The following is a 53,187-nucleotide window of genomic DNA, read 5'->3' as shown; positions in this document are numbered from 1 at the left end:
GGGTGAGGCGGTGGCCGGCCCGGCAGAGGACCACGGCCGCTTCGAAGCCGATGCCGGAATTGCCGCCGGTCAGCAGGATGTGGCGCGTTGCGGCCAAGGGGCGGACTCCTGCGGGCGGCGAATCGGGTGCCGAGCCGGCCCAGGCTACGGACGCCGGATCCCGGGCCGCCGGCTCCGGCCCTGCCAGAGGCCCCCCTGCGCCCTGCCTGCCTCGACGCTCGATCCTGGCGCTGGCGACGGCCGCGGGTCTGGCGGCGGCCATCGGCGGCGGCGTGGCGTTCCGGGAGCACACCCGCAACGGGCTCACGGTCACCAACAGGAGCGGGCTCACGATCACGTCCCTGGAGGTGTCCTTGCCCTGGCAGACGCTGCGTTTCGAGCCGATCGCGGATGGGGCGTCGCTCAGCCGCTCCTTCCGCATCGTGTCCGATGCCCATGTCGCGATCGAGGGCGAGCTGGCCGAAGGCACCCGCCTGCGGGCGGCCGAGGGCTACGTCACCAACGGCCAGTACGGGGAAGAGGTGCGGATCGAGGTGGGTCCGGGAGGTGGGATCCAGCTCCGCCAGCAGCGACGCGGCCGGTGACGGCAGGGTCGTGACCGGCAGTCCGGCCGACGGGCGTGGAACCGATCAGAACAGCTTGAAAAGGTTGAAGCCCCCACCCTTCTGGGCCGGCGCCTCCTTGCTTTCGCCGGAGCCCGGATCGAGGCCCTCCATGCCTTCCCCCAGCAGACGGGTGGCGGTGGAGCGCCGCTCCAGGCTGAGCCGCCAGGCGGGGCTGCCCTGGGGGCTGCTCAGCAGCAGCGTGTCGCCGTAGGCGGTGAAGGTCACCACCGCTGCCCCCATCGCCGCCATGGCCTGGGCGCTCACCGCGCAGGTGGTGCGCTCCGGAGCCAGCAGCACCCCGCGCTGCACCAGTCGGGCCGCCTCGGGGGCCCGCAGCTCATCCGGCACGGCGCTGTCGACCATGGGCAGCTCGCTGGAGCTCCACATCACGATGTCGCCCTCCTGGCGACCCATGCCGGTGGCGGTTGCCTGGTAGCCGAGGGCGGTGGGGATGGTCGGCCAGCTCAGTCGCTGGGCGCCGCCAGCCTGGGTGCTTGTCAGCTTCACCGGCGCCAGGAAATCGTGGCCGCTGCCCACCTGGAAGCGGATCTCCGGGGCGTAGTTGCTGGCCACCACATGATTCCCCACCAGGGAGGCCTGCGGCGGCACCACCGGCGCCTCCTCGCCCGACGGCCAGAGGCCCGAGGTGCCCGCGGGGCCGGTGGCCGCCGCCAGCTGCTTCAGGCCCGACAGCACCTGGGGCCGCTGCTCCGTGGTCAGCCCCTTCAGGGTGATGATCTCGGGCTGGCCGGCGCCGGCGCTCTCGGCACAGCCGCGGAAGATCAGCAGCCGGCCCTTCGCCTCGGGGATGTCCTCCTCCTTCCACTTCTGGCCGGTCTGCCCAGGGCTGTCGGCGCCGCTCTTCAGCGGCAGGGCCGTCCCCATCGCCAGGGCGGCAGGGATGCGGTGCTCGGCCGAGGGGTTGGCGGTGGTCTGCGGGGACTGCAGCCGCAGCTCCAGCTGGCGGCTGGTGGCGCCCATCGCCGGCCGTCCCCCCAGCATCATCTGCAGCATGCCGGCGCCGCCCATCGCCCCCATCCCCGCCGTGGTGGTGGCCTCGATCGTGTAGGTGGCGACCGGCGCCGCCGGCCTGGCCCCCGGTTCGGCCGCCGCCGCGAGGGCCGGCAGGGCCTGGCCGGTGCCGAGCAGAAGAACAAGGGGTGCGGCCGCCTGCCAGGACACCCGCGGACCAGCGCCCATGACGTCCATGCCGTTGGAGGGATGCCCAATCTATGGGCCGCTGCCCAGCACAGCTAGACAACGGTTCGCCCGCCGTCCCTGCGATGGACTCCGCCGCCCCGTCCCCTCTTCAGCGCATCGACCAGGACCTCTTCGATGCGGTGACCGCCGCCGCCGCCGACTCCCCTCGCCGGCGCCGCAACCACAACTTCCACGCCCCCGCCGATCGGGTGCAGCGCTTCCTGAATGTGCTGCAGCCGGGCACCTACGTGCGGCCCCACCGTCACCGACGCGCGCAGCCCGGCGAGGGTTTCGAATTCTTCCTCGTGCTGCAGGGGGAGGTGGGGCTGCTGCTGCTCGATGGCGCCGGACGGGTGCTGGGCCGGGAGCGGATCAGTGCCGGCGGGCCCCTTTTCGGGATTGAGCTGGCCGAAGGAGTGATCCACACCCTGGTGGCCCTGAGCGCCGATGCGGTGCTGATGGAGATCAAGCAGGGGCCCTACGAGCCCGCCGCCGACAAGGACTTCCTGACCGGGTTCCCCCTCGAAGGCACCGAGGCCGCGGCGGTCCAGGAGCAGGCCTGGCGGGCCCTGTTCGACGATCGCAGGGCGGCTGGCGGACCCTGAACGGCCCCGGCTGCGACCGTCAGGTCAGTTCGGCGCGGCGGCAGAAGCTGCAGTGGCCCCAGCGGGCCATCTCCCCAGCCGGGGCCGGCCGGCCGCAGGCCGGGCAGTCCGCCATCCCATGGACATCGCAGCGGCTGGGATGGACGGCCCACACGTCCGCCTCGCTCTGGCCGCCCGGCGTGCCGGGGGCGCCGGGGTGGTGCTGCTGCACCCGCACGTCCCGCACCGCGAAGCCAGCGGCCCGCAGCGAACCCAGCAGCTGGTGGCGGTTGTACTGCAGGGCCTGCAGCCACGGCCCTGGCGCCGCACCCACGGTCAGCAGACCCCCCTGCAGCTGCAGGGGGCGGCAATGGGGGGCCAGCTGGGGGCCGGCGATGCGGGGCCACTCCCGCCACAGACTGGCCAGGTGGCCGTCGCGGCGCCAGTCCTGCTGGAGGCTCTCGAGGCAACTTGAAAGGGCGCTGGCCGGCGCTCGGGGGGGCGGCATCAGCAGCGAGATGTTGCCCACCCGCCGGGTCTGCACCGCCTCGCTGATCCTGCGACGGGCGCCGCCGCTGTCGGCTTGGCGGCGCTGGCGAGAACGGGAGGGCTCCATCGCTCCACGCTAGGGGTGCGGCAATCCGCTGGCCGCCGGGGAGGCTCCCGCGGCCGGTTCTGGCTACTGTCAGTTTCTGCAATAGCCCCGCTTCCATGGGTTTCTTCGATCGGCTCAGCCGCCTCCTGCGCGCCAACCTCAACGACCTGGTGAGCAAGGCTGAGGATCCGGCCAAGATCCTGGATCAGTCCGTGGCCGACATGCAGGCCGATCTGGTCAAGCTGCGCCAGGCGGTGGCCACCGCCATCGCCAGCCAGAAGCGGCTGCAGAATCAGGCGGAGCAGGCCGAGGCCCAGAGCCGCACCTGGTACGAGCGCGCCGAGCTGGCCCTCAAGAAGGGGGAGGAGGATCTGGCCCGGGAGTCCCTCTCCCGCCGCAAGACCTACACCGACACCGCCGCCGCCCTCAACGCCCAGCTCAACGGCCAGGCCGGCCAGGTCGACACCCTCAAGCGCAGCCTCACCGCCCTTGAGGGCAAGATCGCCGAGGCCAAGACCAAGAAGGACATGCTCAAGGCCCGCGCCCAGGCGGCCCAGGCCCAGGAGCAGCTCCAGAACGCCGTGGGCAGCCTGAACACCAACAGTTCGATGGCCGCCTTCGACCAGATGGAGGAGAAGGTGCTCAACATGGAGGCCCGCAGCCAGGCCGCCGCGGAGCTGGCCGGTGCCGATCTGGAAAGCCAGTTCGCCGCGCTGGAGGGCAGCAACGTCGACGAGGAGCTGGCGGCCCTCAAGAACCGGCTGGAAGGCGGCAAGACCCCCATCTCCCTGCCGATGGAGGGCGGTCCGGCCCCCCAGCTGGAGCCGGTCAAGGTGGCTGAGGTGAATGCCGAACTCGAGGAACTGCGCCAGTCCATCGACAAGCTCTGAATTCATACAATCGGACTACTGCCGTCCCGAACGCCGTGCCCGCCGACGTCGACTCCCCCGTCCTAGAACTCACCGATGCCAACTTCCAGGCGTCGGTTCTCGAGGCTCCAGGACCGGTGCTGGTGGACGTCTGGGCGGCCTGGTGTGGCCCCTGCCGCCTGATGGCGCCCCTGATGACCTGGGCCGCCACGGCCTACGCCGAGGTTTCCGGGGGCAGCCTCACCGTCGGCAAGCTGGAGGCCGATCCCAACCCCATCAGCCGCGACAGCCTCAAGGTGCAGGGCCTGCCCACCTTGATCCTGTTCCGGGCCGGCCTGGAAGTGGCCCGCCACGAAGGTGCCATGGCCCAGTCCCAGCTCAAGGCGTTCCTTGATGCCCATCTCTGAGCGCCTGTCGCGGCTCGGCAGCGGCGTCTTCGCCCGCAACGATCAGCGCAAGGCCGCCTACAGCGCCCGTGCCGCCGACGGCTGCGCCCCGGATGGCGCTCCCCTGCCGCCGCTGCTGGATCTCTCCCTCGGCTCCACCGACCTGCAGCCCCCCCCTGTGGCCCTTGAGGCCATCGCTGCGGGCCTGGGCCGGCCGGAGAGCGCCTCTTACTGCCTCCACGCCGCCACCCTGCCCTTCCGCGAGGCGGTGGCGGCCTGGGCGCGGCGCCGGTTCGATGTGGCGGTGGATCCGGAAACGGAGGTGCTGCTGCTGGTGGGCTCCCAGGAGGGCACGGCCCACCTGCCGCTGGCGGTGCTCAACCCGGGCGATCCGGCCCTGCTGCTCGATCCTTACTACCCCTCCCACATGGGCGGTCTGCATCTGGCCAGCGCCGATCCGGTGCTGCTGCCCCTCGATGCCGAGGCCGGCTGGCGGCCGGATTTCGACCGACTGGCCCTCAGCCAGTGGCAGGCCCTCAAACTGATGGTGCTGGGCTTCCCCCACAACCCCACGGCCACCACCGGCGAGCAGGCCTGGCTGGATGCGGCGGTGGAGCGGGCCCTGCGCCACGACGTGGTGCTCGCCCACGACAACCCCTACGTGGACCTGGCCCTGGAGGGGGAGGCCCCCGCCCTGTTGCGCCATCCCGCCTGGCGACGTTGCGGGATCGAGTTCTTCTCTTTCTCTAAGAGCTGGTGCCTGGGGGGGTACCGGCTGGCCTTCGCCATCGGCGCCGAGGACCTGATCACCGCCCTGCGCCAGCTCAAGGGGGTGGTGGACTTCAACCAGTCCCTGGCCCTGCAGGCCGGAGCCATTGCCGCCCTGGAGCAGGCCCCCCACTGGCCCGAGCAGCTGCGGGCGGTCTACCGGGAGCGCCGCGACCGCATGGCCGCCGCCCTCGAGGCCCAGGGCTGGCCAGTGCGGCTGCCCTCGATGGCGCTCTACCTGTGGCTGCAGATCCCTGAAGTGGCGCGGGCTCGGGGTCTGGATTCGGAGCGGTTCTGCGCCGCCCTGTTGGAGGGAAGTGGCGTCTGCCTGACCCCTGGCAACGGCTTCGGCCCCGGCGGCGAGGGCTGGCAGCGGCTGGCGCTGGTCCACCCGGCCGCAGACCTGGAGGCAGGGGCGGCCCGCATCGGCGACTGGCTGCGTCGGTTTTGATCGGCGCGATCGGGGCCCATCGGCGGGCACTGCCGGACGCCCCGCCGTCTCCCCTTGCCTGGCGGCTGCGGGCCCTGCCGGTGTGCGCCAGCACCGAGACGGAGCTCGACCGCTGGCTGGCCGCTGATCCACGCCTCGCCGGTGCCGGGCCGCTGCGGACCCCCCGGGCTGTGATCGCCGGCCGCCAGCGCTTCGGCCGCGGCCAGCAGGACCGCCCCTGGTGCTCGCCGAGCGGAGGGGTCTGGGTGAGTGCGGCCCTGCCCTGGCCTGCCGCTGCTGAGCTGGCCGCCGCGCCTGGCCTGGCGATGGCGGTGGGCCTGTGCCTGCGGCTGGAGGCCCGGGGCCTGCCGGTGCGACTCAAGTGGCCCAACGATCTGCTGCTGGTCCCCTCCGACCCAGCCAACGGTGGTGCCGCACCGCTGAAGCTGGCGGGCCTGCTGCCCCGGCTGCGGCTGCGGGGGGGAGCCTGCCGCTGGGCCCGCGTGGGGGTGGGGCTCAATGCCGCCAACCGGGTGCCTGCCGGTGCGGTGGCCGTGGCAACGGTGCTGGGCCCAGGGCGCGCCGATCCGTTGCGCTGGAGTGGGGAAGTGCTGGCGGCCCTGGAGTGGGCCATGGCCTGGGCCGGGCGGCCCGAGGAGGTGCGCCGCCAGGCCGAGCGGCGCCTGCTGCTGCCCGCTGGCCCCATCCGCCTCGACGGCCACGACTGGCGTCCGGCCGGGCTGGCGAGCGATGGCGGTCTGCGGTTGGTTCACGGTCCCCGGGAGCGGGTGCTGCACCGCTGTTTCGGCGCCGGATGAGGACCCCCCTTACAGTGTGTTTCGCCTTTTCCTGACATGGCCCCCAAGCCCCTCACCGCCCTGACGGCCCTTTCGGCCGGCGCCACGGTCTCCTGGCTGGCCATGCCCCTCGTTCTGGCCCAGGCCGTTCCTGGGGCCGAACCGACGGCCCCGCCGGCCCAGGCCCCAGACCCGACCCCGGTGCTGCGCCCTTCGGTGAGGATCGCCGCGCCGGTCACCCGACCCGAATTCCAGGCCCCCGTCCAACCCCTGGCGCCGCCGCCACCGGTCAGCGGCGAGGCCGCACCGGCGACGCTGCGTCCTGGAACGGCGGAGCGCCGTCCCGAACCGGTTCGCCGCTTCGATGCCTCCCTCGATGCCCTGGTGCGGGAAGGGGTGGTGACCCCGGGCGAACGGGTGCGGGTGCGCGGCTCCCTGCTCTCGCCCCAGGAGGCGGCCACCCGCAGCAAGGCCTGCCGTGCCGGGGCCCTCTCGGTGCAGGAATGCAACAGCGGCGTGATCATCATCGGCCGTGGCCGCAAGGATGGCCTTTCGGACGGCCTGGGCGAGGGTGATCTGGTGGCCGGGGGGCGCGGCGACGGCTTCGGCGGTTTCGGCCTCGGCGCCTCCCCCCTGCCGCCGATCACCGTCCCCGTCAGCGCCCTGCTCACAGGCGCCGACGGCAGCTTTCGGCTCACCGACGTGTTCCGGGTCACCCCCCGTCCCGCCCCGATCGGTGGCAACGGCAACCTGCGGCTGCTCTTCCCCCTGATCGGCTCAGCGGTCACCACAAGCGGCTTCGGCTGGCGCCTGCATCCCGTCATCGGCAGCTGGCTGATGCACGCCGGCCGCGATCTGGCGGCCCCCGAGGGCACCCCGGTGGTGGCGGCCCTCTCCGGCCGCGTCGTCAGCAGTGGTCTGGCCGGCGGCTATGGCCTGGCGGTGGAGCTCGAGCACGAACGCCCCCGCCGCCGCACCCTCTACGGCCACCTGTCCGAGCTCTACGTCAAGGACGGCGAGATGGTGCGCCAGGGTGAGGTCATCGGCCGGGTGGGCAGCACGGGCCTGAGTACCGGTCCTCACCTGCATTTCGAGCTGCGCCTGCCCCAGGATGGCGGCTGGGTCGCCACCGACCCGGGCGATCTCGACCCCGGCGGCAGCCTGTTCGCCGGCCTGGCCGGCCCGGATGGCCGTGGGTCCACCGACGCGGTGGCCCTGCTGATGGGCCAGCTCATCGCCACCCTGGAGCGCCCCCGCTCGCCCCTGCCCCTGCCCGGGGAGCGGCTGCCCGTGCCCGCACCGGGCTGAGGGCACCTCAGCCGCTGATGCGGCCGTCGCGGAAGTGCACGACCCGATCGGCCCTCGCACCCACCTCGTTTTCGTGGGTCACCAGCAGGATCGTGATGCCCTGGGCATTGAGATCACCGAAGAGGCTGAGCACCTCCTCCGTGGTGTGGGAATCCAGGGCCCCGGTGGGTTCGTCGGCCAGGAGCATGGCTGGATCGTTGATGATCGCCCGGGCCAGGGCCACCCGCTGCTGCTGGCCGCCCGAGAGCTGGTTGGGCTTGTTCTCCAACCGGTGGGAGAGGCCCACCCGATCGAGGGCGGCCAGGGCCCGCCGCCGGCGCTCCTCCTTCGGGACGCGGGCATAGATCATCGGCAGCATGACGTTGTCGATGGCACTCAGCTGCGGCAGCAGATGGAACTGCTGGAACACGAAGCCCAGTTGCTGGTTACGCAGGTCGGCCAGCGCATCGTCGTCGAGGCTGTCGACATCGGTGCCGTTCAGCCGGTAGCTGCCGGAGCTGGGGCGGTCCAGGCAGCCGAGGATGTTCATCGCTGTGCTCTTGCCGGAGCCGCTGGCCCCCATGACCGCCAGATAGTCGCCCTGCTGGACGGTCAGGGAGAGATCGTCGAGGGCGCGGACCTCCGTGTCGCCGCTGCCGTAGACCTTCGAGACGTGGACCAGCTCGGCCACCGGGGGATTGGGGAGATCCATGGCCGCCAGGCTAGGGAAACCAGACCTCGACTCAGCCCAGGGGAGCGATGGCCGCCGCGGCGATGGCCTGCTGCAGGATCGGGGTGCCGGCCACGGTGGAGGTGGCCCAGTCGAACAGGGGGCTGGAGAGAACTCCCCCCACGGCGGTGATCACCACACAGCCCACCAGGGCCGCCCGCAGGGGCTGCATGCCAGCCAGATTCCAGGTGATGGCGGGGTAGGCCTTGACCACATCGGAGGCCTCCTGGGGTTCTTTGACCACCATCATCTTGATCACCGAGATGTAGTAGTAGATCGACACCACCGAGGTGACCAGACCCACCACCACCAGCAGGTACTGGTGGTCGGCCCAGCCGGCGAAGAAGAGGTAGATCTTGGCGAAGAAGCCCAGCATGGGCGGGATGCCACCGAGGGAGAGCAGGCACAGACTCAGCCCCAGGGTGATCAGGGGATCCTTCTGGTAAAGGCCGGCGTAGTCAGCGATTCGGTCGCTGCCGGTGCGCAGCGAGAACAGGATGATGCAGGCGAAGGCGCCCAGGTTCATGAACAGATAGGCCGCCATGTAGAGCACCATCGCCGAGAAGCCGTCCTCGGTGCCGCACACCAGGCCGATCATCACGAAGCCGGCCTGGCCGATGGAGCTATAGGCCAGCATTCGCTTCATCGAGGTCTGGGCCAGGGCCACCACGTTGCCCAGCACCATGCTCAGCACGGCCAGCACGGTGAACAGGAACTTCCACTGGGCATCGAAGCTTTCGAAACAGCCCACCAGCAGCCGCACCGCCAGGGCGAAACCAGCGGCCTTGGATCCCACCGACAGGAAGGCGACCACCGGTGTGGGGGAACCCTCATAGACGTCGGGGGTCCACTGATGGAAAGGAACCGCGGCGATCTTGAACGCCACCGTGGCCAGCACGAACACCAGGGCCAGGGCTGTGATCGGTGAGGCGCTGGTCTGGAGGGCCAGACCGATGGTGGCCAGGCTGGTGGCACCGCCGCTGAGGCCGTAGAGCAGGGAGGCGCCGTAGAGGAACACCGCCGCGGCGGCCGATCCCACCAGCAGATACTTCAAAGCCGCCTCGGAACTGCGGGCATCCCGCTTCATGTAGCCCGCCAGCAGATAGCTGGCCACCGAAAGGGTTTCCAGGGAAATGAAGATGCTCACCAGGTCGGTGGAGCCGCACAGGAACATGGCCCCGAGGGTGGCGGCCAGCAGGATCGCGGCGTACTCGCCCATCGGTGTGCCGCTGCGCTCCACGTAGCGCCAGCTCAGCAGCAGGGAGATCAAGGTGGAGGCGGCCACCACCGCTCGGAAGGCGATGGCCAGGTTGTCGGCCAGGAAGGAGCCGAGGAACGACGGCTCCAGGGGGCTGTTCCACTGCAGGGCCAGCAGCACCAGGGAGGCACTCAGGCCGCCGTAGCAGATGGGCGGCACCCAGCGGCTGGCAGCCTTTTCACCGGTCAGGTCGACCACAAGGCAGACCATCATGGTGAGCAGGACGGCCACTTCCGGAGCGATCGCCCCGGCATTCAGCTGCAGGGCCAGCGCGCCGGTGCCCAGACCCGAGGCAATGGCCTCGGCGGCGGAAGCGGCCGTGGTGACGGAGCTCGCTGCTGCCAGAAACAGGTCTGCCACAGGGTTCGGGGAGGCACGCGATGTGCCGGACTGTAGCCGCCATCTGGGGGGGCGGTCTGGTGCCCCGATACCCGCCGGGTACGCCGATGCGATAAAGAAGGAAGCGGTATCGCGCCTTCCCGTGGCCCACACCCTGGTCATCGTCGAGAGCCCCACCAAGGCCCGCACCATCCGGGCGTTCCTGCCCAAGACCTTCCGGGTGGAGGCGTCGATGGGCCATGTGCGCGATCTGCCCAACAATGCCAGCGAAATTCCTGCGGCCCATAAGGGGGAGAAGTGGGCCAACCTCGGCGTCAACACCGCCAACGCCTTCGAGCCCCTCTACGTGGTGCCGAAGGACAAGAAAAAGGTGGTGAAGGAGCTCAAGGACGCCCTCAAGGACGCCGACCAGCTGCTGCTGGCCACGGACGAAGACCGGGAAGGGGAGAGCATCAGCTGGCACCTGCTGCAGCTGCTGGGGCCGAAGGTGCCGGTGAAGCGGATGGTGTTCCACGAGATCACCAAGGAGGCGATCGGCCGCGCCCTCGACCAGACCCGTGACCTCGACATGGAGCTGGTCCATGCCCAGGAGACCCGCCGCATTCTCGATCGCCTGGTGGGCTACACCCTCTCGCCCCTGCTCTGGAAGAAGGTGGCCTGGGGCCTGTCCGCCGGACGGGTGCAGTCGGTGGCGGTGCGGCTGCTGGTGCAGCGCGAACGGGCCCGCCGCGCCTTTCGCAGCGGCAGCTACTGGGATCTCAAGGCCCGCCTGGAGCAGACGGCCTCGCCCTTCGAGGCCAAGCTCACCCACGTGGGGGCCGAGCGCATCGCCGGCGGCTCCGACTTCGACGAGACCACCGGCGGCCTCAAGACCGGCAGCAAGGTGAAGCTGCTCAGCGAGGCGGAGGCGGCGGCGCTCAAGGCTGCCGTGGAAAGCTCCCCCTGGCGCGTGGCGGCGGTGGAGGAGAAGCCCACGGTGCGCAAGCCCGTGCCCCCCTTCACCACCAGCACCCTGCAGCAGGAGTCCAACCGCAAGCTGCGGCTCTCGGCCCGCGACACCATGCGCACGGCCCAGGCCCTCTACGAGCGGGGTTTCATCACCTACATGCGCACCGACTCGGTGCACCTCTCCGACCAGGCCCTGACGGCGGCGCGCAACTGCGTCGGCGCGATGTACGGCAAGGAGTTCCTCAGCCCGGCGCCGCGCCAGTTCAGCACCAAGGCCCGCAACGCCCAGGAGGCCCACGAGGCGATCCGGCCCGCCGGCGAGAGCTTCCGTACGCCGAAGGACACCGGACTCGACGGCCGCGACCTGGCCCTCTACGAGCTGATCTGGAAGCGCACCGTGGCCAGCCAGATGGCCGATGCCCGGCTCACCCTGCTGGCCGTCGACATCGAAGCGGCGGGTGCCACCTTCCGCTCCAGCGGCAAGCGCATCGACTTCGCCGGCTTCTTCCGCGCCTACGTGGAGGGCAGCGACGACCCCGATGCGGCCCTGGAGGGCCAGGAGGTGCTGCTGCCCTCGCTCGCCGTCGGCGACGCGCCCCTCTGCCGTGGCGTCGAGGCCCTCGGCCACCAGACCCAGCCCCCCGCCCGCTACAGCGAGGCGGCCCTGGTCAAGACCCTGGAGAAGGAGGGCATCGGCCGGCCCTCCACCTACGCCAGCATCATCGGCACCATCGTCGACCGGGGTTACGCCACCCTGCAGAACAACTCCCTCACCCCCAGCTTCACGGCCTTCGCTGTGACGGCCCTGCTGGAGGAGCACTTCCCCGACCTGGTGGACACGGCCTTCACCTCGAAGATGGAGCACACCCTCGACGAGATCTCCACGGGCAAGGTGTCGTGGCTGCCCTACCTGGAGGGCTTCTACAAGGGCGAGAAGGGCCTGGAGACCCAGGTGCAGCAACGGGAGGGCGACATCGACCCCGGCATCTCCCGCACGGTGGTTCTGGAAGGTCTGCCCTGTGTGGTGCGGATCGGCCGTTTCGGCGCCTACCTCGAGACCAAACGGGTGGCGGAGGACGGCAGCGAGGAGCTGCTCAAGGCCACCCTGCCCCAGGAGATCACGCCGGCCGATCTCGATGCCGAGAAGGCCGAGCTGCTGCTGCGCCAGAAGGCCGAAGGCCCCGAATCGCTCGGAGAGGACCCCGAGAGCGGCGAGCAGGTGTACCTGCTGTTCGGCCAGTACGGGCCCTATGTGCAGCGCGGCCAGGTGAGCGAGGAGGTGCCCAAGCCCAAGCGGGCCTCCCTGCCCAAGGGCGTCAAGCCCGAGGACCTCAGCCTGGAGGACGCCCTGGGGCTGCTGCGGCTGCCCCGCCACCTGGGCGAGCATCCGGATGGGGGCAAGGTGCAGGCCGGGCTGGGACGCTTCGGCCCCTACGTGGTCCACGACAAGGGCAAGGGGGAGAAGGACTACCGCTCCCTCAAGGCCGAAGATGACGTGCTGGCCGTGGGCCTGGGCCGGGCCCTGGAGCTGCTGGCCATGCCCAAGAAGGGTCGCGGTGGCCGCACCGCGCTGAAGGATCTCGGTGCCCCGGAGGGCTCCGAGGAAGCGATCCAGCTGTTCGACGGTCCCTACGGGCTGTACGTCAAGCAGGGCAAGGTGAACGCCTCCCTGCCCGAGGGCACCACCGCCGACACCATCTCCCTGGACCAGGCGGTGGAGCTGCTGGCCGCCAAGGCTGCCACCAGCAAGAGCGCCGCCAAGGCCCGCAGCGCCACCAGGGCTACCGCCAAGCCCTCCACCAAGGCGACGGCGGCCAAAAAGGCGACCCCCAAGCCAGCCACCGCCAAGAAGCCCCCCGCCACCACCAAGTCCGGACGGCTGCGGGCCAGCGCCGTGCGGGTGATCAAACCCGCGGGCAGCTGATGGCACCGCCCCGCCCCTCCCTTCCGCTGGCGGGAACCCTGCTGACGCTGCCCCTGCTGCTCTCGGCCTGCGGCGGTACGACCTTCGGCGACGCCCTGTCGCGAAGCTTTTCCCGTGCCCCGGCCGCCCCAGCCTCACCGCCGGCCAGCGCGCCCAGGACGGCCACCCCTGCCACCCCAGGGCCGTCCCCGGCCGCCCCGGCCCGCCCTGCGGAACCCATCGCCCGTCCCGCGGCTCCGGCCGCCCCGGTGACCCCCGTGGCCCCGGCTGTCCGGCCGGCCCCCTATCGCGTCACCATCCGCCTGCCCCTGGCGGATCCCTCCGCCCCGGCCGAGGTGGTCACCAAGGCGCTGCGGGCCGCCGGGGTGCCGTTCGAGGTGGAGACGATCGAGCGCATGCCAGCGGCCGGCACCTCGGACACCGAGCCCCCCGCCCCGGCCACCGGCAGTGCCGCCCCCGCCAGCGGCAGCGCGGCCCCCAGCTCCCGTCCGGCGCCGGCGCCGCGCTGAGCCGATGACCCCTCCCTCCCGGCGGCAGCTGAGCCCTCGCCAGGCGCGCCAGCTGATGGACACCGCCTACCTGGCGGCCGCCACCGCCCTTCTCTGGGTGGCGCTCTACTACCTGCCAGTGGGCAGCCCCCTGTTCCGCCTCGCCCTGCCCCTGCCCCTGGCCCTGCTGCAGCTGCGCCATGGCTGGCGCTGCGCCCTGGAGGGCGTGGTGGTAACGACCCTGCTGCTGGTGGCCCTGATGGGGCCGATCCGGGGCCCCCTGGTGCTGTTCCCCTATGGCCTGCTCTCCCTCTGGCTGGGCTGGGGCTGGCGCCGCCGCAGCAGCTGGTGGCTCACCCTGGGGGTGGGCGGCCTGATCGGTGCCGGCGGTTTCCTGGTGCGGGTGGCGGTGCTTTCGGTGCTGGTGGGCGAGAACCTCTGGGTGGTGATCACCACCGCCGCCGCCAACCTGCTCGACCGCCTGGCGGGGGTGGTGGGCCTGGCTGGTGGCTTCGACCTGGCCCAGGTCCAGGTCGCGGCCCTGCTGCTGGTGCTGCTGCAGAACCTGATCGTGCTGTTGGCCCTGCATGCCGTGGCCTACTGGATCTTCCCAAGGCTCGACCTGCCGATCAGCGAACCGCCGCCCGCCCTGCGCGGTCTGGTGGCCCTCGACCCCCTTTGAGCCAGCTGCGCCGGATCTCCGGTTCCGCGGCCGCCGCCGACCGCTGGTGCGGGCCCTGGCGGCAGGGCTGGCGCCACAGCGAGGTGCTGGTGCTGCTGGCGGCCACCGACACCGCCGCCGTTCCCGGCATTTCCGCCGCCGGTGCCACCCCCAGCTCCCGGCTCCGCACGGCGGCGGCCGATGCCGAACTGCTGGTGCTCGGTCCCGCCGGGGAGCGTCCCCATGCCCTGCCGCCCCTGCCCGCCGGGGTGTCCCCCGCCCTGATCAGCCATGTGGTGCTGCGGGAGCTGGCCCTGGACCCCCTGGTGGTCGACCTGGGCTGCCCGGTGGCCCCGGCGGTGGCCCATCTGCGGCTGCCAGGGCTGGCCGGGGGTGGCCCTGCCCGCTGCCTCAGCGGCGGCCAGGCCCTCGATCCGCCCCGGCTGGAGGCCCTGCTGGCCCTGGGCCGCCGCTGGGGCGAGCGCCTCTCCCCCGGGCGCCCCCTGCTGCTGGCGGAATGCGTTCCCGGGGGCACCAGCACCGCCCTGGCCGTGCTGGTGGGGCTGGGGGTGGCGGCCCACGGGCTGGTGAGCGGCAGCCTGCGCCACCCCGACCATGGCCGCAAGGCGGCGCTGGTGGAACGGGGGCTGGGGGCGGCGGGCCTCTCCGGTACCGCCGCAGGGGATGGGGCCGCTGCGGTACGGGTGGCCGCCGCCCTCGGGGATCCGATGCAGGCCCTGGCCGCCGCCATGGTGCTGGCCGCCGCCGCCGCTGGCCGGCCCGTGCTGCTGGCGGGCGGCAGCCAGATGGCGGCGGTGCTGGCCCTGGCCCTGGCCCTGGCGCCCCCTTCCCTGCGCCCGGCGATCGCCGCCGGCACCGCCCTGGGCACCACCGCCTGGGTGGCCGACGAGGCGGGCAGCGACCTGGCGCTGCTGCTGCGTCGCATCGGCGAGCGCTGGGGGGTGGAGCCCCTGGCCTTCGCGGCCGACCTGCGCTTCACCGATCCCTGCCATCCGGCCCTGGCGGCCTACGAGCGGGGCTACGTCAAGGAGGGGGTGGGGGCGGGGGGGCTGGCCCTGCTGTGGCAGCTCAGCGGCCGCCCAGGACCTGCCCTGGCCCGCCTCTGCGACCAGTCCTGCGCCACGCTGTTGGGGCCGCCGCCGCCTACGGTCCGCTGAATGGGTGCCCCCTTCCCCCCACCGCCATCCCCGGGCCTCAGCCGCCGCACCCTGCTGCGCCTCGGTGCCGCTTCCGCCCTCACCCTGCTGGCCGGTTGCGACCGCCAGGAGCCGCTGCTGCTGGGCAGTCGGGGCGATCTGCCCGCCGCCTGGGTTCGCCGCCTGCCCAAGCCCTGGCGCAGCCAGTTCCTGGAGGACCCCGCCCAGGTGCTGGTCCGGGCGGCCGCTCCCCTGACGGGTCTTGTGCAGCTCAGCGACGGCTGGGCCGGCGAGCTGAAGCCTGCCGACCTGCAGCCCATCGGCACGCCAGCCCTGATCGAGCGGCTCGCGCCGATGGCGGCTCCGCTGGCGCGACTCCATGGCCCGCCCGGCGCCGGCCCCCTGGCGTTCCCCTGGTCCTATGGCCCCTGGGTGCTGGTGCTGCGCAGCCGGCCCGACCTGGCCCGGCGCCGGGCCGAGGGCTGGGATCTGCTGCTCGACCCCAGCCTGGCCGGCCGGCTGGTGCTGCCCTCCTCCCCCCGGGTGACGATTGCCCTGGTGGGGGAGGACCCGGAACGGCTGCGGCGTCTGCGGCGCTCAGCCCTGGCCTACGACGAACGGGATGGCCTGAGCCTGCTGCTCACCGGCGAAGCCGAGGCCGCCGTGCTGCCCCGCCAGCGGGTGGTGGGCCTGCTGCGCCGCGATCCCCGGCTGCAGGTGCTGCTGCCCGAGGCCGGCTCACCCCTGAGCTGGAACCTGTTGCTTCGGCCGGCGGGTCCCCATCCGGAGCCGCCGCTGGAATGGCTGGGGGAGGCCCTGGAGCCCCCCCTGCTGCCGGCTCTGCTGGCGGGGGGCTGGGTGCCGCCCCTGCCCAGGGACCAGCTGCAGCAGGCCCTGGCGGACTTCCCGGCGGCGATCGCCGCCCTGCTGCTGCCCCCCCAGTCGGTGCTGGAGCGCTGTGTCAGCTTGCCGCCCCTCGCCGCCGCCGAGCGCCGCAGGCTGCAGCAGCTGTGGGATGGCGCCGCCCCCGTTGCTGCCGGCTAGCCCCACAGACGGCGGCGTGGCGCGGCTGCCAACCGCCGGTGGGTGTCCGCCAGGAGATCGGGGATGGGCAGCTGGAGCGGGCAGCGGGGCAGGCAGGCGCCGCAGCGGCCACAGGCGGAGGCATCCAACTGTTCCCACCAGTGGCCGGCCCGGCCGATGAGGTTGTAGCGCTCGCTCGCAAACGGCTCCATGCCATGGCCCACCGCCAGGTTGCGCAGTCGCAGCAGGGCGGGGATCGGCACGGCGTTGGGGCAGGGCAGGCACTGGCGGCACTGGCCGCAGCGGTCGCCCCCAAGCCGCCCCCTCCCGGCCGCCTCCAGGCGGGCCAGTGCCACCGCGAGATCCTGCCGTTCGGCGGCGCTGGGGGGGCATTCGACGCCGGCCAGGCGAACGGCCCAGCCCAGGTCTTCGGGCTGGGCGGCCCCCAGGGTGAGGGTGCTGATCCCCTCGGCCAGCAGGAAGCGGTAGGCGAGTTCCAGCGGCGCGAAAGGGGCGCAGTCGGCCGTCAGTTCGGCGGGGGGCGCATACAGACGGCCGCCCTTGTCGGCCGGGGAGATGGCCATCACGCCGATCCCGGCCGCCAGGGCCTGGCGGGCCAGGGGCAGCCGCTCCCGGTCGAACAGATGCAGATGCAGGCTGCAGAAGCTGAAGCGGCCGCTGTCCAGGGCCGCATCGATCAGGGCCGTGTCCCCATGGCTGCTGAAGCCCACCTGGCCCACCAGCCCCTCCCCCGTGGCCCAGGCCAGCAGCTCGGCCCCTGGCCCCGACAGGGCCCAGGCCAGATGCTCCGGCCGGTTGAGGCCATGCACCGCCAGGTTGTCGAGCCGCTTGATCCCCAGCCGTTGCAGGCAGGCCCGCAGTTGTGTGCGGCCTTCGTCGAGATCCGGGCCTGGCAGCAGCTTGCTGGTGAGCACCAGGGCGGCGCGGCCGGCAGGGTCGCGCTCCCCCAGCCGATGCAGGGCCCGGGCGAGGAAGGCCTCGGCCGGGCCGTAGGCGGGGGCGGTTTCGATGTGGTTGATCCCGGCCTCCAGGGCCGCCACCAGCACGGCGTCCATGGCCTCCGGGGAGTCCAGGGCCCGCATCGTGCCGAGGGTGAACGCGGACACCGGCCTGCCGCGTCCGAACGGTCGCCGTGCCGCCTGCGGCGGTGGGGCCTGGGGGTCAGGCGCCAGGGCCACCACCCTCGGGGGCTTCCTCCGGGCCGAGATCGGGCTCAGCGACCGTTCGGCCGATGTGGCGGATCAGGTCGGCCGGGCTGGTGCGGTCGAGGAAGCGGCGGAAATCCTCCTGGTCTTCGGCATCGGCCTCCGCATCCACCGGGATTGAGGCATCGGCCACCACCTCCTCCAGCATCCAGATGCCGCTGTCGGTGCGCAGGGCCAGGGCAATGGCATCGCTCGGCCGGGCGTCCAGCTCGATGGGCTGGTCGGTGCCGTCCTGGAGCTTGAGCACGGCCCGGAAGGTGTTGTCCTCAATCGCGTGGATGATCACCCGCTCCAGTTGCAGGCCGCCGGCCTCCAGCAGGTTGGCCATCAGGTCGTGGCTGAGGGGCCGGGGGGGCCGTTCCCTGTTCAGGCCCGAAAGGATGTTCTGCGCCTGGGCCTGGTCGATCCAGATCGGCACCTGCCTGCGGCCGGCAGGGTCCCGCAGCAGGACGATCGGACTTCGGCTGGCCGCATCCAGGGCAATCCCGGCGACAGACATTTCAACCATGGTCGGGCCCGCTCCTCGCACGTGATGGTTCCCGTGAAACGATTATGGCCAGTGCCGCCGCCTCAGGGGATGTTCACCGGACTGGTACAGGCCATCGGCAGGCTGGAGCGGAGTCCGGCCGGTGTGCGGGTGCGCACGGACCTCGGACCCCTGGCCCTGGGGGACAGCGTTGCCGTCGATGGGGTCTGCCTCACGGTGGCCGAGCTGTTCGCCGATGGCTTCCGGGCCGATGTCAGCCAGGAGACCCTGGGCCGCAGCACCCTGGCCGAACGGGCCGCCGGCGGAGGCTGGGTGAACCTGGAGCCGGCCCTGCGTCTGGTCGACCGTCTCGGCGGCCACCTGGTGAGCGGTCACGTCGATGGCCTCGGCGAGATCACCGCCATCCAGCGGCAGCCGGACGCCTGGCTGCTGGAGGTCGCCTGGCAGGATCCCGCCTACGGCCGTTATGTGTGCGAGAAGGCGAGCGTGGCCCTGGATGGCATCAGCCTCACGGTGGCCGGCTGCGAGGCCGACGGCAGCCGCTTCTGGATCGCCGTGATTCCCACCACCTGGAACGGCACCACCCTGGCGGGACGCCGGGTGGGAGAGACGGTCAACCTGGAGGCCGATCTGCTGGCCAAGTACACCGAGCGGCTGCTGCGGACGACCGGGATGGCGCCGCCGGAGGCCACCCTCTCCTCCGCCTGGTTGGCCGAACACGGCTGGGGTTAGGGAGCCGTTGCGCGACCCAGACCTTCACATGCTGCGAGTCATCAACGGCCGTGGTCAGTGGCGGGCTCCCTTGTCACGCTGACGACAGCGCCAATGGCACCGATGCTCACCCCCGAAGCCCCGTCCTCCCGCCAGGCCATGGGAGCGGCCCTGCGCGCGTTCACCCTGGCGGAGGGGGTGATGCTCCTGGTGCTGGGGGTGCTGGCCCTCGTGTTTCCCGTGCTGGCCTCCAAGTGGGTCACCGCCGTGGTGGCCATCGCCTTCCTGGTGGGAGGCCTGGTGGGGTGGATCAGCTCCCTGTTGCGCTCCCCGGGGCTGAGCAAGGCCGTCACCTTCTGGCGTCTGGTGACCTCCACCCTGTTCCTGGTCCTGGGGGTGTGGATGATCCAGCAGATGGCCGCCGGCCCGGCGGCGGCGGCGATTCCGATGGCTGGGCTGGCCCTGGCCATCGGCGTGGTGTTTGTGGTGGAGGGGGTGGTGGAGGCCCTGGTGGCCACCTCCCACCGTCACATCGCCGGTTGGCGCTGGGGGCTGGTGAATGGTCTGGTGACGCTGGCCTTGGGCCTGCTGATCCTCACGCTCAAATTCTGGAGCCTGCTTTGGGTGGTGGGCACCCTGGTGGGGATCAGCTTCCTGTTCAGCGGCATCGACCTGCTGCGCTTCAGCGCCAGCTTCCACCCCGAAGAGGACTGACGGCGCGCAGGGCCCGGCTCAGGAGAGGGCGTCGCCGGCGCCATCGAGGGGCAGCAGCCAGATCGAACCGGTTTCCTTGTGGATCTCGATTCTGAACTCCTGACCCGGTTCCAGCCCCATGCGCCGGGTATAGGCCTGGCCGATCAGCAGGTTGCCGTTGCCGTGCACGCGGGTGCGAAATTCGGCCTGACGTCCCTTCCCGACGCCACTGGTACCGCTGCCGCCGGTGCTACCCGAGGGCAGGGTGTAGCCCTTGGCCGCCACCAGGGCTCGGTAGAAATTCTTCTTGAGCACCCTGCCGCTCGGACCCACATAGCCGCAGGCCCGGGCGATCTGGTCCTCCGGCCGGTTGCTGAGCGAACGGGCCCTCTCCAGCAACGCCTGGCCCTCCAGCATCACGGTTCCGCCTGTGTTGTCCTCATTGGCTGGTCCTTTCTGGGCACCCATCAGCCGGTTAGACGCAGACTTCTGAATTGATTGTGCCGATCGTTGTGCTGAATAGGCAACAGTCAGGGAATCAGAGCAGGTAAAGAATCCCGTATAGGACCACCCAGATGCCGTCGACGAAGTGCCAGTAGAGCTCGGCGGCCTCCAGTCCGAAGGGCGCGGCGCTGGTGACGCGACCGCCGTTGCGGGTCTGGAACCAGACCAGGAGGATGCAGATCACCCCGAGGGTGACGTGCAGCCCGTGAAAGCCCGTCAGGGCATAGAAGGTGCTGGCGAAGAGGTTGTCGGTGAGGCCGAAGGGCAGGGTGAAGTACTCCACCATCTGCCCGGCCAGGAAGGCGGCTCCGAGGCCAGCGGTGAGCAGCAGCCAGTTGCGGCAGGGCCCCATCCGACCCAGCAGCAGATTGCGGCCGGAGCGGTGGAAGGTGTAGCTGCTCACCAGCAGCAGCATGGTGTTGATCGATGGCAGCAGCAGTTCCAGCTCATAGGTGGAGCCCGCCGGCAGGGGATTGACCGCCCGGAAGGTGAGATAGGCGGCGAAGAAGCCCGCGAAGGTCATGCCGTCGGCCACCAGAAAGGTGGCCAGGCCGAAAAGCCTCAGATCCGCATGGCCCCCGTGGGCCTCGTCGGTGACCGCTTCGACGGCGCTGGTGCTGGTGGCGAGGCTGGTCATGGGACGACGGACAGGAGACGGCGGGGTGGGGAAGCTGGTGGGGGGTGATCAGCGGCGACCGGTGCCGCTCCAGAGGTCCCTGCCGGTGGCGGCCTCCAGGCTGAGGGTGTCTTCGTCAACGCCATAACCGTAAGGGTGTTCCACCAGCGGCGCTGCACCGACCCAGTTCTCCACCGGTGGCGGCGAGGAGGTGAGCCACTCAGGGGTGAGGGCGTTCCAGGGGTTGTCGCCAGCCACCTGGCCCCGGAAGGCGCTCACCAGCACGTTGTAGAGGAAGGGCAGGCTGCTGATGGCCATCAGCAGGGCCCCCACACTGCTGATCTGGTTGAGGGTGGTGAAGCTGGGGTCGTATTCAGCCACCCGGCGGGGCATGCCGTTCAGACCGAGCCAGTGCTGGGGGGCGAAGCAGAGGTTGAAGCCCACGAAGGTGAGCAGAAAATGCAGGCGGCCCAGATCCTCATTCAGCATCCGGCCGGTGAACTTCGGATACCAGTGATAAATGGAGGCGAAGATCACGAACACCGTGCCGCCATAGACGATGTAGTGGAAGTGACCAACCACGAAATAGGTGTCATGCACGTGGATGTCGAAGGGAACCTGGGCCAGGGCCACGCCGGTGATCCCACCGAACACGAAATTGACGATGAAGGCGCAGGAAAACAGCATGGCGCTGTTCAGGGCCAGCTTCCCACCCCAGAGGGTGGCCAGCCAGTTGAAGAACTTGATGCCGGTCGGCACGGCGATGAACGAGGTGGCGATCGTGAAGAACAGGCGCATCCAGGGGGGCGTGCCGCTGGTGAACATATGGTGGGCCCAGACCACCAGACCCAGCACAACGATGGCCATGATTGAGTACACCATCGTGGTGTAGCCGAACAGGGGCTTGCGGGCGTGGATGGGCAGAATTTCGCTCACCAGGCCGAAGGCCGGCAGCACCATGATGTACACCGCCGGGTGGGAATAGAACCAGAAGAGGTGCTGGTAGACCACCACGTTGCCGCCCAGGGCCGGGTTGAAGAAGCCCGTGTGGGCGACGATGTCGAAGCTGAGCAGCAGCAGGGTGCCGGCCAGCACGGGGGTGGATAGCACCACCAGGATACTGGTGCCGAGCATCGCCCAGCAGTACATCGGCAGCTGCATCAGCTTCAGCCCCGGTCGCCGCAGCTTGAGCACGGTGGCGATGAAGTTGATGCCACCGAAGATGGAGCTGCCCCCCAGCAGCAGCACGCTCACGATCCAGACCACCTGCCCCAGGGCCGGGGTGGTGATGCTAAGGGGTGGGTAGGCGGTCCAGCCGGACTGGGCGGCTCCGGTGATGAAATAGCTGCCGATCAGCAGAATCCCGGCCGGTGGAATCATCCAGAAGGCCACAGCGTTCAGCCTGGGGAAGGCCATGTCCCTGGCACCCACATAGAAGGGAATCAGGTAATTGCCGAAACCACCATTCACCACAGGCACGATCCACAGGAAGATCATCACGGTGCCGTGCAGCGTGAGAACTTCGTTGTAGGTTTCGCGGCTGACAAAATCGGAGATCGGGCTGGCCAGCTCGGCCCGGATCACCCCGGCCAGGGCACCACCGATGAAATAGAAAATGAAGCCGGTCACCAGATATTGGATGCCGATCACCTTGTGGTCGAGGCTGAAGCTGAAGTAGCGCAGCCAGCCCTGGGGCTGGAGGCTGTCCTGGAAGTCGTTGGGGGAAGCGACGGTCATCGAGTCTGGAAGGATCGGGCGGGGGAAGAAAGCAGGTGAGCAGACGATCAGGCGGTGGGGGTGCTCGGGGCGCTGGCGACCGTGGCCGTCACGGGACTGTTCTTCCGCAGCCAGGCGTCGTAGGCATCCGGCTCGTGCACCACCACGGTGGAGCGCATGCCGCCGTGGTACGGACCACAGAGTTCGGCGCAGATGATCGGGTAACTGCCCGCCTTGGTGGGGGTGAAGGTGAGCACGGTGGGCTGGCCGGGGATCACGTCCTGCTTGAGCCGGAACTGGGGTACCCAGAAGGCGTGGATCACGTCGTTGGCCTTCATGCGCAGCTCCACCGGCCGGCCATTGGGCACGTGCAGCTCGCCGCTGGTGATGTCCCCTTCCGGGTAGTGGAAGATGAACGCGAATTGCATGGCCGTCACCTCCACCGGCAGGACATTGGTTTCGCCGCCACCGGTGCCGATGCCCCCCCAGACGCGGGGGGCCTTCAGAGCGGTGCCTGCCATGGGGTCAGCTCCAGCACCGGCCGTGCTGACGGAGGCCTCCATGGTTTCCATCGCTGGCATCCGGTGCATGGCGGAATGGTCGTTGAGGCTGCTCATGCCACCCATCCGCTCGTAGATGTCGTAGCTGTAGATGCCCACGAACAGCACCACGATGGCGGGGATCGCCGTCCAGACGATCTCCAGCAGCAGGTTCCCCTCGATGGCCAGCCCGTCGGTGTGGTCGCCGGCCCGCCGGCGGAACCGTACCAGGCTGAACACCACCAGACCCACGATGCCCAGGAACAGGATCGTGCCGATGCTGAACAGCACCCGGAACAACGAGTCGTAGACAGGTGCGTTGACGCTGGCGTCGAGGGGCAGGAGGTTGACGTTGTAGCCCACCCAGAGGCCGGACAGGACGAGAGCCATGCCCACCAGGAGGGTGACCAGGGAGGAGGGAATCGGCACGGCGGCGGCTGCGGGACGGCTGTCGGGAGGGTGGGAGGGCCCTGGCCTCAACAGCTTATGGAAGGCCGTTCGCGGGCCGTGCGTTTGTTGTAGCCAGAAAAGCAATTTCGGAGAAATTTCACATTCAGTTCGCGCGATGTGCTGATTCGCACATCTTTCAATGCCTCCAAACTTCCTTGCCCCTCAAGGCCACCGCCAAAGCCCCCGTCCATGGGCACCTCCCCCGCTGCCCTGCCGGCGCCGTTGGCCCCCGTCCGTGCCACCAGCGTTCCTGTGGCGTCATTCCGCCTTCAGCCCTGGGCAGCGGCTGAAGCCACGGCAACCATGATCCGCACCCTCGCCCAGCTGTGGGCGATCGGTTGCCGGGATCCTTTGATTGCGAGGTGCCTCACACCCCGAGCCGCCCTTGAGCGGAGCCGCCATGCCCTTCACCCATGAGCAGATCCAGAGGCTCCGCCACCGCCATCGCGGCTACATCCTCACCCTCGCCACCGAGGTCCTGCTGATCCTGGCGCTGCCGTTCTGTCAGTCGCAGGTCTGGCTGCTCTCCCTGCTACTGACCAGCCTGGCGGTGGTGTTGATCACCACGGTGACGCGGTACTCACCCCTGATCAGCACCCGGCCATTGGTGTACGGCTTCGGTGGCCTGGCGCTCGCCCTGGAGGGGGTGTGGCATCTGGCCCTGGCCTTCGATCCACCGCTGGGGCGCCTCATCACGGTGCCGCATGTGATCGCCTGGCTGCTGTTCTTTCTGCTGGCCGTGATGCGCAAGGTGAAGACCCTGGTGCGGGAGCCCTTCGTGACGCTCGCCGTGGTGATGGGGGCCACCTCCGGCTATCTCCTGGTCGGCATCGCCGGTGGGGTGATGCTGGTGGCCCTGTGGGTCCTGCATCCGGGCGCCTTCGACCTTGCTGCCCTGCCGGTGCTTCAGGATCGCAACGTTGACGCCGTGGCGATGGCGCCGGCGCTGATGGCCGCCTCGTTCATGATCCTGACCACCGTGGGATCGGCGGTGCTGCGCAGCAGCGACGTGACCGGGCAAGTGATCACGGTGGTGATCACCATTTCCGGCCAGCTCTACATCGCCATCCTCATTGCCCTGATCCTGGGCCGCTTCCACAGCAGGCCCGGCACAGGAAGGGCCTTACCGCCGTCCCGTTCCAATCGGGGGGGGCACCAGCCTCCGAGTCGCTGACCCGGCATCACCGGAGCCCCCCCCCTGGCCTGTCGGTCAGGGGTCGGTCCCAGTGCCGGTCCATCCCCGGCGAAGGTGCGTTCGATAAGGCAAGCCCGAGCACGGCGCCGTGTGTTCGATGTTGCCAGCAAAGCAATTTCGGAGAAATTTCACATTCATTTCGCACGATGTGCTGATTCGCACATCTTTCGATCACCGCTAACTTGGGTTCTCAGAGAGCACCTGATTCATGGCCGTGGCGCCCTCCGCGCAACCCCTACCCCGTCCTCGGTCCACCAGCGGGGCCGGTTGGGTCGTTCGCCTGGTGCCCCTGCTCACCGCCCACCTCGTGGTCGCCCTGGTGGCCCTTGTGGCCATCGGCGGTGCCACCCGGGTGATGGAGGCGGGCCTGGCCTGCCCGGACTGGCCCCTGTGTTATGGCGTGCTCTGGCCGGGCCGCCAGTGGAACCTTCAGGTGTTCCTGGAGTGGTTCCACCGCCTCGACGCCTTCCTGGTGGGGGTCGCCCTCCTGCTCCTCTTCGCCCTCAGCCTGCGGTTCCGGGCCCGCTTCCCGGGATGGCTGCCCTGGAGCTCCGGTCTGGCCCTGGCGATGGTGGCAGTGCAAGGCGGACTCGGGGCCCTCACGGTGCTCAGCCAGCTGGCTGCCCCCACCGTCACCCTGCACCTGGCCACCGCCCTCAGCCTGGTGCTGCTGCTGAGCGCCATGCACCAGGGCCTGGAGCCTCCTGAACCGGAGGCTGCCGGCGATCTGCCGCGCTGGTGGGCCCCCTTGGCCGTTCTGGCGGCCCTGCTCGTCGGCACCCAGTGCCTGCTGGGTGGTGCCATGGCCAGCCGCTGGGCCGCCGATCTCTGTGTCCAGGCCGGCGAGGGTTGCCGCTGGCTGCTGCTGCACCGCCAGGGGGCCTATCCGGCGGCCTTCGCGGTGCTGCTGCTGGCCGCCAGCTCCCTGGCCCTGCCGTCCGGCCATCGGCGGCTCCAGGGCCTGGCCCTGGCCGCCGCCGCGCTGGTGGCGGTCCAGGTGGCCCTCGGGGTCTTCACCCTGCGGCTCCAGCTGGCCGTCCCCGCCGTCACCGTGGCCCACCAGCTCACCGCCGCCCTGCTGGTGGGAGTGCTCGGTGGCCTCTGGGGATTGTCGTTTCAACCCCCTTCCGTTCCTTCCCGTCTTGAGGTGGCCCATGGTTAGTGTCAGCGCCGTGTCGGCCATCGCCGCGTCCCCTCCGCCGGCCGCGATCCGACCTTCGGTGAAGTTGCCGGCCTTGCTTGAGGTGGCCAAGCCGCGGCTGATCCCGCTGCTGCTGGCGACCACGGTGGGCGGCATGGCCCTCACCGCCGCCTGGCCGCTGGATCCGCTGCGGCTGGTCTGCACCCTGGTGGGTGGCTCGATGGCCTCGGCGGCGGCCGGTGTCCTCAACTGCCTCTGGGAGCAGGAACTCGACGGCCGCATGCAGCGGACCAGTCGCCGGGCGCTGCCGTCGGGCCGGCTGGCCCAGCGGCAGGCCTTTGCCCTGGCCGTCGGTCTCACGGTCGCCTCGGTGCTGGTGCTTGTCCTGGGGGTGAACGCCCTGGCCGCCTCCCTGGCCCTGCTGGGGCTGTGCAGTTACGTGCTGCTCTACACGGCCCTGCTCAAACCCCGCACCACCCAGAACATCGTCATCGGCGGCATCGCCGGAGCCATTCCCCCCCTGGTGGGGGCGGCTGCCGCCACCGGCCACCTGGGCTGGAGCAGCTGGTGGCTGTTCACTCTGGTGATGGTGTGGACCCCCGCCCATTTCTGGGCCCTGGCGCTGCTCCTGTATGAGGATTACCGCTCTGTGGGCATCCCGATGCTGCCGGTGGTGAAGGGCCTGGAGGTCACGGCCGAGGCGATCCGCCGCTATAGCTGGGTGACTGTGGCCATGAGTCTGGCCGGCGTGGTTGCCCTGCCCAGCGGCGGCTGGCTCTACGGCCTGCTGGTGCTTCCCTTCAATGCCAGGCTGCTGCAGCTCAGCGCCAGCCTGCTTGAGGACCCCGGCGATCCCCGCCGGGCCCGCAGCATGTTCCGCTGGTCGATTTTCTACCTCTTCGGCATCTGTTTGCTGCTGGTGCTGGCGCGCACCCCCCTGGCCACCGCCGGCGCTCCGGGCGCCCTGGTGGCCGCCGCGTTCCACTTGACCCCCACGGCTGCTGCCTAGATTGACCAGGCTTCCGGCCCTTCGCGATTGATCCCGGCTTGATCGAGCTCCAGCACCTCAGCAAGCGTTTCGGCGGCCGCAAGGTTGAGCCGGTGCAGGCCCTGGACGACCTCTCCCTGAGTGTGCCGGCGGGCTCCCTCTACGGACTGCTCGGCCCCAACGGCGCCGGCAAGACCACGGCCCTGCGCATTCTCTGCACCCTGCTGGCTCCCGATGCCGGTCAGGTCCAGGTGGCCGGGGTGGATGCCCTGGCCGAACCCCGCGCGGTCCGGCGCCTGCTCGGCTATGTCGCCCAGGATGTGGCGATCGACAAGATCCTCAGCGGCAGGGAGCTGCTCCACCTCCAGGCGGATCTCCATCACATGGGAGCTGCCGACCGCCTGGCCCGCACCGCCGAGCTGATCGAGCTCCTCGCCATGGAGGCCTGGATCGACCGCCGCTGTGGCAGCTACTCCGGCGGCATGCGCCGGCGCCTCGACCTGGCCGCCGGGCTGCTGCACCGGCCCCGGGTGCTGGTGCTGGATGAACCCACCGTGGGCCTTGACATCGAAAGCCGCGCCACCATCTGGCAGGTGCTGCAGCAACTGCGCGACCAGGGCACCACGGTGCTGCTCAGCAGCCATTACCTCGAGGAGGTGGATGCCCTGGCCGACCGCCTGGCCATCATTGACGGCGGCCGGGTGATCGCTGAAGGCACGCCCGCCGCCCTCAAGGGCGCCCTTGGCGGCGACCGGGTGACGCTGCGGGTGCGGGAATTCAGCGATGAGCAGGAGGCGTCCCGGGTGCGGGATCTCCTCGCGGCCTGCCGCGGCGTCCGCCAGGTGGTGGTCAACCGGGCCCAGGGCTATTCCCTCAACCTGGTGGTGGAGGACAGCGGCGTGGTGGAGACCCTGCGGCAGCAGCTGGCCGAGGCCCAGCTGCCGGTGTTCGCCCTGGCCCAGAGCCGCCCCAGCCTCGATGATGTCTACCTTCAGGCCACCGGCCGCACCCTGAGCGACGCGGAACTCTCCGTGGCGGGTCGCCGGGACCTCAAGGAGGAACGCAAGCAGTCGATGCGATGACGACCCGATTCCCTGATTCCCCATGACCAGCGCCAGCCCTTCCCTCGCCCCCGTCCCCTCCGCCAGCACGGAGCCCTCGGCCTTCGCCGAGATCTCCCAGGAGACCCTCGCCCTCACCCGGCGTCTGTTTGTTCAGCTGGCCCGCCGTCCATCCACCCTCGTGGCGGGGGTGCTGCAGCCATTGATCTGGCTGGTCCTGTTCGGGGCCCTGTTCGCCAATGCCCCGGAGGGTCTGCTGCCCGGGGGCATCAGCTACGGCCGCTTCCTGGGGGCCGGGGTGATCGTGTTCACGGCCTTCAGTGCCGCTCTCAATGCCGGTCTGCCGGTGATGTTCGACCGGGAGTTCGGCTTCCTCAACCGGCTGCTGGTGGCGCCGCTGCGCTCCCGCAGTTCGATCGTCTTCGCCTCGGTGCTCTACATCACCAGCCTGAGCCTGGTGCAGAGCCTGGCGATCATGGGCACGGCGGCCCTGCTGGGCTACGGCTGGCCCGGAGGGGCGGGGTTGCTGCTGGTGCTGGTCACCCTGCTGCTGCTGGTCTTCGCCGTCACCGCCCTCAGCCTCGGCCTGGCCTTCGCCCTGCCGGGCCACATCGAGCTGATCGCGGTGATCTTCGTGGCCAACCTGCCGCTTCTGTTCGCCAGCACCGCCCTGGCGCCGATTTCCTTCATGCCCCCCTGGCTGGGCTGGCTGGCGGCCCTGAATCCCCTTACCTTCGCGATTGAACCGATCCGCGCTGCCTACGCGGGATCCTTCCACCTCACCGACGTGGTGCTGGTGGCTCCCTACGGATCCCTCTCGGCCCTCACCTGCCTGGCCATCCTGGCGGGCCTGGCCGCCGGTCTGTTCCTGCTGATCCGCCCGATGCTGGATCGCAAGCTCACCTGACGCCCCGCCCCGTGTCCCTGCCCCCCTCCCGGCCCGAGCTCTCCAACCTGCTGCTTGAGGCCGTCCACCGCAGGGATGCCACCGCCACGGCCCGTCTGATCCGCCAGTGGGCCCACCGCCACGGGGTGGGTTCCCTTGAGCAGTTCCGCACCGGCCCCCTGATCGCCCAGCAGGGCAGCGAGGCCGGCGAGTGGCTCCGCCAACACCTGGAGGGACCGGCCGTTGCCCCCACCGCCCCTGGGTCGGATCACCTCAAGCCCATGGCTGCTGGCGTGGACGATGCCTTTGCGGCCCTGGAAGCGGCCTTCTCGACGCCGCCGGTGCCTGTCGCGCTGGTCCCCGAGCCCGTATTGGCGGCGAGGTCCCTGCCCGAGGCCTCCCGCCTCAGCGTCCTTCCCCCGGGCACACCCCCGGCCCCGGCGCCCTCCACCCTGGCCGGGTTGCGCTCCTGGCTCTCCGGCGCTCCCCAGCATCGCCGCGCCAGCTGATCATCCCTTTTGCAGCCGTCCATGCTGTCGTCCCGTCCCCTGCCTGAACGCGCCGCCCTGAACGGCCGCCTGATCGTGTCGGTGCAGGCACCGGAGGGTTCGCCCATGCGCGATCCGGCCGTGATCGCCGCGATGGCGGAGGCCAGCCTGCGCCAGGGGGCCGCCGGGGTGCGGCTCGAGAGTCCAGAGCACATCGGCGCGGTGCGCCGCCGCTGCCCCGGGGCCCTGATCGTGGGGCTCTGGAAGCGCCCATTCCCGGACAGCGCCGTGTACATCACCCCCGGCTGGGAGGAGATCCGTGCCGTCTGGGCGGCTGGAGCTGATGTGGTGGCCATCGATGCCACCGAGCGTCCACGCCCCGATGGCCAGGCGCTGGAGGACCTGATCAGGCGCACCCGCACGGATCTGGGCGCTCCGCTGATGGCGGATGTGGACAGCGCGGCGAACGGTCTGCGGGCGGCGGCCCTGGGTTGCCAATGGGTCGGCACCACCCTCTATGGCTACACCGAGGCCACCGCCTCGCTGCAACCTCCGGCCTGGGACCTGCTGGGGCCGTTGCGGCGCGACCTCCCCGAGGCGGTGGCGCTGATCTGCGAAGGCGGGATTGCCTCCAGCCAGGAGGCGTCCCGTGCCCTGAACCGTGGTGCCGATGCCGTCGTGGTGGGAACGGCGATCACCGGGGTGGATCTGCAGGTGGCCGCCTACGTGCGGGCCATGGCCGGCTGAGCGTCGGCTCACCCGGCCTCACATCATGCCGGGCATGCCCATGCCACCCATGCCACCCATGCCACCCATGCCACCCATGCCGCCATCGCCGGCGGGGGGAGCGGCGGGCTCCGGCTTGTCAGCGATCACGGCTTCGGTGGTGATCAGCAGCGAGGCGATCGAAACCGCATCCTGCAGGGCGAGCCGCACCACCTTGGCGGCGTCCAGGATGCCTGCGGCCAGCAGATCTTCGTAGGTATCGGTCAGGGCGTTGTAGCCCTTGCCCTGGCTGAGCATCTGCTGCACCACCACATCGCCATTGGCGCCCGCGTTGGTGGCGATCTGGCGGGCCGGCGCCGCCAGGGCCCGCTGCACGATCTCCACCCCGGTGCGGATGTCGCCGTCGCAGCGGCTGGCCAGGGCTCCCAGTTCCTCGCTGAGCGCGACCAGGGTGCTGCCGCCGCCGCCGACGATGCCCTCATCGATCGCCGCCCTGGTGGCATTGAGGGCATCCTCGATGCGCAGCTTGCGGTTGCGGAGTTCGGTTTCGGTGGGGGCGCCCACCTTGATTACCGCCACGCCGCCGGCCAGCTTGGCGATGCGCTCGTTGAGCTTCTCGCGGTCGTAGTCGGAATCGGTGGCCTCCAGCTCCCGTTTGATCGCGGCCACCCGATCGCTCACCGCGGAGCGCTGGTCGTCGGCCGCCACGATCGTGGTTTCGTCCTTGCTGATCGTGATGCGGTGGGCATGGCCGAGGTCGGCCAGGGTGGCCTTGTCCAGCGTCATGGCCCGGTCCTCGCTGATCACCGTGGCGCCGGTGAGGATGGCGATGTCCTCGAGCATGGCCTTGCGGCGGTCACCGAAGCCCGGCGCCCGCACCGCGGCCACCTGGAGCACGCCCCGGGTCTTGTTCACCACCAGCGTGGCCAGGGCCTCGCCCTCCACCTCCTCGGCCAGGATCACCAGGGGCCGGCCGCTCTTGGAGACGGCCTCGAGCACTGGCACGAGGTCGACCACAGTGCTGATCTTGCGATCGGTGATCAGCAGCAGGGGATTGTCGAAGGCGCATTCGCGCCGGTCCTGGTCGGTGACGAAATAGGGGGAGGAATAGCCGCGATCGAAGGCCATGCCTTCTGTCACCTCCAGTTCGGTGGCCAGGGATTTGGATTCCTCCACGGTGATCACGCCATCGGCGCTCACCCGCTCCACCGCCTCGGCGATCATGCGACCAATTTCCTCGTCGTTGCCGGCGCTCACCGTGGCCACCTGGCGGATGGCATCGCCCGCCACGGCGCGGGAGCGCTCGGCGATACCGGCCACCACCAGGGCGGTGGCCTGCTCCATGCCGCGCCGGAGGGCGACGGGGCTGGCACCGGCGGCCACATTGCGCAGGCCCTCATGCACCAGGGACTGGGCCAGGACGGCCGCGGTGGTGGTGCCGTCACCGGCGGTGTCCTTGGTTTTTGAGGCCACCTGCTGGATCAGTTTGGCGCCCAGGTTCTCGAAGGGATCCTCCAGCTCGATCTCCTTGGCGATGGTGACGCCGTCATTGACGATGTCGGGGGCGCCGAACTTCTTCTCCAGCACCACGTTGCGACCCTTCGGCCCGATGGTGACCTTCACCGCATCGACCAGGGCATTGACGCCCCGTTCCAGGGAGTCGCGGGAAGCATCGGCGAACTGGATCAGTTTGGCCATCGACGGGTTGGTAGGAGCAGCTGTCGCAGCGTCCCACGGCGACCCCGCCGGTGGCATCCGCCCATCGGTGGGGAAAGCCGAATGTCCCGTTCAGGGTCGGCTGCAGCCCCCCGTCGCAGGAGGTACCTTCACACCATGGAAGACCTGCTGCAGCAGACCCTCGACAGCGCGGCCACCGAGTCGGCCCTGGTACCCAGCACCACCGCCGACGGCATGGTGTTTCTGCTGATCGCCGCCCTCGGCCTGCTGATGGCCCTGGTCTATGTGCCGATCCGGCTGTTCCTCACCCTCACGGCCCGCAGCCGGCGCCTGCGCCTGCTGCAGCGCATCCGCAAGCTGCGGGAAGACCTCGGCCAGCCCCTGGCACCCGAATCCTGATCAGCGCATCACCATGCCGCCGTCCACCTGCAGCACCTGGCCGGTGATGTAGGCCGCCGCCGGATCGGCCGCCAGGAAACGCACCGCACCGGCGACTTCCTCCGGCTGGCCCATGCGGCCGAGGGGGATGGCCGCCAGGATCGGCTCCTTGTCGAGATCCTTGGTCATGTCGCTGTCGATGAAGCCGGGGGCCACCGCGTTCACCGTGATGCCGCGGCTGGCGAATTCGGCGGCGCTGCTGCGGGTGAGGCCGATGACACCGGCCTTGGCGGCGCTGTAGTTGGCCTGGCCCGGGTTACCCATCAGGGCCACCACCGAGGTGATGTTGATGATGCGGCCGCTGCGGGCCTTGAGCATGCTGCGGCTGACGGCGCGGGTGCAGAGGAACACCCCGGTCAGGTTGAGGTCGATCACGCTTTGCCAGTCGGCGGTCTTCATCCGCATCAGCAGGCCGTCACGGGTGATGCCGGCGTTGTTGACCAGCACATCGAGGCGCCCTTCCTTCTCCAGCACCGCCTTCACCATGGCCTCCACGGCCTGCTCGTCGGCCACATCCGCCTGGTGGCTCCAGGCCTGGCCGCCGGCCGCCGTGATCGAGGCCACCAGCCCTTCGGCGGCTTCGGGGGAGCGGGCGTAGTTCACCACCACCGTGGCTCCGGCCAGCGCCAGGGACTCGGCGATGGCCCGGCCGATCCCCCGGCTGGCACCGGTCACCAGGGCGACCTGACCGGAGAGGGGAGCGGCGCTGGACATGGGGGCGGAAGCAGGGTGTGGCGATCGTATGCCTGGCGGTGTCCCGGCCCGATCGCCTCACTCCGCCATCTGGTCGGAACTCTCCAGGGCCGGGCCGAGCACCTCAGCGAAGCGCTGCAGCTGCTCCTTGCTGCCCATCACCACCAGCAGCTGGCCGGCTTCCAGCCGGATGTCGCCGCCGGGGTTGGTGACCAGGGTGGCCTCCGGGGTGCCGTAGGTGGTGCCCCGGTAGGAGTAGGGATTGACCACCGCCGGCGCCGGGGTGCGGATGGCCAGCACCTGGGCGCCGCTGCGGCGGCCGAACTGGATCTCCGCCAGGCTGCGGCCCAGCAGCTCCCCCAGCCGGGAGGGGTCGTCGCTGAGCTGGAATTCCTCCACCTCGCAGTCGGAGCCGGCCAGCAGCTCCATGAAGTCGACGGCCAGCGGCCGCAGGGCCGTGGCGGCCATCACCCGGCCCCCCGCCACGTAGGGGCTCACCACCTGGTCGGCCCCGGCCAGGCGCAGCTTGCGTCCCGCCTCGGCGCTGTCGGAGCGGGCGATCAGGCGGCAGCGGGGGGCCAACCCCCGGGCGCTCAGCACCACGTAGAGGTTGGCCGCGTTGTTGGGCAGGGCCGCCACCAGGCTGCGGCACTGATGGATGCCCGCCTCCAGCAGGGTCTCATCAAGGGTGGCGTCGGCTAACAGCACCGGCAGACCCCGCTCCTCCGCCTCATCGCGGCAGCCGGCGTCCATCTCCACCACCAGCAGCGGGACCTGCTCCCGGATCAGCTGATCGGCGATCTCCTTGCCGATGCGGCCATAGCCGCAGAGAATCACGTGGTTGTTCATGCTTTGGACCCAGGTGCGGAATCGGCGCTCCCGCAGGCGCCGGAAGTAGCCGGTTTCGGAGAGGCCCACCAGGCTCTGGACGGTGAGCTGGACCACCACGAGCCCTCCGCCGATGGAGAACACGGTGATGATCCGCCCTGCGGTGGAAAGGGGGTGGACCTCGCCATAGCCGATCGTGGCGATGGTGATCGCCACCATCCAGTAGCAATCGCCCCAGTTCCAGCCTTCGGTGATCCGGTAGCCGATCGCGCTGGCGTTGACCACCACGATCAGGGCGATCATGGGGGTGACCCAGGGACGGCGGGACCTGGCCGAGGGGGGGCGCTTCCTGCGGGAGAACCACAGGCGACTCATGGGCGCCGCTCAGACCAGGCCGAGGGCCTTGAGCACGTCGCTGGAGGAGAGGTCACGCAGGTGGCCGGGGGAACCAAGCCCTTGTACTCCGCTGCGGGTCGGAAGGCTGTCGCTGCTGCGACCCAGGGCCACCACCGGGGTGCCGCTGAGCAGGGCCAGTTCGATGGTCAGCGCATCGCTGGCCAGCACCACGTCGCTGGCGGCCACCAGGGCGGCCCGGGCGCTCAGGTGGGCTGAAGAGGCTGGCGGCACCTGCAGGGAGCGCAGGCCGGGCAGGGTGGCGGCGATGTGGCCGGGCAGCTCCTGCCAGGCCGCGGCCTGCCAGTCGTCCGGGCCGCCGCAGGGGGCCAGCAGCAGCATCGGACCGTCGCCGGCCGGCAACGCGGTCAGCGCTTCGTCGAGGGCGCCCTTCGACAGGCTGAGGCGGAAGGCGGCGGCATCGAGGCTCACCCCGATCGGCCGCAGGTAGGCCTCCAGGGCCTGGGCGGGCCAGATGTTCTGGGGCACCTGGACGGTCTCGGTGGCGGAGAAGCCCCCGGCGGCCATGCGGTTGGGGATGTGACTCATCGAGAGCATCAGATCCACCTGGCGACCGCTGGCCAGGTTGATGCAGGCCTGAAAGTCGGGCTCCCGCACGCATCCCAGCAGGTTGGCCCAATCGGCCAGGGTGGCGTCGCCGAAGTTGAAGGGAATGACCTTCTCCACCGCCGGCAGCAGCTTCCAGAGGCCGGCCAGCGAGGGGTGGCAGGCCACCTGAATCTGGAACTGGAGTTGCTCGGCGGTGGCCGCCACGGCGGGAAGCGCCTGCAACTGGCTGGCGCCATCGCCTGGGATCAGAAACAGTGCGCGCATCGGGCGTTGGGTCGGGCGGGCCTGGCGGCCTGATTGTATGGAGGGGATTCCAGTGTTCCGCCCGGGCGGCCCATCGCTTGTGCATTTGCTGATCGCCGCCGCCGGCAGCGGGCGCCGCATGGGCGCCGTCACCAACAAGCTGCTGCTGCCCCTGGCCGGCCGCCCCGTCCTGGCCTGGACCCTCGATGCCGCCCTGGCCTGCGGGGCGATCCGCTGGATCGGGGTGATGGGCCGCCCCGAGGACGAGGCGGCGATCGGGACGATCCTGGCCGCGGCCGAGCCACGCCGCTCCCTAGCCGAACCGGTGGCCTGGATCGTCGGCGGCGACACCCGCCAGGACTCGGTGCGCCGTGGCCTGGAGGCCTTGCCGGCCGATGCCGAGGCGGTGCTGATCCATGACGGCGCCCGCTGCCTGGCGGAACCGGAGCTGCTGGAGCGTTGTGCCACGGCCCTGACCCAGGCCATGGCCGAAGGGGCCGGCATCATCGCGGCCACCCCCGTCACCGACACCATCAAGCAGGTGGATGGCCGGGGCCTGATCACCGCCACCCCCGAACGCAGCGGCCTCTGGGCCGCCCAGACGCCCCAGGGCTTCGGGGTGGCCCAGCTTCGGGAGGCCCACGGGCGGGCCGAGCGTGAGGGCTGGAGCGTCACCGACGATGCGGCGCTCTACGAGCGGCTGGGGCTGCCGGTGCGGGTGCTGGAGGCGCCGCCATCGAACATCAAGCTCACCACCCGCTTCGATCTCACCATCGCCAGCGCGGTGCTGGCGGCCCGCGGCGCCTGAGGTCGCCGATGGACAGCACCACCCAGCTCGAAACGATCGCCGCCCGCTGGCAGGGCTCCTTCCATAACCGGCGCCAGGTGGCCGCCCATGTGGCCAGGGGCGGTCCGGTGGCGCCCGAGCTCACCCGGGAACGGCGCACCATGGAGGTGGAGCGGCTGCAGGCGCCCCAGCTGGGGGCGGTGGTGCTCTACTTCCAGGAGTTCCGCGCCAGCGCCCCCCAGCTGGCCCACCGCCAGCGGGTGGTGGTGCTCGGGCTGGATCCGCAGCGCGGCAGCGTCAGGGCCGAGCAGCTGTTCTTCCGCGGGGGGCCCACCTACGACCGCCCGGCGCTGGCGGCCGCCCAGGTGCAGACCCTGGGGCCGGAGGCCTTCGATCGCCATCCGGGCTGCGATCTGTTTTTTGAGGCGGAGCTGGCCTTCGACCGCTTCCGCGCCCGCATGGATCCCGGGGCCTGCCGCTACCGCCATCCCCAGGACGGTGAGGTCTGCGCCGAGTTCGAGATGCTCCTCCATCCCGACCAGCTCTGGTACCGGGACCGCAGCCTGCGGCTGGCCGATGGCTCGGTGCGGGGAGAGGTCGACGGCTTCAGCTGGCTGCTGTTCGATCGGGTGGAGGGTCCCATCGGGGACGATCTGCCCTCCCTGGTGCGGCAACAGGGCGTGTGGCGGGGCACCTTCCGGCGCTATGACGCCGGCGGCGGGCTGCTCGAGACTTTCCCAAGCACGATCACCATCCGGGTGTTCCAGGAGGGAGGCCTCTGGCGCTACCACCAGAGCAACCTCCATGGCACCGAGGACGCCCCGCTGCGCCGCCTCGAAGCCCAGGGCGCGATCCATTCCGGCCGGGTGTGGTTCGCCAGCGACCGCTTCCAGGGCTGGGCGATGGACCTGCCAGGCGAGCAGCCGGCCGCCGGCAGCCTGCTGGTGATGCACGCCCGGGATCCGGGCGATCCCGACATCCACGAGATCATCAGCTGCAGCCCCGACGGCCGCCGCCGCTGGCGGCTGAGTCAGCTGTTGAAGGATGGCCGGCTGGTGGGCCGAACCGCCATCGACGAGGAGAGGCTCACCGGCGACTGAAGGACCCAGGCCCCGCAGCGATCACGCTCAGGCGGCCCCGGTCAGCGTCGAGTCGGGCCCGCACCCCCAGGGGCAAGGCGGCATTGACGTCGCCATGGCCCACCGGCAGGCCGGCCAGCACCGGGATGCCCAGATCGGCCGTGCGCTCCCTGATCACCTGCTCCAGGCTGAACCGGGGCGTGTCGTCGTCGTCATCCCGGGGGTCGTCGCAGCCAACGAAGCTCCCGAAGCCGATGCCCCCCAGGCGTTGCAGGGCGCCGCAGAGGCGCCAGTGGGTGAGCATCCGCTCCAGGCGGTAGGGCGCTTCCCCCACGTCTTCCAGGATCAGGATCGCCCCGTCCAGATCCGGCAGGTGCGGCGTGCCCAGCAGGTGGGTCGCCACGGTGAGGTTGGCGGCCAGGAGCGGACCCTCCACCTGGCCGCCCACCCAGGGCTCCCCCTCGAGGTCCGCCAGGGGCTCGCCGAACAGCAGCGCCCGCAGCCGCTCCCGGCTCCAGGCCGGCTCGGCCGCCAGGGTGGTGAGCAGGGGGCCGTGGATGGCGCCCCCCTGACCCATCGCCAGCCGGTGCCACAGCAGGGAGGTGACATCAGAGAACCCCAGCAGCCAGCCGCCTGCCGCCTCCAGGGGCTGCTCCAGCAGCCGGGCCGACCCCCAGCCCCCCCGCACGCAGGCCAGCAGGGCCGCCACCGGCCCCGGACCGGCATCCGGGAGCAGGTCGCCGGCCCGCTCGGCGTCCCTGCCCGCCAGGTAGCCCCAGCGGCGCACCGGCAGCCGGGTGGGATCGTCATCCAGCTCCAGGCCCCAGCTGGCAAGCACCGCCAGGCCGGCCTGCAGCCGTTCCAGATCGGGAAGGGCGGAGCTGGCGGCCACCAGCCGCACCCGGTCGCCCGGACGCAGCGCCGGGGGTTGCAGGGGCGGCGGTCCGGCGTTCATGGCGGATCAGGTGCTGGTGGAGAGGATCACGGCCAGCAGCAGCAGCCCTCCAAGCCACACCTGGGCGGCGAAGTGCCGGCCATAGGCGCTGCGGGGCAGGTCGGGGCGGCGCAGCCGGGCCGCCTGCTGCTGCATGGCCAGGGCGGCGGCGGCCCAGGGCAGCCAGAACGGCAGCCCGGCCCGCCCCTGCAGCAGCACCGCCACGGCCAGGGCCGCGCAGGTGAGCCCGTAGCAGAGGGCCACCGCCAGGGGCGCCTGGGTCCCCAGGCTCAGGGCGCTGCTGCGCACCCCGAGGCGCCGATCGTCCTCCCGGTCGCTCATGGCGTAGACGGTGTCGAAGCCGAAGGTCCAGCTCACCGCCGCCACCCAGGTGAGCAGCAGGGGCCAGCCGCCCAGGGTGCCCTGCAGGCCCCCCTGGGCGGCCGCCCAGGGAATCAGCACGGCGAAGCCCCAGCACAGGGCCAGCACCAGCTGGGGATAGGCGAACCAGCGCTTGGCGGAGGGGTAGAGCAGCACCAGGGGCAACGTGGCCAGGGCGAGCCCCACGCACAGCACCCGGCTGGTGGTAGGCAGGGCCAGCAGGGCCGCCAGGGCCACCACCAGGCAGAGGAGCAGCAGGACGGTCGCGGTGCCCACCCCGAGGCGGCCATCGGCCAGGGGCCGGTGGCGGGTGCGTTCCACCAGGGGATCGATGCGCCGGTCCCAGAGGTCGTTGGCCACGCAGCCGGCGCCGCTCACCGCCAGGCCGCCCAGCACGATCCAGCCCACCAGCTGGGCAGCAGGCGGCACGGCCGGCCCCAGCCACAGGGCCCAGCCGGCTGGAATCAGCAGGATCAGCCGGCCGCTGGGCTTGTGCCAGCGCAGCAGCTCGAGCCAGGCCTGGACATGGCCTGGGGCCATCGGGACGTTCACCGCTCGCAACGGTTGGTTGCCGGCACCCTATCCAACTCCTGACCACGGCGTTCCCGTCCGCTGGCGAAGGGGCGGCCGGTGGCAAAGTGGCGCCGCCGCTGCCCGGGCCGACCCCCATGCCCCCGATCCCCGACACCGTCGGTACCGCGGAACGGCGGGTGGCGGCCATCGACATCGGCACCAATTCCATCCACCTGCTGGTCGCGGCGGTCGATCCGGCCCTGCGCAGCTTCTCGGTGGTGCTGGCGGAAAAATCCACCACCCGGCTGGGGGAGCGGGATCCCGATTCCGGCGACCTCACACCCGAGGCGATCGAGCGTGCCTTCCTGACCCTGCGCCACTGCCGTGACCTGGCCACCAGCCACGGGGTGGAGCAGATCGTCACCGCCGCCACCAGCGCCGTGCGGGAGGCCCCGAACGGTCGCTCGTTCCTGCAGGGGCTCCAGGACCAGCTGGGGCTGGTGGTCGACCTGGTGAGCGGACCGGAGGAGGCCCGACTGATCTACCTGGGGGTGCTGTCGGGTCTCTCCTTCGGCGACCAGCCCTATTTCATCCTCGACATCGGCGGCGGCTCCACCGAGCTGGTGCTCGCCGACGGCCGCGACGCCCGCGCCCTCACCAGCACCCGCATCGGCGCGGTGCGCCTGCAGCGGGAGTTCTGCCGGGAGGACCCCCTCACCCCGGCCCGCCGCGGCTTCCTTGAGGCCTACATCCAGGGGGCGATGGATCCGGCGGTGGCCGAGGTGAAACGGGAATTGCGGCCGGGGGAGAAACCCGTGCTGGTGGCCACCAGCGGCACCGCCATGGCGATGGCCGCCCTGGCCTCCGCCCAGGATCCCAATCCCCCCCTGAAGCTCGACGGCTACCGCCTGGGCCGGGCCCGCCTCGATGGCATCGTCGAGCGGCTGGTGGCGATGACGCCGGAGCAGCGCCGCGCCCTCACCGCCATCAACGAGCGCCGGGCCGAGATCATCGTCCCCGGCGCCCTGATCCTCCAGACCACCATGGAGATCCTCCAGCTCCAGGAGCTGGTGGTCTGCGAGCGGGCCCTGCGGGAGGGTCTGATCGTCGACTGGATGCTGCGCAACGGCCTGCTCGTCGATCGCTTCAGCTTCCAGAGCACGATCCGTCGCCGCACCGTGCTGCACCTGGCCCGCACCTACGGGGTGGACACGGGCCGGGCCGACCGGGTCGCCAGCCATGCCCTCAGCCTCTACGACCAGACCCGGGGACTGCTGCACGATGACAACGGCGAAGGCCGGGCCCTGCTGTGGGCGGCGGCCCAGCTCCATGCCTGTGGCAAACACGTCAACATCGCCGCCTACCACAAGCACACCTGGTACCTGATCCGCCATGGGGAGCTGCTCGGTTACTCCGAGGCTGAGCACCTGATGGTGGCGGCGATCGCCCGATACCACCGTCGCGGCCTGCCCAAGAAACGCCATGAGTCGTGGCAGCTGATCGAGGCCGGGCAACACCGCCACACCGTGTTCACGATGGCCCTGCTGCTGCGGCTGGCGGCCGCCCTCGACCGCAGACCCGCGCCCGGCATCGAGGCGATCAGCGTGTCGGCGGACGCTGAGCGGACCGCTCAGACCAGGGGCTTCACGATCAGCCTGCAGCCGCAGGCACCGCAGCCGGGTGACTCCCCCCAGGACCTGAGCCTGGAGGAATGGAGTCTCCGCTCCTGCGCCGACCTGGTGCTGGAGGCCACGGGCCTGAGGCTCACGGTGCAGCAGGCGTCGCCCTGAAGCTGCGCCACACCACCTGATCGATCCGTCCCAGGGAGCGGGGGGCCTGCCTGCCGGCGGTGGCCGTCACCAGGTCGGGCCGGCCGGCCAGAACCTTCAGGCCCTCTCCCATGGGGAAACGCTTCTCGCCGGTGAACGTGCCGCGGAACAGGGTGACCCCGGCCCCATTGCGGACCTCCAGCCAGCTGGGCTGGCTGCTCTGAAGCACCAGCGCGTCCGCTGCTGGCCGGGACGGCGCCCCAGCGGCCACGGCCTGGCCAGGAGCCACGCCCGGGCTGGTGGTCGCGGCCGGTGCTGATGGGGGTTGGGACGCCTGGGGGGCAAACACCTTCCCCTGCAGGGCGGCCACCCCAAGGCCGCCGCCGCCCAGCAGGAGCAGGGCTCCCCACAGCCAGCCGAGGGAGCGGCCCTGGCTGGCGGGGGCGTTGGCAGGTCGTCGCTGCAGGGGCGAGATCGCCGCCGGGCGGCGCTTGCCGCCCACCAGGCGGCTGTTCTGCAGATCGTTGATCTGCTGGCTCACGTCGATCCCCAGGGCGCCCGCCACCCGCTTGGCCTGGGCCACCACGAACACCGCCTCCGGCAAGTGGGTGTGGTCGCCGGCCTCAAGGGCCTTCAGCTGTTCGCTGCCCAGCCGCAGCCGGTCGGCCAGTTCCTCCAGGCTCAGGCCCTGGTCTCGGCGGGCCTGGCCAAGCTGTTCGCCCAGTTGGACGAGCTGCGGGATCGGCGCGCTCCCGTCCTCTGCGGCCAGGGTCGCGGCAGGAGATTTGGACAAGGGCAGGGACTCCTGAAGCGCTGCGTAGCCAGCAGTATGACGAGCGGTCCCGAGAGCGACCAGTGCTCCGTCAGGGGGATGTTACCGGTCGGAAAACAGGATTGGAGACATGGGCGATACTGGATTCGAACCAGTGACCCCTTCCGTGTGAAGGAAGTGCGCTACCGCTGTGCTAATCGCCCATCGTTGCCGTCTTAGCCCCGGCATCGCCTGAAAGAGGATCTTTCTGCGGCAGGGGTTCTGACCGGGCCGGGTGGCCTGAACCCTCCTACACGGTCGCCGATCACACTGTCAAATCCCCTCAGCCGGCGCTGTCGCAGCCGGCGCTCACCTGCCGCAGGGCCCTGGGGTCGAACTCAATGCTCGCGGGACCGTTGAACAGATCGGGCTGGAGCTGCCGGAGGGCCTGGGCGTCCCGATCAAGCCGTTCCTGGGCGGCCTCGATACGCCCGGCGCGCTCCTGTCGCCAGTGGGCCCGCTGGGAGGCCACCTGCTGTTCCCAGGCGCCGAGGGCGGCCTCGTAACGGTCCCGGTCGAGCCGCTGGTCTTCGGGGCGATAGCGGGATTCCTTGCCGGCATCCAGGGGCTGGGGTGGCGCCACGGAGGGCCTGAACGGGCTGTTGCGGGCCGCGGCCAGCTCCTGTTCGGCCTGACGCAGCGACCCGATCAGGGTGGTGATTGTTCCCTGCCGCCTGCGGCAGGCCTCCAGGGCCGCCCGTCGGGCTGCGGCCGCGGCCGAGGCCGCCTTTTCGGCCGCCAGGCTGGAATCCGAGCCGGGCAGGCAGCGGACGTAGCTGAGGGCGGCCGCCAGGGGATTGCCGGCGGCGGCACCGAGCCGGCGGCAGCGCTCCCGGCCGGCCTCACTCACCCCGGTGAACTGACAGCCGCCCCCCAGCAGGGTCACGCCCAGCAGCACCGGGAGGAGGCGCCGGTGACGGCGAGCACGGCAACTGGCCATCGCCCTCGGAACTCCGCTCAGAGGAACACTGCCTCCATTGTTGCCATCCTGATGGCGTCCGGATGCCCCCAGCGGCCGCCCGCCGTGGCGGCACCCGCCCACCGTGGAATCAGGCCGGCGGCCGCACTCTCCGGAAGGTCAGGTTGAGCCGCGGGGAGGCCACCTTCAGGCGCCGCGGCAGCCCGTGCTGCCAGTGCCGCTGGGTGGGCGGGTCCATCAGCAGCAGATCCCCATGCCCCAGTTCCAACGCCAGGGTTGGAGCCCTATCCCGCTGGCGGGGACGAAAGCGCAGGGTGCGGCTGGCGCCCAGGCTGAGGGAGGCGATGGGAGCGTCCGGATCGAGCTCAGGCTCGTCATCGGCATGCCAGCCCATGGCGTCACGGCCGTCGCGGTAGTAGTTCAACAGCAGGGAATTGAACTCCTGGGCCGCAGCCGCCCCGATGCGCCGGCGGATGGTGGCCGCCAGTGGTGTCCAGGGTTCGAGGGCATTCTCCAACCCGGAATAGCGATAGCCGCAGCCTGGATCCGCCATCCAGCAGGTGAGCCTGGGCATGGCGTGGCGGCGGCCATACACGGTGATGAACTCCTGTTTCCAGGGCACCTCCTGCAGCAGCTGCTCCAGCCAGCCATCGGCTTCCGCGGCCCCCACCCAGCCCCGCCAGTGGCGCAGGCAAGGCGTGGCCGTCGTCACTCGGCGCCGCCGCGGAACAGGTGGTTGTGGCTGGAGGAATAGAGCAGGGATCGGGCCTCGTCGGCGGCCCGCAGGGCCGGACTCACCACATAGAGGGTGGTGCGGATCAGGTTCCGCTCCCGGCTGACCTGGGCCATCGCCTCCAGGGGCACCACCGTGAGCCACTGGTCGGGCCAGCTGACCCGGTAGCCGATCGCCACCGGCGTGTCCGACGGATAATGCTGCAGCAGCTCGCTCTGCACCTCTTCCACGTGGCGGGCGCTCAGGTAGAGGCACAGAGAGGCCTGCAGGGCGGCGAGCCGGGCCAGGGATTCCCGCTCGGGCACGCCGGTGCGGCCGCCCGCCCGGCTCAGCACGATCGTCTGGACCCGGCCGGGAATGGTGAGCTCGGCGCCGAGGGCGGCGGCGGTGGCCTGGTAGGCGCTCAGGCCAGGCACCACTTCCACCGCCAGGCCGGCGTCGGCCAGGCGGCAGATCTGCTCCTGCAGGGCGCCGTAGAGGCAGGGATCGCCGTCGTGGAGCCGCACCACCCGCCGTCCCTGCCTGGCCCGCTCGACCACCACGGCCATCACCTCTTCGAGGGTGAGCGTGCTGGTACGGACCGATTCGCACTCCCTGGGCGCCAGGGCGGCGATCTGGGGGCTCACCAGGGAGTCGGTCCAGACCAGCACCTCGGCCGCCTCGATGGCCCTGGCGGCCCTCAGGGTGAGCAGGTCCGGGGCTCCGGGGCCAGCGCCGACGATCTGAACGGTGGCTGTCATGCGGTCAGGCCGGAGGGGTCGGGGAGGGGACGGCGGAAGCGATAGAGCCAGAGCAGGCCAGCCCCGCCCAGGGCGATCAGCAGCAGGCTCATCAGCTGGGCCATGCGCAGGCCGCCGGCGCAGAACGGCGGCTGGGAGAACAGGCAGAGGGGATCGAGACGCAGCCCCTCGATCCAGAAACGGCCGCTGCTGTAGGCCATCAGATACAGGCAGCTGAGGGCTCCGGCGGGCAGCCGCAGCCGCCCCTGGCTGCCCAGGCGGAACAGCAGCAGCAGCAGGCCGCAGACCCCCAGGTTCCAGAGGGACTCGTAGAGAAAGGTGGGGTGGAACGAGGCCTGCTCAAGGAATTCAGACGGCCGGTTGGCCATCGGAATCGTCAGCGCCCAGGGGAGGTTGGTGGGCAGCCCGAAGGCTTCGGAGTTGAAGAAATTGCCCCAGCGACCGATGGCCTGACCCAGGGCCACGGCGGGAACGAGCACATCGAGCAACGGCCAGAAGGGCTGGCGGCGCCAGCGGCAGAAGAGCAGGGTGACCAGCGTGCCCCCGATCAGGGCGCCGTGGATGGCGATGCCTCCGCGCCAGATGGCGAAGACGTCCATCCAGTTGCTGGTGTACTGGCGCCATTCCAGCGCCACGTAATACGTCCGGGCGCCGACCACGGCCCCCAGCACCATCAGGGGCAGGAGATCGGCGATCAGGCCGGGATCGATGCCCCTGGCGCGTCCCAGGCGGGTGGCCAGCAGCAACCCCAGCAGCACGGCCAGGGCGATCAGCAGGCCATACCAGCGAACGGAGACGGGACCCAGCTGAAAGATCAGGGGTCCCGGGGAGGTGAAGAGGCCGAGAAGGGCGCTCAGAAGCCCTCCGCCGCCTGGACCTTCTCGATCTGACGCTTCTTGAGCACCAGCATGATCTGGGCCAGGGCCACGGCGGCGAAGAAGGCCAGCAGGCCGTAGATGCGCACCGGGTTCTGGAGCACCACCTCGGCATCGATCTGGCCGAAGCCACCCACATTGGGATCGTTGGTGATGGGGGCACCGGCTTCCACCGCATCGCCCACGGCCACGGTCAGGCTGGGTCCTGCGGGAATGGTCTCGGTGACGGCGCCGGCCGCCCCGGTGATCTCCACCACGGTGCTGCCGTCGTCAGCGGTGGTGATGGCGCTGACGGTGCCGGCTGCAGGGGAGGTGTAAACGGTGTTGTTGGTTTTCTGACCCTCGGGGGTCACCTGGCCGCGGCCGCGGTTGGCGCCGACGTGGAGCTGGTACTTGCCGAAGTGGATGGCGCTGTCGGTGGCGGGGTCGGGGGAGAGGATCGGGAAGACGATCTCCTGGTGCTGGTCACCGGGCAGGGGGCCCACCAGAAGGATGTTGGGCTGGTCGTCGCTGTACTGGGTGTAGTAGACGCCGGCGGTCTCCTCCTTGAGCTCATCGCTGAGCCGGTCCTGGGGGGCCAGGGTGAACCCATCGGGGAGCATCACCACGGCACCCACGTTGAGGCCTGCGGGGCTGCCGTTGCCGGACACCTGCTGCACCGAGGTGTCGTAGGGGATTTCGACCACCGCCTTGAAGACCGTGTCGGGGAACACCGCCTGGGGCACTTCCACCCGGGTGGCCTTCTTGGCCAGGTGGCAGTTGGCGCAGACGATCTTGCCGGTCGCTTCCCGTGGCGTGGCGTAGTTCTGCTGGGCCCAGAAGGGATAGGCCCAGCTGGGGCTGGCCCCCAGGACCAACACGCCCACCGAGAGGCTGAGGGTCAGGAGGCTGCCGAAGAGGGGGGAGAGGAAGCGGCGCATGGGGGTGGCGGGCGGTGGCGGGCGTCGGAGAGGGAAGCGGGGGAGGGGGATTCAGGCGCCGATCACGCCCACCAGGCCTTCTCGCCGGTGCGGAAGTCGGTTTCTGTCCACTGGGTGAGGAACACGTTGTCGTTCTCGACGCTGACGTGGGCCAGGGCCAGGGAGAGGGGAGCCGGGCCGCGCACCACCTTGCCCGTGGCGTCGTACTGGCTGCCGTGGCAGGGGCACATGAATTTGTTGGCGCCGCTGTTCCAGGGCACCACGCAGCCCAGGTGGGTGCAGATGGCGTTGATCCCGTAGTCGCCGATGGCGGCACCGCCCTCCACCACCAGATAGGTGGGGTCTCCCTTGAGGCCCTGCACCAGGCTGCGGTCGCCTTCCTTGTGGCTGGCCAGCCAGCCGGTGGCGGTGACGTTGTTGCCCAGTTCGTCCTTGGCGGTGACGCCGCCACCGCTGCCGGCGGCCTTGGGGGGGATGAAGTAGTTCACCACCGGATAGAGGGCACCCAGGGCCACCCCTGTGACGGAGCCGAAGGTCAGCAGGTTCATGAACTGCCGGCGGCCCATTCCGGGCACATCAGCAGCACCGCCGTTCGAGGAGGCCGCAGGAATCTGGGTCATAGGGAACGGCGCGGTGTGACCGATTGACGTGGCGCCCATTATGAACCTTGCCCTTCCCAGGCCGGGTCCGAGTCGCACCCGCCGCAGGCCGGCTGCAACATGCTGTTGTGGAGTGCCCCTGCCGCCATGAGCCCAGCTGAGCCGCTTCGCCGGGAGGAACTGGTGGCGTTGCTGCGGGAGCGCTGGCAGGCCACCTACGACCTGCAACTGGTCCAGCGGCGTGGACGGCTGTATCTGCATGTGATGTGGGGCTACCTCGAGCAGCAGTCCTTCCCGCTCACGCCCCAGGCCTACGAGGAGCACATTGAGGAGCTGGTGGGCTCCCTCAATGGCCTGGGGGTGGCCGCCCAGGTGCGCCACTGGCTCCAGACCACCACCGACAAGCCCCGCCTGGGCAAGGCCCTCTCCCTGCCCCTGGAGCTGCCGGCGGGGCGCGCCAGTGAGTTCATGCTCTGAGCTGGCCCCTCAGGTGGAGGGTGACGGGCTGGGCCGCAGCCCCTCGGCCAGGGCTACCAGTGCCACCCCCAGCAGGTACAGGGCCGTGATCGCCCCGGTGAGCAGCAGCATCGTGATCGGGTCGGTGGAGGGGGTCAGCACCGCACCGGCCAGGGCCGCCGCCAGTACCACCCAGCGCCAGGCGCCCAGCATCGTGCGCCAGTCGATCAGCCCCAGGGCGCCCAGCAGCAATTGCAGCACCGGCAGCTGGAAGGCCAGGGCCGTGGCCACCATCAGCAGCAGCACGAAGTCGAGATAGCGCTCGATCGACCAGATCGGCTCGACCACGTCGGCGCCGTAGGCCACCAGGAAGCGCAAGGCGGCCGGCACCAGGGCCCACCAGGCGAAGGCCAGACCGGCGGCGAAGAGCACCGTGGAGCCGGCGACCGCGGGGGCCACCAGTCGCCTCTCCCGCCGGCTCAGCCCGGGTAGCACGAAGGCCAGGATCTCGAAGAGCACGTAGGGCAGGGCGAGGGTGAGCCCCGCGTAGCCGGCCACCTTCAAGGACACGAACAGGAATTCGCCCGGGGCCAGTTGCAGAAAGCGGATGCCTTCGGCCGGCACCTCCAGCAGCTTCACCAGCGGCCGCACCCCCACCAGGCAGACGGCGGCACCGACCACCACCGCCAGCAGGCTGCGCAGCACGCGCCGGCGGAGCTCCTCGAGGTGCTCCACCAGGCTCATCTGCACCTCGCCGGGGAAATTGTCCTCGGGGATGGAGTCGCTCATGGCCGTTCCGTCGTCGGCAGCCTAGGGGGCTCGGCCAGGAGACCAGCGGCCCGCTCGGGCATCGCCCACAACACCGTGCCGCCGCGGTGGCGCACCGTGCCCGGGCCGGCGCCGGCGATGCGCTGCAGGTCGCCGGTCGGCACCATCACCACCGGCACCCGGCCGTTGGCCCGGCCCCGGCTGAAGTGGGCTGCCAGGTCGGCCGCCTCCTGCAGGTCCTCATCGCTGGGGGTGCCCTCCGAGCCCTTGAGCACCACATGGCTTCCCGGGCACTCCTGGGCATGGAACCAGAGATCGCCGCGCCGGGCCTGCTGCAGGCTGATCCACTCGTTCTGGCGATGGTTGCGGCCCACCTGCAGCCGCAGGCCACCGCTGCTGCGCAGTTCCAGGGGGGCAGGGGCGCTGCCGGCCGGCCCCCGCCGCAGGCGCCGGGATGGTCCGGTTCCCTGGCCATCCCGGGAGGGGAGCAGGGCCGGCAGGTCCTCCTCGACAGCGGTGAGCTGGGCGTCGTTCTCCGCCTGCTCCAGGAAGGTGAGGCTGGTGTCGATGGCGGCCAGCCGCTGCTGATGCAGCTCCAGCCGGGGGGTGATCGCGGCCACGGAACGGCGCAGCTTGCGGGCTTGGCGGTAGAGGCGCTGGGCTTCGTCGATCTCATCGCGGGAGGGCGCCGGCACGCTCAGCAGGCCATCGGCCCGTCGCTGCATGGCCTCGCTGCCCGGTACCGCCGCCAGCAGGGCCTGCTGCTGGTCGGCGTTGCGGCGCTCCCGCACTGCGGCGTTCTGAAGGCGTTGCCGCAGGCTCGCCCGCCGCTGCTCCAGCCCCCGCCGCCCCAGCCGATCGTTGTAGTAAGCCGCCAGTCCCCGGTTGATCACCCAGGGGGTGGGCGCGGCGGCCGCTGCTTCGGGGTCCCAGCAGCGGTATTCGCTGGGGCCGCCCCAGCCCAGGGCGAACCGTTCCTGCTCCACCGTTTCCAGCCAGAGCCGCCAGCGACGCCAAAGCTGCTGCCATTGCTCTGCCTGCAGGCTTTCCACCGGCAGGGACAGCCAGGCGTCCGCCAGCTGGCGGGCCAGGGCCGGACCGACCCCTTGGTAGGCGCCCATCAGCGCCTGGCCGACCGTCTGGGGCAGCAGGCTGAGGCGCCGCTGCCAGGAGGCGAACTCCTCCTGGAGCCGGGGAGGTTCACCGGCCATGGGCGGCGGCGGCACGTAGGCATCCCCGGTGCCGATCGGCCGCAGGCGCGACCGGTCCTGGCGGACCTGGCGGGCCAGGGTGATCACCCGCCCGTCCTCGTCCAGCAGGAAGAGGTTGCTGTGGCGCCCCATCACCTCCAGCACCAGCTGCCTGGCGATCGGCTCATCGGGCCTGGGGGCGAAGCCCAGGGCCACCACCCGTTCCCAGCCCTGCTGCTCCAGGCTCACCAGGGCCAGACCCCGCAGGCCGTGTTGCAGCTGCTGGGCCAGGGTGCTGCCATCCCCCAGCCGCGGGGGCGGCTCGATGGCCAGCAGGCGTGGCGCCTCCGCCAGCCAGCTGAGTTCCAGCCAGAGGGTCCCCTGCAGGCTGCGCAGGCCCAGCTGCAGCCGATGGGCATCGGGCTGCTGGGCCTTCTCGAAGCGGCTGGGCAGCAGGCCGCGGCGCATCTCGACCAGCACGGCGCGCAGGCTGGTCACATCCATGGCCTGGATGGGCGGGGATGGGGCCATCGCCTCCACTGTCGCTTCCAATGGGGTCCACCCCTACTGTGCGCCCCAGCGCCAGCGATCCATGCCAGCCCCCCCCTCACCCGGTCGACTCACCGTGATCACCGGCCCCAGCGGGGTGGGCAAGGGCACCCTGGTGGCCCGGCTGCTGCAGCGCCATCCCTGGCTCTGGCTGTCGGTGTCCGCCACCACCCGGACGCCCCGTGCCGGGGAGATCGATGGCCAGCACTATTTTTTCCTGACACGGCCCGACTTCGAGCAGCGGGTGTCCACCGGCGGCTTCCTGGAGTGGGCTGCCTTCGCCGGGCACCTCTACGGCACCCCCCGGGGGCCGGTGGAGGAGCATCTCGCCCAGGGCCGGCCAGTGCTGCTGGAGATCGAGCTGGAGGGGGCCCGCCAGGTGCGGCTCACCTTTCCAGCGGCCTTCCAGCTGCTGATCAAGCCGCCCAGCTTCGAGGAACTGGAGCGCCGCATCCGGGGCCGTGGCACCGATGGCGAGGAGGCGATCCAAAAGCGCCTGGCCCGGGCCCGGGTGGAACTGGAGGCCGAGGCGGAGTTCGATGCGGTGCTGGTCAACGGCGACCTGGAGGCGGCGGTGGCCGAACTGGAGCGTCTCGTGGGCCTCGACGCCGGGATGACCCCGCTGCCCTGAACGGCCATGAAAAAGGCGACCCGTGGGTCGCCCTGGTGGTCTGGCTTTCAACCCCGCTTCAAAGCGGGTGGAAGAGCAGATCGGGGAAGAAACGGTTGAACTCGATCATGATCCCGGCGGTGATGCCGAACCAGATGGCGGCGAACACCGGAGCGGTGGTGAGGAATTTCTTCATGGAAGGACGGTGCGGAAGGGGGGTGACCAGCGGCCATTCGGACGCTGGGGGCAGAACGGAAGGATCTCTTGGTGGGGACTCTGGGTCGCCCTCAGCGGGGGGAGACCGTCACCTTGCTGTCATCCTCGAGCAGCTTGCCGCTGGTGAGTTCCTTGAATGCCGCCAGGGGCCAGGTGGCGGAGGCCAGGGTGCTCTTGAAGGCCAGGGCCAGATCGATCTGGATCTCCTTCATGTTGGCGTCCTTGTCGCCGCGGATGGCCTGCAGGTAGACCCGACCTGCCCAGCCGATGCAGCCGGCGATGTAGAGGAAGGCAATGCCTGGGATCGTGAAGTCACCGGCGTGATTCCAGCGGCCGTCGACGATCAGATGGGGCAGGCCATCGGTGCCGCAGAGGGCCTGGCCGTACATGGCGAAGCGGGCCTTGGCCTGATCGGTCTTGGCTCCGGCGGCGCGCTGCTGGAACCGGGGAGTCTCGCTGCAGAGGGTGAGTCCGCCGATATCGGCCTGGGCCGAAGGGGCGAAGCCGAAGAGCAGGAATGCACACGCGAGCAGGGCGAAAACCCTGCTGGCGAGGGGACGGCTGGAAAGAAGACGGCGCATGGAGAGGGGCCGCGGGTGGACTGCCGCGGGGCAGGATGGCTCGTGCGGACAGTAGGGGAGCTCTCCTGCGAGCATGAGCACGGTTCTGGCCCTCGAAACAAGTTGTGACGAGTCGGCGGCGGCGATCGTCTCCGGACGGCGGGTGCTGGCGGGGGCCGTCGCCTCCCAGATCGAGGAGCACGCCCGCTGGGGCGGGGTGGTGCCCGAGATCGCCTCCCGGCGCCATGTGGAGGCGCTGCCGGCCCTGATTTCCCGGGTGCTGGCCGAGAGCGGTCTGGCCATGGCCGACCTCGATGCCGTCGCCGCCACGGTGGCCCCCGGGCTGGCTGGGGCCCTGCTGGTGGGGTCGGTGACGGCGAGGACCCTGGCGCGGCTGCATGCCAAGCCGTTCCTGGGCGTGCACCACCTGGAGGGCCATCTCTGCTCGGTGCACCTGGGTGAGCCGCTGCCGGAGGGGCCCTACCTGGTGTTGCTGGTGAGCGGCGGCCACACCGAGCTGGTGCAGGTCGACGCCCCCGGCCGCTATCTCCGCCTGGGCCGCAGCCGGGACGATGCCGCCGGGGAATGCTTCGACAAGGTGGCCCGCCTGCTCGGGCTGGGCTATCCGGGTGGGCCGGCGATCGAGGCGGCGGCGCTGGAGGGGGACCCGGGCCGCTTCCGCTTTCCCAAAGGGAGGGTCTCCCTGCCCCAGGGGGGCTTCCACCCCTACGACTTCAGTTTCAGCGGCCTCAAGACGGCCGTGCTCCGCCAGGTGCAGACCCTCAGCCGTGAGGCCGGCAGCCTGCCGGTGGCCGACCTGGCGGCGAGCTTCGAGCAGGTGGTGGCCGAGGTGCTGGTGGAGCGCAGCTGCCGTTGTGCCGTCGAAGCGGGCCTCCAGACCATCGTGCTGGTGGGGGGTGTGGCCGCCAATCGGCGCCTGCGGCAGCGGATGGCCGCGGCCACCGCCGCCCGGGGCCTTGGCTGGCGTGTCGCTCCGTTGGCCTACTGCACCGACAACGCCGCCATGGTGGGCCTGGCGGCGATCGAGCGCTTCGACGCCGGGGGGCGCAGCGGGATCAGCCTGGGGGTGGCGGCCCGGCTGCCCCTGGAGCAGGCCGGCACGCTCTATGGGCCCCAACCTCCCTTTTGATGCCCTTAGTGTGGGTGGATCGCTTGATGATCTGGCCCCATGGCCCCCGCGAACCCTCTGCCCATTGAGCTGCCCATTGAGCAGGTTGAAACCTCCCTCAGCGACACAGAACCGGTGTCCCAGCAGGAACTCAACGCCTGGCGGCGCGGCTTCACCCCCCAGGCCGAGATCTGGAATGGCCGCCTGGCCATGCTGGGGCTCTCCGTGGGTCTGGGCGTTCTGTTGCTCGTACGCCTGGCTGGGGGCTAACCCTTCAGGTCCGACCCCGCAGGGTCTGGGCCAGTTCGCCGGGTCTGAGGCTGGCCGCAAGGGCTTCTTCCGGGTACACTTTCCCGGCCGAAACCAGATTGGCCAGGTATTGATTGGCCGTGATCATGCCGTCAAATCCGCTGCGGGCCATGATCGATTCGATCTCATCGAGTTTCCCCCTCAGGATGTAGTCCTTGCAGGCGTCGGTGTTGATCAAGACGTCGTGGTAGGAAGCTCGCTTGCCATTCACCGTTTTGATCAGTCCCTGGGAGATCACACCCCCAGCAGCGAATCGGCCACGGCCTTCCGGACGACGTCCTGCTCATCGGGGGGATACATCCCCAGCATCCGCTCCACGGAGCGCACCGCCGAATTGGTGTGCAGGGTTCCCAGCAGCAGGTGACCGGTCTGGGACGCTTCGATGGCGGTGGTGAGGGTGTCCTGGTCGCGGATCTCCCCCACCAGGATCACGTCGGGGTCCTCCCGCAGCGCCGCCCGCAGGGCCGTCTTGAAGTAATTGGTGTGGATGCCCAGTTCTCTCTGGCGGATCAGGGAATCGCGGCTCTGGTGCACGAACTCCACCGGGTCCTCGATGGTGAGGATGTGGCGTTTCATCGTGCGGTTGATGTGGTCAATCATCGCCGCCAGGGTCGTGGTCTTGCCTGAACCGGTGGGTCCGGTGACCAGGAGCATGCCCTTCGGCCGCTGGGCCAGATCCTTGAGCACCTGGGGCAGGTTGAGCTCGTCAATGGTGGGAACATTCTGCGAAATCAACCGCAGCACCATGGCTGGACCCAGCAGCGATTCGAGCAGGTTGATCCGCACCCGCACAAAACCGAAGGCGAAGGATCCGTCGTACTCCTTCTGCTGGACGAAGCGGTCGATCTCGGGAGGGGGCATGATTTCCCGCAGCCAGTCCCGGAACGTGCTCGCGTCGGTCACATCCAGCCCGGCCAGAATAATGTCGCCGCGATGGCGGAATCTGGGCAGCTCACCGACGCCGAGGTGAACGTCGGAGAAGTTGCGATCGAAGGCCACCCGAACGATCTGCTCCAGCGTCGGCGACGCTTCTCCACCGGAGTCCATCGGCGGGAATTGGGATGACCGGACCGCCACCGCCGGATTGATGCCGACGGGTGGGGGTGGTGGAGGCGCCTGCGGCATCGAAGCACTCTGCAAAACAGATGATCGACCCAGTTGAACGGTTCGATAATTCCAAGCAATCTAGGTGCGGATTCGCCTCCATGACCATCAGTGGGCCTCGGCGGCCTTCGGGCCGGGGAAAGGACGATCGAAGGCTCCCTAGGATCACCTGAACCGCTTCGGCCCGTGTCCCCTCAGCCCCTGGTCAGCATCGTTCTGGGCACGCGCCCGGAGGCCATCAAGCTGGCGCCAGTGATCCTGGCCTTTCAGCGGGCCCGGGAGTTCCGCACCCGGGTGGTGCTCACGGGGCAGCACCGCGAGATGGTCACCCAGGTGATGCGGCTGTTCGGCCTCAGCGCCGACCACGACCTGGCGCTGATGGCGCCGAAACAGACCCTCACCCATGTCACCTGTGCGGCGCTGCAGGGGCTGAAGCAGGAATTCGAGGCGCACCGCCCCGACCTCGTTCTGGTGCAGGGCGACACCACTACCGCTTTCGCCAGTGCCCTGGCCGCCTTCTACGAGCAGATCCCCGTCGGCCATGTGGAGGCCGGCCTGCGCACCGACGACCTGCTCGACCCCTTCCCCGAGGAAGCCAACCGGCGTCTGATCTCCCAGTTGGCTCGGCTCCATTTCGCCCCTACGGCCCAGTCCGCGGCGAACCTTCGGGCGTCGGGGGTGGTGGGCGAGATCCTCACCACCGGCAACACGGTGATCGATGCCCTGCTGCTGATGGCCCGCACCGCTCCCGACTGGGACCTGCCAGGACTGGACTGGCAGAAGCAGCGGGTGCTGCTGGCCACGGTGCACCGCCGCGAGAACTGGGGCGAGCGGCTGCTCGACATCGGCAAGGGCTTCCTGGCGCTGCTGGAGCGCTTCCCCGACACCGCCCTGCTGCTGCCGCTGCATCGCAATCCC

Annotated in this window: 60 protein-coding genes and 1 tRNA gene (2 of these 61 cut by a window edge); 30 read left to right on the top strand and 31 right to left on the bottom strand. The window is 70.5% G+C overall.

Translation table 11 applies throughout. The annotated features are described in order from the left end of the window. A protein-coding gene (locus KBZ12_RS07500) for an SDR family NAD(P)-dependent oxidoreductase (protein ID WP_254957292.1) crosses the window boundary here: on the bottom strand, positions 1-97 show its 5' end (the start). Its footprint begins 899 nt before the window's first position; the window shows 97 of its 996 coding nt (coding positions 1-97); its start codon is at positions 95-97; its stop codon lies off the left edge, out of view. Between KBZ12_RS07500 and KBZ12_RS07495 the strand changes: the two genes are divergently transcribed. After that, the gene (locus tag KBZ12_RS07495; RefSeq protein WP_254957291.1) at positions 78-584 is read left to right on the top strand and encodes a hypothetical protein; all 507 of its coding nucleotides are present in this window, start codon (positions 78-80) and stop codon (positions 582-584) included. The two genes, KBZ12_RS07500 and KBZ12_RS07495, sit on opposite strands and share 20 nt — an antisense overlap. 45 nt (positions 585-629) lie before the next feature. Here KBZ12_RS07495 and KBZ12_RS07490 read toward each other — a convergent pair whose 3' ends face one another. Then, positions 630-1,805 carry a hypothetical protein gene (locus KBZ12_RS07490; protein WP_254957290.1) on the bottom strand — a complete coding sequence of 392 codons (1,176 nt, stop codon included), beginning with the start codon at positions 1,803-1,805 and terminating at the stop codon, positions 630-632. Between the two features lie 83 nt (positions 1,806-1,888). Here KBZ12_RS07490 and KBZ12_RS07485 point away from each other — a divergent pair, with 83 nt between their 5' ends. After that, positions 1,889-2,410 (top strand): WbuC family cupin fold metalloprotein, encoded by a 522-nt coding sequence (locus KBZ12_RS07485; protein ID WP_254957289.1) that lies wholly within the window; start codon positions 1,889-1,891, stop codon positions 2,408-2,410. Positions 2,411-2,429: 19 nt separating this feature from the next. Here KBZ12_RS07485 and KBZ12_RS07480 read toward each other — a convergent pair whose 3' ends face one another. Then, positions 2,430-3,005 carry a DUF721 domain-containing protein gene (locus tag KBZ12_RS07480; protein ID WP_254957288.1) on the bottom strand — a complete coding sequence of 192 codons (576 nt, stop codon included), beginning with the start codon at positions 3,003-3,005 and terminating at the stop codon, positions 2,430-2,432. Positions 3,006-3,100: 95 nt separating this feature from the next. Between KBZ12_RS07480 and KBZ12_RS07475 the strand changes: the two genes are divergently transcribed. The 5 genes from KBZ12_RS07475 to KBZ12_RS07455 are packed head-to-tail and all read left to right on the top strand — an operon-like array spanning position 3,101 to position 7,542. After that, complete coding sequence (locus tag KBZ12_RS07475) at positions 3,101-3,874, top strand: PspA/IM30 family protein (RefSeq protein WP_254944175.1); 774 nt, start codon at positions 3,101-3,103, stop codon at positions 3,872-3,874. A 35-nt stretch (positions 3,875-3,909) separates the two neighbouring features. After that, entirely contained in the window at positions 3,910-4,260 is a 351-nt protein-coding gene (locus tag KBZ12_RS07470) for a thioredoxin domain-containing protein (RefSeq protein ID WP_254957287.1), read from the top strand. Next, complete coding sequence (locus KBZ12_RS07465; protein ID WP_254957286.1) at positions 4,247-5,458, top strand: aminotransferase class I/II-fold pyridoxal phosphate-dependent enzyme; 1,212 nt, start codon at positions 4,247-4,249, stop codon at positions 5,456-5,458. The genes KBZ12_RS07470 and KBZ12_RS07465 overlap by 14 nt, the downstream gene beginning before the upstream one ends. Beyond that, complete coding sequence (locus KBZ12_RS07460; RefSeq protein WP_254957285.1) at positions 5,455-6,255, top strand: biotin--[acetyl-CoA-carboxylase] ligase; 801 nt, start codon at positions 5,455-5,457, stop codon at positions 6,253-6,255. The genes KBZ12_RS07465 and KBZ12_RS07460 overlap by 4 nt, the downstream gene beginning before the upstream one ends. Before the next feature lie 36 nt (positions 6,256-6,291). Next, complete coding sequence (locus KBZ12_RS07455; RefSeq protein ID WP_254957284.1) at positions 6,292-7,542, top strand: M23 family metallopeptidase; 1,251 nt, start codon at positions 6,292-6,294, stop codon at positions 7,540-7,542. Between the two features lie 7 nt (positions 7,543-7,549). Here the strand turns inward: KBZ12_RS07455 and KBZ12_RS07450 are convergent, their stop codons facing one another. Beyond that, positions 7,550-8,233 carry an ABC transporter ATP-binding protein gene (locus tag KBZ12_RS07450; RefSeq protein ID WP_254957283.1) on the bottom strand — a complete coding sequence of 228 codons (684 nt, stop codon included), beginning with the start codon at positions 8,231-8,233 and terminating at the stop codon, positions 7,550-7,552. A 31-nt stretch (positions 8,234-8,264) separates the two neighbouring features. Then, positions 8,265-9,806, bottom strand: a complete 1,542-nt coding sequence (locus KBZ12_RS07445) for an NAD(P)H-quinone oxidoreductase subunit N (RefSeq protein ID WP_254957346.1) — start codon at positions 9,804-9,806, stop codon at positions 8,265-8,267. A 184-nt stretch (positions 9,807-9,990) separates the two neighbouring features. On the opposite strand from KBZ12_RS07445, the gene topA reads away from it, so the two are divergent. From topA to KBZ12_RS07420, 5 genes are read left to right on the top strand one after another with little or no spacing between them, the layout of a single operon-like run. Then, positions 9,991-12,720, top strand: coding sequence for a type I DNA topoisomerase (gene topA, locus KBZ12_RS07440; protein WP_254957282.1), 2,730 nt, complete (start codon positions 9,991-9,993; stop codon positions 12,718-12,720). Further along, positions 12,720-13,229 carry a hypothetical protein gene (locus KBZ12_RS07435; RefSeq protein WP_254957281.1) on the top strand — a complete coding sequence of 170 codons (510 nt, stop codon included), beginning with the start codon at positions 12,720-12,722 and terminating at the stop codon, positions 13,227-13,229. The genes topA and KBZ12_RS07435 overlap by 1 nt, the downstream gene beginning before the upstream one ends. Before the next feature lie 4 nt (positions 13,230-13,233). After that, entirely contained in the window at positions 13,234-13,890 is a 657-nt protein-coding gene (locus KBZ12_RS07430; protein WP_254957280.1) for a DUF2232 domain-containing protein, read from the top strand. After that, a complete protein-coding gene (locus tag KBZ12_RS07425) occupies positions 13,887-15,047 on the top strand; it encodes a nicotinate-nucleotide--dimethylbenzimidazole phosphoribosyltransferase (protein ID WP_254957279.1) in 1,161 nt (386 codons plus the stop codon). The genes KBZ12_RS07430 and KBZ12_RS07425 overlap by 4 nt, the downstream gene beginning before the upstream one ends. Continuing rightward, on the top strand, positions 15,048-16,070 hold the full coding sequence (locus tag KBZ12_RS07420; protein WP_254957278.1) for a twin-arginine translocation pathway signal: 1,023 nt from the start codon (positions 15,048-15,050) through the stop codon (positions 16,068-16,070). Here the strand turns inward: KBZ12_RS07420 and KBZ12_RS07415 are convergent. Then, on the bottom strand, positions 16,067-17,152 hold the full coding sequence (locus KBZ12_RS07415) for an aldo/keto reductase (protein WP_254957345.1): 1,086 nt from the start codon (positions 17,150-17,152) through the stop codon (positions 16,067-16,069). The two genes, KBZ12_RS07420 and KBZ12_RS07415, sit on opposite strands and share 4 nt — an antisense overlap. A gap of 79 nt (positions 17,153-17,231) precedes the next feature. Next, complete coding sequence (locus KBZ12_RS07410; protein ID WP_254957277.1) at positions 17,232-17,783, bottom strand: bifunctional nuclease family protein; 552 nt, start codon at positions 17,781-17,783, stop codon at positions 17,232-17,234. A 69-nt stretch (positions 17,784-17,852) separates the two neighbouring features. Here KBZ12_RS07410 and KBZ12_RS07405 point away from each other — a divergent pair, with 69 nt between their 5' ends. Both KBZ12_RS07405 and KBZ12_RS07400 read left to right on the top strand, forming a co-directional pair. Continuing rightward, complete coding sequence (locus KBZ12_RS07405; protein ID WP_254957276.1) at positions 17,853-18,494, top strand: riboflavin synthase; 642 nt, start codon at positions 17,853-17,855, stop codon at positions 18,492-18,494. Between the two features lie 93 nt (positions 18,495-18,587). Then, complete coding sequence (locus KBZ12_RS07400) at positions 18,588-19,187, top strand: DUF308 domain-containing protein (RefSeq protein ID WP_254957275.1); 600 nt, start codon at positions 18,588-18,590, stop codon at positions 19,185-19,187. An 18-nt stretch (positions 19,188-19,205) separates the two neighbouring features. Here the strand turns inward: KBZ12_RS07400 and KBZ12_RS07395 are convergent, their stop codons facing one another. The 4 genes from KBZ12_RS07395 to KBZ12_RS07380 form a co-directional block, all read right to left on the bottom strand. After that, positions 19,206-19,583 (bottom strand): AbrB family transcriptional regulator, encoded by a 378-nt coding sequence (locus KBZ12_RS07395; protein WP_254957344.1) that lies wholly within the window; start codon positions 19,581-19,583, stop codon positions 19,206-19,208. Between the two features lie 121 nt (positions 19,584-19,704). Further along, positions 19,705-20,307, bottom strand: coding sequence for a cytochrome c oxidase subunit 3 (locus KBZ12_RS07390; RefSeq protein WP_254957274.1), 603 nt, complete (start codon positions 20,305-20,307; stop codon positions 19,705-19,707). Positions 20,308-20,355: 48 nt separating this feature from the next. Beyond that, a complete protein-coding gene (gene ctaD, locus KBZ12_RS07385; RefSeq protein WP_254957273.1) occupies positions 20,356-22,023 on the bottom strand; it encodes a cytochrome c oxidase subunit I in 1,668 nt (555 codons plus the stop codon). Between the two features lie 47 nt (positions 22,024-22,070). Further along, entirely contained in the window at positions 22,071-22,970 is a 900-nt protein-coding gene (locus KBZ12_RS07380; protein ID WP_254957272.1) for a cytochrome c oxidase subunit II, read from the bottom strand. Between the two features lie 421 nt (positions 22,971-23,391). On the opposite strand from KBZ12_RS07380, the gene KBZ12_RS07375 reads away from it, so the two are divergent. From KBZ12_RS07375 to KBZ12_RS07345, 7 genes are all read left to right on the top strand, one after another. After that, positions 23,392-24,165 carry a hypothetical protein gene (locus KBZ12_RS07375; RefSeq protein ID WP_254957271.1) on the top strand — a complete coding sequence of 258 codons (774 nt, stop codon included), beginning with the start codon at positions 23,392-23,394 and terminating at the stop codon, positions 24,163-24,165. A 304-nt stretch (positions 24,166-24,469) separates the two neighbouring features. Next, a complete protein-coding gene (locus KBZ12_RS07370) occupies positions 24,470-25,348 on the top strand; it encodes a COX15/CtaA family protein (protein ID WP_315859419.1) in 879 nt (292 codons plus the stop codon). Next, positions 25,341-26,336, top strand: a complete 996-nt coding sequence (locus KBZ12_RS07365; RefSeq protein WP_254957269.1) for a heme o synthase — start codon at positions 25,341-25,343, stop codon at positions 26,334-26,336. Before KBZ12_RS07370 ends, KBZ12_RS07365 begins: the two co-directional genes overlap by 8 nt. Before the next feature lie 38 nt (positions 26,337-26,374). Beyond that, positions 26,375-27,397 (top strand): ABC transporter ATP-binding protein, encoded by a 1,023-nt coding sequence (locus KBZ12_RS07360; RefSeq protein WP_254957268.1) that lies wholly within the window; start codon positions 26,375-26,377, stop codon positions 27,395-27,397. Between the two features lie 22 nt (positions 27,398-27,419). Continuing rightward, on the top strand, positions 27,420-28,283 hold the full coding sequence (locus KBZ12_RS07355; RefSeq protein WP_254957267.1) for an ABC transporter permease: 864 nt from the start codon (positions 27,420-27,422) through the stop codon (positions 28,281-28,283). 11 nt (positions 28,284-28,294) lie between these two features. After that, positions 28,295-28,771 carry a hypothetical protein gene (locus tag KBZ12_RS07350; protein WP_254957266.1) on the top strand — a complete coding sequence of 159 codons (477 nt, stop codon included), beginning with the start codon at positions 28,295-28,297 and terminating at the stop codon, positions 28,769-28,771. Between the two features lie 21 nt (positions 28,772-28,792). Continuing rightward, the gene (locus KBZ12_RS07345; RefSeq protein ID WP_254957265.1) at positions 28,793-29,497 is read left to right on the top strand and encodes an N-acetylmannosamine-6-phosphate 2-epimerase; all 705 of its coding nucleotides are present in this window, start codon (positions 28,793-28,795) and stop codon (positions 29,495-29,497) included. A gap of 18 nt (positions 29,498-29,515) precedes the next feature. Here KBZ12_RS07345 and groL read toward each other — a convergent pair whose 3' ends face one another. Continuing rightward, positions 29,516-31,174 carry a chaperonin GroEL gene (gene groL, locus KBZ12_RS07340; protein ID WP_254957264.1) on the bottom strand — a complete coding sequence of 553 codons (1,659 nt, stop codon included), beginning with the start codon at positions 31,172-31,174 and terminating at the stop codon, positions 29,516-29,518. A 135-nt stretch (positions 31,175-31,309) separates the two neighbouring features. Between groL and KBZ12_RS07335 the strand changes: the two genes are divergently transcribed. Further along, positions 31,310-31,552: a hypothetical protein gene (locus tag KBZ12_RS07335; protein ID WP_254957348.1), complete on the top strand. Its 243-nt coding sequence runs from the start codon at positions 31,310-31,312 to the stop codon at positions 31,550-31,552. On the opposite strand, the gene fabG is transcribed toward KBZ12_RS07335, so the two are convergent. Genes fabG through KBZ12_RS07320 form a run of 3 tightly spaced genes read right to left on the bottom strand, consistent with a single transcriptional unit; the run spans position 31,553 to position 34,339 of the window. Then, positions 31,553-32,305, bottom strand: coding sequence for a 3-oxoacyl-[acyl-carrier-protein] reductase (gene fabG, locus KBZ12_RS07330; protein ID WP_254957263.1), 753 nt, complete (start codon positions 32,303-32,305; stop codon positions 31,553-31,555). Positions 32,306-32,362: 57 nt separating this feature from the next. Further along, entirely contained in the window at positions 32,363-33,487 is a 1,125-nt protein-coding gene (locus tag KBZ12_RS07325) for a TrkA family potassium uptake protein (protein ID WP_254957262.1), read from the bottom strand. 9 nt (positions 33,488-33,496) lie between these two features. Beyond that, on the bottom strand, positions 33,497-34,339 hold the full coding sequence (locus KBZ12_RS07320) for a glycosyltransferase family 9 protein (RefSeq protein WP_254957261.1): 843 nt from the start codon (positions 34,337-34,339) through the stop codon (positions 33,497-33,499). 79 nt (positions 34,340-34,418) lie between these two features. Here KBZ12_RS07320 and ispD point away from each other — a divergent pair, with 79 nt between their 5' ends. After that, a complete protein-coding gene (gene ispD, locus KBZ12_RS07315) occupies positions 34,419-35,126 on the top strand; it encodes a 2-C-methyl-D-erythritol 4-phosphate cytidylyltransferase (protein ID WP_254957343.1) in 708 nt (235 codons plus the stop codon). An 8-nt stretch (positions 35,127-35,134) separates the two neighbouring features. Next, positions 35,135-36,205 carry a CpcT/CpeT family chromophore lyase gene (locus KBZ12_RS07310; RefSeq protein WP_254957260.1) on the top strand — a complete coding sequence of 357 codons (1,071 nt, stop codon included), beginning with the start codon at positions 35,135-35,137 and terminating at the stop codon, positions 36,203-36,205. Here the strand turns inward: KBZ12_RS07310 and KBZ12_RS07305 are convergent. Then, positions 36,192-37,139, bottom strand: coding sequence for an LD-carboxypeptidase (locus tag KBZ12_RS07305; protein WP_254957259.1), 948 nt, complete (start codon positions 37,137-37,139; stop codon positions 36,192-36,194). The genes KBZ12_RS07310 and KBZ12_RS07305 overlap by 14 nt on opposite strands. 6 nt (positions 37,140-37,145) lie before the next feature. Next, positions 37,146-38,039: a 4-hydroxybenzoate polyprenyltransferase gene (locus KBZ12_RS07300; protein ID WP_254957258.1), complete on the bottom strand. Its 894-nt coding sequence runs from the start codon at positions 38,037-38,039 to the stop codon at positions 37,146-37,148. A 128-nt stretch (positions 38,040-38,167) separates the two neighbouring features. Between KBZ12_RS07300 and KBZ12_RS07295 the strand changes: the two genes are divergently transcribed. Next, positions 38,168-39,802 (top strand): Ppx/GppA phosphatase family protein, encoded by a 1,635-nt coding sequence (locus KBZ12_RS07295; RefSeq protein ID WP_254957257.1) that lies wholly within the window; start codon positions 38,168-38,170, stop codon positions 39,800-39,802. Here the strand turns inward: KBZ12_RS07295 and KBZ12_RS07290 are convergent. The 8 genes from KBZ12_RS07290 to petC form a co-directional block, all read right to left on the bottom strand. Further along, on the bottom strand, positions 39,777-40,574 hold the full coding sequence (locus KBZ12_RS07290) for a helix-turn-helix domain-containing protein (protein WP_254957256.1): 798 nt from the start codon (positions 40,572-40,574) through the stop codon (positions 39,777-39,779). The two genes, KBZ12_RS07295 and KBZ12_RS07290, sit on opposite strands and share 26 nt — an antisense overlap. Positions 40,575-40,684: 110 nt before the next feature. Further along, positions 40,685-40,756, bottom strand: a tRNA-Val gene (locus KBZ12_RS07285). Positions 40,757-40,875: 119 nt separating this feature from the next. Then, positions 40,876-41,490 carry a hypothetical protein gene (locus KBZ12_RS07280; RefSeq protein ID WP_254957255.1) on the bottom strand — a complete coding sequence of 205 codons (615 nt, stop codon included), beginning with the start codon at positions 41,488-41,490 and terminating at the stop codon, positions 40,876-40,878. Between the two features lie 151 nt (positions 41,491-41,641). Beyond that, on the bottom strand, positions 41,642-42,223 hold the full coding sequence (locus KBZ12_RS07275) for an alpha-ketoglutarate-dependent dioxygenase AlkB (protein WP_254957254.1): 582 nt from the start codon (positions 42,221-42,223) through the stop codon (positions 41,642-41,644). Then, complete coding sequence (gene cobM / locus KBZ12_RS07270) at positions 42,220-42,984, bottom strand: precorrin-4 C(11)-methyltransferase (RefSeq protein WP_254957253.1); 765 nt, start codon at positions 42,982-42,984, stop codon at positions 42,220-42,222. The genes KBZ12_RS07275 and cobM overlap by 4 nt, the downstream gene beginning before the upstream one ends. After that, the gene (lgt, locus tag KBZ12_RS07265; RefSeq protein WP_396100838.1) at positions 42,981-43,841 is read right to left on the bottom strand and encodes a prolipoprotein diacylglyceryl transferase; all 861 of its coding nucleotides are present in this window, start codon (positions 43,839-43,841) and stop codon (positions 42,981-42,983) included. The genes cobM and lgt overlap by 4 nt, the downstream gene beginning before the upstream one ends. Then, entirely contained in the window at positions 43,838-44,779 is a 942-nt protein-coding gene (gene petA / locus KBZ12_RS07260) for a cytochrome f (RefSeq protein WP_254957252.1), read from the bottom strand. The genes lgt and petA overlap by 4 nt, the downstream gene beginning before the upstream one ends. A 62-nt stretch (positions 44,780-44,841) precedes the next feature. Beyond that, on the bottom strand, positions 44,842-45,399 hold the full coding sequence (gene petC / locus KBZ12_RS07255) for a cytochrome b6-f complex iron-sulfur subunit (RefSeq protein ID WP_254957251.1): 558 nt from the start codon (positions 45,397-45,399) through the stop codon (positions 44,842-44,844). A gap of 126 nt (positions 45,400-45,525) precedes the next feature. Between petC and KBZ12_RS07250 the strand changes: the two genes are divergently transcribed. Continuing rightward, positions 45,526-45,855 (top strand): DUF3067 family protein, encoded by a 330-nt coding sequence (locus KBZ12_RS07250; protein ID WP_254957250.1) that lies wholly within the window; start codon positions 45,526-45,528, stop codon positions 45,853-45,855. 9 nt (positions 45,856-45,864) lie between these two features. Here KBZ12_RS07250 and tatC read toward each other — a convergent pair whose 3' ends face one another. Together tatC and KBZ12_RS07240 are read right to left on the bottom strand one after the other, a co-directional pair. After that, entirely contained in the window at positions 45,865-46,623 is a 759-nt protein-coding gene (gene tatC, locus KBZ12_RS07245) for a twin-arginine translocase subunit TatC (protein WP_254957249.1), read from the bottom strand. Further along, the gene (locus tag KBZ12_RS07240; RefSeq protein ID WP_254957248.1) at positions 46,620-48,323 is read right to left on the bottom strand and encodes an NFACT family protein; all 1,704 of its coding nucleotides are present in this window, start codon (positions 48,321-48,323) and stop codon (positions 46,620-46,622) included. The genes tatC and KBZ12_RS07240 overlap by 4 nt, the downstream gene beginning before the upstream one ends. 61 nt (positions 48,324-48,384) lie before the next feature. On the opposite strand from KBZ12_RS07240, the gene gmk reads away from it, so the two are divergent. Continuing rightward, entirely contained in the window at positions 48,385-48,972 is a 588-nt protein-coding gene (gene gmk, locus KBZ12_RS07235; protein WP_254957247.1) for a guanylate kinase, read from the top strand. Positions 48,973-49,030: 58 nt separating this feature from the next. On the opposite strand, the gene psaJ is transcribed toward gmk, so the two are convergent. Both psaJ and KBZ12_RS07225 read right to left on the bottom strand, forming a co-directional pair. After that, complete coding sequence (gene psaJ / locus KBZ12_RS07230; protein ID WP_035834007.1) at positions 49,031-49,147, bottom strand: photosystem I reaction center subunit IX; 117 nt, start codon at positions 49,145-49,147, stop codon at positions 49,031-49,033. A 91-nt stretch (positions 49,148-49,238) separates the two neighbouring features. After that, on the bottom strand, positions 49,239-49,748 hold the full coding sequence (locus KBZ12_RS07225) for a Photosystem I reaction center subunit III (RefSeq protein ID WP_254957246.1): 510 nt from the start codon (positions 49,746-49,748) through the stop codon (positions 49,239-49,241). Between the two features lie 73 nt (positions 49,749-49,821). Between KBZ12_RS07225 and tsaD the strand changes: the two genes are divergently transcribed. After that, positions 49,822-50,877 carry a tRNA (adenosine(37)-N6)-threonylcarbamoyltransferase complex transferase subunit TsaD gene (gene tsaD / locus KBZ12_RS07220; RefSeq protein ID WP_254957244.1) on the top strand — a complete coding sequence of 352 codons (1,056 nt, stop codon included), beginning with the start codon at positions 49,822-49,824 and terminating at the stop codon, positions 50,875-50,877. A 39-nt stretch (positions 50,878-50,916) separates the two neighbouring features. Then, positions 50,917-51,126 (top strand): high light inducible protein, encoded by a 210-nt coding sequence (locus KBZ12_RS07215; protein WP_254957241.1) that lies wholly within the window; start codon positions 50,917-50,919, stop codon positions 51,124-51,126. Between the two features lie 4 nt (positions 51,127-51,130). Here the strand turns inward: KBZ12_RS07215 and KBZ12_RS18640 are convergent, their stop codons facing one another. Then, positions 51,131-51,343, bottom strand: coding sequence for a hypothetical protein (locus KBZ12_RS18640; protein WP_396100806.1), 213 nt, complete (start codon positions 51,341-51,343; stop codon positions 51,131-51,133). Between the two features lie 56 nt (positions 51,344-51,399). Beyond that, complete coding sequence (locus KBZ12_RS07210) at positions 51,400-52,290, bottom strand: type IV pilus twitching motility protein PilT (RefSeq protein ID WP_396100804.1); 891 nt, start codon at positions 52,288-52,290, stop codon at positions 51,400-51,402. Between the two features lie 165 nt (positions 52,291-52,455). On the opposite strand from KBZ12_RS07210, the gene wecB reads away from it, so the two are divergent. Then, positions 52,456-53,187, top strand: partial view of a non-hydrolyzing UDP-N-acetylglucosamine 2-epimerase gene (gene wecB, locus KBZ12_RS07205; RefSeq protein WP_254957240.1) — the 5' portion only. 390 nt of this gene lie beyond the right edge of the window; the window shows 732 of its 1,122 coding nt (coding positions 1-732); the start codon lies at positions 52,456-52,458; the stop codon falls past the right edge of the window.

It is taken from the genome of Cyanobium sp. Cruz CV13-4-11 (assembly GCF_024346055.1).
Taxonomy (GTDB): Bacteria; Cyanobacteriota; Cyanobacteriia; order PCC-6307; family Cyanobiaceae; genus Cyanobium.
The sequence above is the reverse complement of the archived record's forward strand: the minus strand, read 5'-3'. Positions and strand labels throughout refer to the sequence as shown.

What these genes read in the sequence shown, in the direction of transcription:
- tatC (WP_254957249.1), bottom strand. Translation starts at nt 46,623, where the DNA reads ATGAGCGACTCCATCCCCGAGGACAATTTCCCCGGCGAGGTGCAGATG.
- KBZ12_RS07250 (WP_254957250.1), top strand. Translation starts at nt 45,526, where the DNA reads ATGAGCCCAGCTGAGCCGCTTCGCCGGGAGGAACTGGTGGCGTTGCTG.
- KBZ12_RS07320 (WP_254957261.1), bottom strand. Translation starts at nt 34,339, where the DNA reads ATGCGCGCACTGTTTCTGATCCCAGGCGATGGCGCCAGCCAGTTGCAG.
- KBZ12_RS07490 (WP_254957290.1), bottom strand. Translation starts at nt 1,805, where the DNA reads ATGGGCGCTGGTCCGCGGGTGTCCTGGCAGGCGGCCGCACCCCTTGTT.
- KBZ12_RS07485 (WP_254957289.1), top strand. Translation starts at nt 1,889, where the DNA reads ATGGACTCCGCCGCCCCGTCCCCTCTTCAGCGCATCGACCAGGACCTC.
- KBZ12_RS07450 (WP_254957283.1), bottom strand. Translation starts at nt 8,233, where the DNA reads ATGGATCTCCCCAATCCCCCGGTGGCCGAGCTGGTCCACGTCTCGAAG.
- KBZ12_RS07215 (WP_254957241.1), top strand. Translation starts at nt 50,917, where the DNA reads ATGGCCCCCGCGAACCCTCTGCCCATTGAGCTGCCCATTGAGCAGGTT.
- KBZ12_RS07355 (WP_254957267.1), top strand. Translation starts at nt 27,420, where the DNA reads ATGACCAGCGCCAGCCCTTCCCTCGCCCCCGTCCCCTCCGCCAGCACG.
- KBZ12_RS07305 (WP_254957259.1), bottom strand. Translation starts at nt 37,139, where the DNA reads ATGAACGCCGGACCGCCGCCCCTGCAACCCCCGGCGCTGCGTCCGGGC.
- petC (WP_254957251.1), bottom strand. Translation starts at nt 45,399, where the DNA reads ATGACCCAGATTCCTGCGGCCTCCTCGAACGGCGGTGCTGCTGATGTG.
- KBZ12_RS07345 (WP_254957265.1), top strand. Translation starts at nt 28,793, where the DNA reads ATGCTGTCGTCCCGTCCCCTGCCTGAACGCGCCGCCCTGAACGGCCGC.
- psaJ (WP_035834007.1), bottom strand. Translation starts at nt 49,147, where the DNA reads ATGAAGAAATTCCTCACCACCGCTCCGGTGTTCGCCGCCATCTGGTTC.
- groL (WP_254957264.1), bottom strand. Translation starts at nt 31,174, where the DNA reads ATGGCCAAACTGATCCAGTTCGCCGATGCTTCCCGCGACTCCCTGGAA.
- KBZ12_RS07475 (WP_254944175.1), top strand. Translation starts at nt 3,101, where the DNA reads ATGGGTTTCTTCGATCGGCTCAGCCGCCTCCTGCGCGCCAACCTCAAC.
- petA (WP_254957252.1), bottom strand. Translation starts at nt 44,779, where the DNA reads ATGCGCCGCTTCCTCTCCCCCCTCTTCGGCAGCCTCCTGACCCTCAGC.
- KBZ12_RS07240 (WP_254957248.1), bottom strand. Translation starts at nt 48,323, where the DNA reads ATGGCCCCATCCCCGCCCATCCAGGCCATGGATGTGACCAGCCTGCGC.
- KBZ12_RS07310 (WP_254957260.1), top strand. Translation starts at nt 35,135, where the DNA reads ATGGACAGCACCACCCAGCTCGAAACGATCGCCGCCCGCTGGCAGGGC.
- KBZ12_RS07480 (WP_254957288.1), bottom strand. Translation starts at nt 3,005, where the DNA reads ATGGAGCCCTCCCGTTCTCGCCAGCGCCGCCAAGCCGACAGCGGCGGC.
- gmk (WP_254957247.1), top strand. Translation starts at nt 48,385, where the DNA reads ATGCCAGCCCCCCCCTCACCCGGTCGACTCACCGTGATCACCGGCCCC.
- KBZ12_RS07415 (WP_254957345.1), bottom strand. Translation starts at nt 17,152, where the DNA reads ATGCGGGCCCTGGACTCCCCGGAGGCCATGGACGCCGTGCTGGTGGCG.
- KBZ12_RS07405 (WP_254957276.1), top strand. Translation starts at nt 17,853, where the DNA reads ATGTTCACCGGACTGGTACAGGCCATCGGCAGGCTGGAGCGGAGTCCG.
- tsaD (WP_254957244.1), top strand. Translation starts at nt 49,822, where the DNA reads ATGAGCACGGTTCTGGCCCTCGAAACAAGTTGTGACGAGTCGGCGGCG.
- KBZ12_RS07400 (WP_254957275.1), top strand. Translation starts at nt 18,588, where the DNA reads ATGGCACCGATGCTCACCCCCGAAGCCCCGTCCTCCCGCCAGGCCATG.
- KBZ12_RS07225 (WP_254957246.1), bottom strand. Translation starts at nt 49,748, where the DNA reads ATGCGCCGTCTTCTTTCCAGCCGTCCCCTCGCCAGCAGGGTTTTCGCC.
- KBZ12_RS07465 (WP_254957286.1), top strand. Translation starts at nt 4,247, where the DNA reads ATGCCCATCTCTGAGCGCCTGTCGCGGCTCGGCAGCGGCGTCTTCGCC.
- ctaD (WP_254957273.1), bottom strand. Translation starts at nt 22,023, where the DNA reads ATGACCGTCGCTTCCCCCAACGACTTCCAGGACAGCCTCCAGCCCCAG.
- KBZ12_RS07410 (WP_254957277.1), bottom strand. Translation starts at nt 17,783, where the DNA reads ATGGTTGAAATGTCTGTCGCCGGGATTGCCCTGGATGCGGCCAGCCGA.
- KBZ12_RS07395 (WP_254957344.1), bottom strand. Translation starts at nt 19,583, where the DNA reads ATGCTGGAGGGCCAGGCGTTGCTGGAGAGGGCCCGTTCGCTCAGCAAC.
- KBZ12_RS07210 (WP_396100804.1), bottom strand. Translation starts at nt 52,290, where the DNA reads ATGCCGCAGGCGCCTCCACCACCCCCACCCGTCGGCATCAATCCGGCG.
- KBZ12_RS07300 (WP_254957258.1), bottom strand. Translation starts at nt 38,039, where the DNA reads ATGGCCCCAGGCCATGTCCAGGCCTGGCTCGAGCTGCTGCGCTGGCAC.
- KBZ12_RS07390 (WP_254957274.1), bottom strand. Translation starts at nt 20,307, where the DNA reads ATGACCAGCCTCGCCACCAGCACCAGCGCCGTCGAAGCGGTCACCGAC.
- cobM (WP_254957253.1), bottom strand. Translation starts at nt 42,984, where the DNA reads ATGACAGCCACCGTTCAGATCGTCGGCGCTGGCCCCGGAGCCCCGGAC.
- KBZ12_RS07335 (WP_254957348.1), top strand. Translation starts at nt 31,310, where the DNA reads ATGGAAGACCTGCTGCAGCAGACCCTCGACAGCGCGGCCACCGAGTCG.
- KBZ12_RS07325 (WP_254957262.1), bottom strand. Translation starts at nt 33,487, where the DNA reads ATGAGTCGCCTGTGGTTCTCCCGCAGGAAGCGCCCCCCCTCGGCCAGG.
- KBZ12_RS07455 (WP_254957284.1), top strand. Translation starts at nt 6,292, where the DNA reads ATGGCCCCCAAGCCCCTCACCGCCCTGACGGCCCTTTCGGCCGGCGCC.
- fabG (WP_254957263.1), bottom strand. Translation starts at nt 32,305, where the DNA reads ATGTCCAGCGCCGCTCCCCTCTCCGGTCAGGTCGCCCTGGTGACCGGT.
- KBZ12_RS07375 (WP_254957271.1), top strand. Translation starts at nt 23,392, where the DNA reads ATGCCCTTCACCCATGAGCAGATCCAGAGGCTCCGCCACCGCCATCGC.
- KBZ12_RS07365 (WP_254957269.1), top strand. Translation starts at nt 25,341, where the DNA reads ATGGTTAGTGTCAGCGCCGTGTCGGCCATCGCCGCGTCCCCTCCGCCG.
- KBZ12_RS07420 (WP_254957278.1), top strand. Translation starts at nt 15,048, where the DNA reads ATGGGTGCCCCCTTCCCCCCACCGCCATCCCCGGGCCTCAGCCGCCGC.
- KBZ12_RS07495 (WP_254957291.1), top strand. Translation starts at nt 78, where the DNA reads ATGTGGCGCGTTGCGGCCAAGGGGCGGACTCCTGCGGGCGGCGAATCG.
- KBZ12_RS07430 (WP_254957280.1), top strand. Translation starts at nt 13,234, where the DNA reads ATGACCCCTCCCTCCCGGCGGCAGCTGAGCCCTCGCCAGGCGCGCCAG.
- KBZ12_RS07295 (WP_254957257.1), top strand. Translation starts at nt 38,168, where the DNA reads ATGCCCCCGATCCCCGACACCGTCGGTACCGCGGAACGGCGGGTGGCG.
- KBZ12_RS07435 (WP_254957281.1), top strand. Translation starts at nt 12,720, where the DNA reads ATGGCACCGCCCCGCCCCTCCCTTCCGCTGGCGGGAACCCTGCTGACG.